The sequence below is a fragment of the Prolixibacter sp. DSM 2831 genome (genome assembly GCF_056493735.1).
The window spans coordinates 461,373-519,043 of the sequence record NZ_CM151379.1; the positions used below are offsets into that span (position 1 = coordinate 461,373).

Genomic DNA, 57,671 nt, shown 5'->3' on the forward strand with positions numbered 1-57,671 from the left:
GAAGCTTATCTTCCGTCGAAGATGAGCGATGAGGAATTGACGGCTGCTGTGAAGGAAATTATCGCTGAACTTGGTGCTGAATCGATGAAAGACATGGGAAAAGTTATGGGAGCTGCGAATGCGAAGCTGGCTGGACGTGCTGAAGGAAAAGATATTGCGACTAAAGTGAAAAGTCTGCTTTCCTGATGATTGTCAGCCATCGTCTGTTTTATTAACCATACCTTTCTTTCCTCTGGGAATCGTAGTTTCGCAGCTTTTTTATCCCGGAGTTGATAAAAAGAAAACCCCGCAAGTGATTGCGGGGTTTTCTTTTATATCTCTTTTTTCCGGTTGTCCGGAAGAAATCTCATTAATAGAATTTCGACCGTTTGTCAACGATGTCAGATTCTTTCTTCAGTGTTTCGAAAGCCTGTGTATTTGCCTGGTAGCTCTGAGTCATCATCATCTGAGCTTTGTCTCCGGCAACGTCAGTATCCGTACCCTGCTTAATATTGGTCACTTCCAGCATATACACGCCGTTGTTACCTTTAATTGGATTCGAAACTTTGTGCAGACCAAGTGTGGTAGCTGCTCCGATGACTGCAGGTTCAACACCGGCACCCGGAACTGAATATGAATTGAAGGTCAGGTTCTGAGCCTGTTTCTCGTTCACATTTAATGCAGCTGCTAACGCTACCAGGTTGGATTTGCCTTCCATTTGCTTAGCGATGTAGTCACCTTTCATCTGCTTCCTTACGGCGAGTTCAACACGGTCTTTTACAGCTGAGAAAGGAGCGATACCTTTTTCCTGGATTCCGGTAACTACAGCGATAACAAAATTGTCGCCCAGTTCGAAGATTGGTGTTCCTTCGTAGCTGACAACAAGTTTACCAACGTCCGAATTGTTAAACGCAGAGCGAATCAGGATACGGGCATCTTTGAGGCCATTGATGTTTTGCTGGTCCTCTTTGATAGTTGCATATCGTTTATCCAGTCCTTCTTTGGCAACAGCCTTGTTAAACGCATCTTCTGTTTGGTTCTCTCCAGCGAATTTCGAAGCCGTGGAGTAAACATTCTGGTAAGTCTGGCTACTTGGCTCAATCTTACGACTGATGGTGGCCAACTGAACGTTTGGAGCTGTTTTTCCGCGTTTGGTAACCTGAAGCAGGTGAATACCATACTGCGTTTTTACCTCTTTTACTTCATTCACTTTGGCTGAGAAAGCTGCATCATTAAATGCTTTCACCATTGTTCCACGACGGAACCAACCAAGGTCACCGCCATTGTTAGCAGACCCCGGGTCCTGTGAGTATTTCTCTGCCAGTGTAGCGAAGTTGGCACCTTTCTGAATCAATGTTTTCAAACTGTCGGCCAAAGCCTGTGCTTTAGGCGCGTCAGCCTGACTGGTAACGCGAATCAGAATATGACGTGCTCTGACTGAATCGGGAAGATTTTCAAATTTCTCGATTTTGGTCAGTTTCCAGGTTTCGCCCTCTTTATACGGACCGTAGATATCACCTACTTTTCCGCTGAAAGCGAAATCACCCAGTTCAGGCGACAATTCATCTTTCTTGTAAAAGGAATCATCGAACGGAACATCGGAATTGACATTGACAAATGCCACATCATCGTTGGCACTGGCAAACTCACTTTTGATTTTCTCAATCCACTGGTGAGTACTTGTCTTATCAGCTTCCGAAGGTTCTACCGGGAAAACTACATATTCGATCCGGCGCGCAGCATCCTGCTTGTACAGTTCCTGATGATTGTTGTAGTAGGTCTGCATTGCAGCATCGGATACAGTGATAGCACTATCGGGTACGGATGCGTATGTTTTTGCAATAAAATTGATGTCAACCTGATGATTTTTGTTGGCTACATCTTGCTTCGCTTCTCCGGTGGTAACATAAAGTCCCTTCGATACCAAATCGTTGTACTTGGTGAATTCGCGTTGCGAAACAATTTGTTTTTCCATAAACAGCCAATACGCTTTCTGTTGTGCCGTTCCATTCGTTTCCAGATGTTTCAGGAATTGAAGGACAGCCGAACGGTTTACCTGACCGGTCTGCGGATCGCGGAAAAGCTGTTGAACAATGGGACTAATGTTGTTTCCCTGAACCATATCGAAAAGTTCATCAGAACTTACACCAATTCCCAGGTCTTTATAAATACCGGTCATCACGTAATGACGGACCATGTTTTGCCAGGTTTGCTCACGAAGCTGCTCCAACGTTTTTTGATCAACAGAATTCGTTCCCGAATTCATCTTGTAAATCTCGGTCAGTTCGTCAAGTTTCTGCTGGAACTCTTTGTAGTCGATACTTTTTCCGGCAATCTCAGCAATTTCCATCTGTTTTCCCCGCAAAAGCGAACGTCCGGAACGAAGCATATCGCCCAGAATGAACGCCAACAGAGCCAAACCAATAATTACTGCAACCAGAACACCAGCCTGGTTCCTAATTTTCTGTAATGTTGCCATTAATGTTCAGGTTATTTATTTAAATCTTTTGTTTAATTCTTTGGGCTACGAAGATAATAATTTTAGAGTACCCATCGCTTTTGATGGAATCAAAATTACGTGTTATCCAATATTTTCAGTTCAATGAGTTCAATTCTCGTCTTGGATCCTCTTAATACTTTAAACTGAAATTTGTCGATGTCTATAATGGTATTCATAGTGGGAATACTTCCGTACTGATGAAGAATGTATCCGGCAATGGTTTCGTAGTTGTCGTCAACCGGTAGACCCAGGAAATATTTTTCGTTGATCTGATCGATTTTCATTCGTCCCGAAAAAATATAATGCTTGTCGTCAATCTTGCGCTCGACCAACTCTACCGTATCGTGCTCATCTTCAATTTCTCCAAAAATTTCTTCCAAAATATCTTCGGTGGTGACGATGCCGGCGGTTCCTCCAAACTCGTCAACCACGACGGCCAGACTTTTGTGCTCATGCAGAAATTTTGTTAACAGCTTGCTGGCTTCCATGGTTTCGGGTACAAAAATGACCTTTCGGAGAGAAGTTTTAATGTTTTCCTGATTATGAAAGAGGTCCGATGAATGGAAGTAGCCGATGATGTTATCGATGCTTTCGTTGAAAACAATGATTTTGGAAAAACCTGTTTCGATGAAACGCTGGCGCAGATCATCCATGGGGGTATCAACTTCTACTGCTTCAATTTCAGGTCGTGGCACAAGGCATTCTCTTAATTTTACTTTCGAAAAATCGAGTGCATTTTTGAATAGCTTGATTTCATTTTCAACCGTTTCGGAAACTTCCCCTGCCGAAGCTTCGCTTTCGCCGATGAATTTATTCAGATCGACCCGGCCAAATACCAATTGCTCCTGCTCTTGTACAATTTCTGTTTTGAATACTTTCCTGAGCAGCAACCTGGATATTTCCATGGTGAACCAGGTGATCGGATAGAAGAGGAGGTAAAAAATACCTACCGGGATGGCGAAAATATTCAGGGCAAGGTTCGGTTTTAAACGAAAAAGCGTTTTAGGCAGAAATTCCGCCACAAAGAGAATAACGAGGGTCGAGAGGAGTGTCTGAGTGATTAGCGAAAGCGTGTCGTTGGTAACAATGGGAGTGACGATGGGGTCCAGCATTTTGGCAAATGCGATACCATAAACAACCAGCGCCACGTTGTTGCCAAGAAGCATTGTTGCGATGTAATGCCCTGGTTTCCGGGTGTACAGAGTGAGTAACCTGCTGTTTAAAAAGTTCCTGTTTTTTTCTAACTCAAGGCGTAGTTTATCGGAAGATACAAATGCCATTTCCATCCCGGAAAAAAAGGCGGAAGCGGCAAGTGTTCCAAATATGATTAGAAAAACGTTCATGTTTGGCAGGTTCAGCAATTATTGATCTTCGTTTACGTAAAGGGTTCCTTTCGGTTGAAGAATTTTCCAGTTTTTTAAATTTTCATCCGACTCGAGACCGATGCCGGTAATTACCTGATCGCTCCGGATGATGCGCACATATTTATCCGAGAAGATACGTTTTTCCTTTTGCAACCAAGTCAGTTTTTCGGTCTTCAACGTATCCCCATCAGCATTCACTGCCACCACATTACCAATAGCCACCCATTTTTGCTCTTTCTCGAAGTGTTTGCCGTAGTTGGCGGAAATGCCGGAAGTAATCTTCTCGTTCTTATCGAACTCAACAATATGAAAGCCGTCAGGAAATTCGGTGTAAGGTTCTTTTTTATTGTCGTACTGAAGCAAACGCGGGGTTGTCAGTCGGTAACGCACCACGCCCGAGTCAGTGTAAGTCATCTCGAAATTGTTGGCATCAACTGTCGGTAATTCCTCCTGCTCGATCAGTTTTGACGGGAGGTCAGCTTCAACCTTAGACTGACAAGACAAAAGAAGCATTGCTGCTCCTAATGAAAGGGCAGCAATGCTTGACTTAATCAGTATTTTAAATTTATATGCCGTAGTATTAACGGAGTCGTACTTTTGTTGTTTCATTAATCCAGCCTCCTACTTTGTAAGTATCTCCGGCATTGTATCCCTGGAAGAAAGCATTCTCCTTATTTGGGAAATATTGTTTGTAAATGTTGATATTCTTATTGGCTTCAACTGCAACTGACGGGTCTACCGCTTTTGCTTTTTCGAAGTAATCAACAGCCAATACAAATACCATTGCTTTTTCGAAATCCTTATCGCTGAAAGTTTTTGCTGAAGCTGCATAAATGCTTCCCATCAACAGGTAAGGTTTACCATTGTTCGGCTCCAGTTTGATTGCTTCGCGAGCATCATTCCGTGCAGCCTGGTATTGTTTCTGGCTCAGCTCAACAGTACCCAGTTCGTACAGGTCAAGTGCTTTTTGTTTCGCATCTTTTTCCAGCGAGATAGCCTCTTTGTAATACTTTATGGCTTTGGCAAAGTCCTCTGTTTTGATGTACAAACGTGCCATTGAGAATGCAGACTGTGCAGACGGCTCCAGTTGGTAAAGCTTATCGGCTGCATTTTCGTAAAGCTTGCTGTCGGTACAGTTTTCACTGTTCAACAAATACAGCATCTTGCGCAGCATGTCAACATCATTCGGATTTTTCTCGAATTTCGGCGTATACAGCTTGATCAGGGTTTCGCAATCGGCAGCACCTGAGTTTTCGAAGATGGTATTAATATTATCCGCAGCTATCTGGTATGCCTTGTCGTTGGGGTCTTTAGCGAGATTTGCATTGGCTACAGCCAACGTTTTATCATATACCTCCATCACTTTATCCGATTGGAATTCACCGGTTTTGAAAAGAACGGAAGTACCTTGCATCAACTGAACCAGCACCGCTGCTTCTGTTTTATTACCCTGCAGCTCCAATGACTGTTGCAACCAATCGTAACCTGTTTTGTAGATTTCATTCAATTGATCGTCTGTTAGTTGATCTGCGTGCTCGAGTTTGTATTTCAGGTATGTAGTGGCTTTACGTCCCAACAGGAATCCTTTGTCATCGAAGTATTTCATTCGCTTGTCGTAGATAGACAGCAACTTGTCAAGCAAAGCCGGTTTTTCTGAATCGGAGGCCTTGGAAAGCATATCCTCGTACATCTTAATACCTACAATGTAGACATTGACAGATGATTTCGGATACTTCTTGTAAATATGTTCCCATGGCTTCAGAGCCGATTTATAGTCTTTCATCTGATAGAACTGGTCATACAATGAGTAGCTACTCATGTAATCTTTGTCCTTGGCTTTAATCAGCTGTGACTGGGTACGAAGGTCAACTCCGGCTTCATTTTCTTCTGTTTTGTCCGGCTTCTTACCGATGTACATGTTGATGACATCTTTATTGTTTCCTTCGATGTCCAGTTTTTCTTCGCCGGCAGGATAACTGAATTTCAGATATTTGGTCTTGTCACTTATCTGCAGTTTGTATTTGCCGTCAAAACTTGTAAAAAATGAATCGTTTGTACGGTTGGCAGTAACAGTAACACCTGCAGCGGGTTTACCATCAATATATACCGTACCAGTAACCGTTCGCTGTGCCATTGCGCCAGCGATTCCCAACGTGTAGGTCAGGATGAGTACTAAAGCTGTTCTGATAATCGTCTTCATATCCATACCAATATGTGTGTAATTGTTAATCGAATTTACGTTTAATAAACCACCGTTCGTTAAGCAAGAAATGCAAAGTCAGTTTCGCATAGTCTTCTTTCAACAAGTTATTGCTCGTCGTTCCTAATCTTCCGAATTCAGCTGAAAGGTTCAGGGTAGACCGGGAACGGCTCAGTGGTAAACCTACACCAAAGGTCATGCCATAACTGTTAATCTGTGTCCCGTTGAGGTAAAGATAGGAATTCTCGTAAAACATTCCCATGCGATAGTAGGCTCGATTCCAGTAACTTCTGATAGAATACTGGTTCGGGTTCCATTCAACACCGGCTGAATATCGATTCCTGTCGGTTAAGTAGGCAGGTGTTTGCCCGAATACAGTGGCTTGTGACCACGACTGGTGATAATAATCGGCACCCAGCGTGATTTTATTCTTGATAACATAAGAAACTCCGGCTCCATATGTTACGGGTAATTTCGTAAGTTGTGAACGATCCTCGATATGGGTAAGTGTATCGGTGATTTGATTGGATGTTCCGCGGAAAAGGGCTTTTTCCTGGTGAAGCGTATATTTTGACTGGTATTTCTGAGAAGGCTCAAAAGTACCTCCCACTACCCATTGGTTATTGCTCTTGGTTTTGAAATGATATTGTACTCCGAGATTGAAACCATAGTCGTGAATCATCAGGCTTTTAACTTCAGAGTAATCGTACATATTCGGGTCCGTAAGGTAATTTCGGTAAATATTGTCGCTTAAGGTTCCAAACAGGTACCATGCGTTAAAGCCTAACGAAAAATTTGGAGCGAGATTAAAACCATTTCCCCAGAATACTTTAGTAAGGGTTCCTTTGCCGTTGAAATCCGTCGCAATCTGATTGCCTTCAACCTCGGAAGTGAGATTTACCTGGTAACCTTTGTCGGAAAATGGCATAATGCCCAATACGGTCGCCCACCAGTGCGTAATCGGAAATGAGATGGCAATGTTGCTTAAGTTGGTATTGTTATCACCGTTTTTACTGGTTGCCGATTTGAATTCAGTATGGCGCGAACTAAGTCCAAAGTCCATTAGGAAGGTCATACTATCAATGGCGGTGTACGAAGCCGGGTTGGCCGTATTAATCTGATCGGAAAAACGTGTTCCAATTCCAATCCCGCCCATGGCAGAGGAGCGTCCCTGCCCGTAATCACGCAGTTTTCCCAATCCGTACCTTGAATACGGAGAGCTGGTGTCATTATTTTGTTGTGCCATTGCGGCAACAGAGGTTACAAATACAACAACAACCGTAGCTACTATTCTAATCGTTTTTGACATTATATTCGAGGATTCGGTTCAACCCCAGCAGGGTAATTTCAAATTTTACAAAGATGGAACTTTTTAACTTTTTATCAAAGAATTCAGCATCGCCCCCGGTCATAATTATTCTTAAATCCGGCCAGCTGGATTTCACCTTGTTAATCACGCTTTCCACTTCCGAAATAATGCCGGTTTGAACCCCACTGTGAATGGCTTCTTCGGTTGTTGTGCCGATATCGGGCCATTGGTCTGTCGGCGAGAGTAACGGAAGGCGCCCGGTGAAATGGTGTAACGAACGGAACCGGGTTCGCAGGCCCGGTGAGATATTTCCGCCCAGGAAGCCTTTTTCCTTGTCGACTACATCGTAGGTAATGGCCGTTCCCGCGTCGATGATGAGCAGGTTCTTGCCGGGGAAAAGGCCGGCCGCACCAACGGCTGCAGCCAAACGGTCGAGACCGAGTGTTGCTTTTGACCGGTAATTGTTCTTGATAGGGACAGGCGTTGCCGCTGAAAGTTCCAAAAAATAAGAGAACTCCGTTTGCAGGAGTTGAAGTAGCGCTGAATCATATTGGGTTACCGACGAAAGGATAGCTTTGTCCAACTGTGAGTACCTGGTCTTCAGTTGAGAAATCACTTCCCGGTCGAACTCTTCCAGTTGAACAGTTTCAACCAACCTGTCCTGATCAAACACGGCCAGTTTGGTGAGACTATTTCCTATGTCGATTACCAGATTCAACAGGAGCTTTATTTTTGATTTACATCGATATTCATACTAATATCCAGTGCGGTTACACTGTGGGTCAGGGCTCCGATGGAAATAAAATCGACTCCGGTAGCGGCAACTCCTTTCAGCCGTTCCAGTGTCATGTTACCAGAAGCTTCCACTTTGCCCCGGCCATCAATCCGTTCAACGGCGCGCTTCATGGTTTCATTGTCCATGTTGTCCAGCATGATGATATCGGCACCGGCGGCAATGGCTTCTTCCACTTCTTCGAGATTGGTGGTTTCGACCTCTATTTTAATATGGTTTGAAATGGTTGGCCTGATGGCTTCAACTGCTTCGGTAATACCTCCGGCTACCTTGATATGATTGTCTTTAATCATCACCATGTCGTATAAGCCGATTCGGTGATTGGTTCCGCCACCCATTTTTACAGCGTACTTGTCCAGTAACCTGAGTCCGGGAACTGTTTTTCGGGTATCGAGAATTTCGGTCTTGTATCCTTTCACGGCTTTCACATACCTGGATGTTTCGGTAGCAATTCCGCTCATCCGTTGCAGGAAGTTAAGAGCCAGCCTTTCTCCGGTCAACAGGGCACGAAAAGAACCTTTAATCTGAACGAGTACATCGCCTTTCTTCACAAAACTGCCATCCTCAATATAAGTAGTCCATTCAATATCCGGATTCAGTTTACGGAATACTCTTTCAGCGACAGGAAGCCCGGCAACCACACCACTAGCTTTGGCAGTCATGGTAGCGGTCGTCTGCATTTCTCCCGGAATCACTGCGTTTGTGGTAATATCGCCGTTACCGATATCCTCTTTCAGCGCATAGTCGATGATGGGATCGATGACGTCAAAATTCAGTATACTCATTTCACTTTTTTATTCTTACAGGTTCGTATTGAATATCTTTTCCTAATTGCTGAATGATGTGTTTTGCCTGCTCTGCTACTTCTTCCGGATGATCTTCACGGATGTGACCACCTCTGCTCTCTTTTCTCAGGATTGCCGATTGAATGATTAACCGGCAGATGTCTGTCAGATTCTTAATCTTATGGTGATTGTAGTCATTCGACGGTCTATCGTACCTCGATGATAATTTGTTGACCTCTTCAAGAGCTGACTTCAGGCCTTCGTAGCTACGCAAAATGCCTACGTGCGAATTCATTAAATCAGCCAGCTCATTTTTTACCGAAAGGAATTCCTGGTCTGTATCCTTGTTCAGTAAAATGGGGGCCGACTCTTCTGTTGTTTTGATTTCCTGCAAATTTCTTCGTGCTTTTTCGATGGCTCTCTTTCCATAGACGAGACATTCGAGAAGAGAGTTGCTTGCCAACCGATTTGCCCCCATCACACCCGTTGAAGCAACCTCGCCACATGCATATAACCCAGGCAGACTGGTTTGTCCCCATAAATCGGTGCGAATGCCGCCAACCATATAATGAGCAGCCGGTGCTACCGGAATTAAATCCCGGGTCATATCGATTCCCAATTTGGTGAGATGGGCATCGATGGAGTGGAACCGGTTGCGGATGTATTCAGCATTGAGGTGTTTGAGGCTCAAATAAACATAGGAGGAACCTGTTTTTTTCATCTGCCGGAAGATGGCCGCTGCCACGACATCGCGCGGTGCCAGCTCTGCCAACGGATGAATTCCTTCCATAAACCGTTCACCAGTCACATCGAGTAATCGGGCACCTTCGCCACGAACCGCTTCACTTACCAGGAAGGCGTCTTCTCCCGGAAGGGAAAGTGCAGACGGATGAAACTGGATGAATTCCATATCGGCCACTTTTACTCCGGCACGCCATGCCAAAGCGATTCCGTCTCCGGTGGCTGTATGTGGGTTGGTTGAGCGGGTGTAGAGGCGGGACAATCCGCCTGTAGCCAATACTGTAGCTTTCCCTTTAAAGAGAATATTCTCGCCACTGATAAACTGTAGTGTCTGTACTCCGTGGCAACGATTTTCGTCGACCAAAATGCGAACAGCTGCCGTATATTCGAAAGTGGAAATGTTTTTCTTCTCGAGGACTTTTTTCAGCATGAAGCTGGTCATCATTTTTCCGGTAGCATCGCCACCGGCGTGCAAAATCCTCCGGTGCGTGTGACCTCCTTCCAGACCCAAAAATAATTCGCCGCTGTTATCGTGGTCGAACTCCATTCCACAGGAAATGATCTCTTGAATGCACTGCTGGCCTTCTCTCACCAATATGTCCACAGCGTCGTGATCGCAAAGGCCTCTGCCGGCAGTCAGCGTATCCTGAAAATGGTTCTCGGGGCGGTCGTCTTCGTCAATGGCTACAGCAATTCCTCCCTGAGCGTGATATGAATTGCTCACATCCAGCTCTGATTTGGAAATTAAAGCAACAGTTCCATGGTTAGCAGCATGATAAGCGGAAATTAATCCGGCCAGTCCGCTGCCAATAATAACAAAATCAAATTCAAGGGTCTTCATGCAATTGCTTTAAGGTCATCCAAATCAATGCCCGACAAAAATAACATTTCTGCAACAGTTTTAAACCAATGCGTCTTTTTTGTGTCCAAGCAGGGAATAAAAAAGCAAGCCTCCTCTCTCTATCAACACATGAAGTGGGTAGGGTGTTTGTTTTTTTGGCAATGAACAACAGTTATTAGGGGTATAAAACACTACATTTGCAATTGAAATAACCAGACTAAATTGTAGTAATTTGTCTCCCTTTTACTTTCGCATCCTGCAGACTCCCTGGTAGGGAGTGTTATTCGGTTGCGGTTGTTGATGAAGAAGTTGGAGTCGTCGGCTTGCTTTTCCGTTTTATACCAGTCGCTAAAAGCTCCTTCTCTGACTAGTTGTTTTTCTGTGAATCCGAATACCGGTCCGGAGTTCGGTGTATTTTTTTGTTATAGCCTGTAACTGAAACAGCTCAGGTTATACTGATACGTAGCCTCCGGAAGGATTGCTTGTTTTTCTGTAAGAATAGAAACTAACGATTATAACTGATTTAAATTCCTCATAATCAAATTAACCATGTCGAAGAGAAGAATAATAATTGTCAGCGTTGGCCTGATTGTACTTCTGGGATTTTCGTTTGTGATGATGCAGGTTCTGGTGGGAATGAAACCTGAACCCCCGAGAAAAGCCGAAGAAGTTGTGAAAAGATTTGTGAAGGCCAAACCGGTTGCCTACCATACGGTTGCTGCTTCAGTGAAAGCACCGGGACGTGTACTGGCAACGAAGGAAGTGATGCTGGTTGCCGAAGCTTCGGGACGGATTGAACCGGGCGAAGTAGCCTTGAAGAAAGGAGCCCGTTTTAGCAAAGGGCAGAAATTATTGAATATCTATAAAGATGAGGCCGAGATGGCACTGCGTTCGAGAAAATCTCAATTCCTGAACAGCCTGGCCAATATGCTTCCGGATATTAAAATTGACTATCCTGATTTTTATGATCAATTCCAGCAGTTTTTCTCATCCGTTCGCCTGGACCGCGACTTGCCCGATCTGCCTACCGTGGCTATTGGGAATAATGAGCAGTTAAAAGTTTTCCTGGCCAGCCGTAATATTCTGAGTGACTACTATTCCATTAAAAAAGATGAGATGGCGCTGAAGCGTTACACGCTGTATGCTCCGTTTGACGGAACATTTACCCAAGTGAATTTTGAAGTGGGCGCCTTTGTGAATATGGGTACGCAACTGGCAAAAATGATTAGTACCAACAATCTGGAGGTTGAAGTGCCGGTGGAAAACCGACAGAGCGAGTGGATTAAGGTAGGCTCTCCGGCCATTATTCACTCAGCAAGCCGCAACAAAAACTGGCAGGGACACGTGGTTCGCAAAGCGGATTTTGTAGCCTCGAGCACACAGTCGAGGAGCATCTTCGTGAAGGTCGATCCGGATAATGCACGCGACGTTCTTTCGGGCGAATACCTGGATGTGGAATTCAAAGGACAGGAAATTCCCGATGCCATGGAGATTCAGCGAAGTGCCGTTTTCAATTCCAATATCGTTTTCACGGTAGTGGACGGGCGGTTAAAAAAGGAACCTATCAACCTGATTAAGTACAACGAGGAGACAATTGTGTTCAACGGTTTGGAACCGGGAACTGAACTCGTGGTGGAACCATTAATTAATGCGAAGGAAAAAACCGAGGTAGAGATTATCAGGTAAACACCAAAGCTGAACCTGTTATTCATTGAAACGAGCCAAAGCAATTATTTCAATAGAGCTAACCGCTTGCGACGGCGCGTTTCATGTGAGCCTAATTAATTTGTAAGCACATGAAAAAACTTGTATCACAATTTGTCAAGTTTCCGTTTTATGCCAACCTAATCATAGCATCACTTCTTCTGGCCGGTGGTATCAGCATCATGACCATGAAGAAGTCTTTCTTTCCCGAAGTAAAGTCCCGTTACATCTATGTCACGGTGTTTTATCCCGGAGCGTCACCGCTGGAGATGGAAGAGGGGGTGACTACCCGGATTGAGGAAGCTATTCGTGGAATTGTTGGTATTAAAGAAACCACTTCCACCTCGTCGGAGAACATGACCAGTGTACGTATTGAAACGACAGGCGAATACGATATCGATGAAACATTGATGGAAGTGAAAAACGCCGTCGATGGTATCTCATCTTTTCCAACGGCGGCCGAACGTCCGATTGTGTATAAACAACGGACGACCAGTATGGCCCTTTTTATGTCCCTTTCAGGAGATGTCGATTTGATGACCCTGAAAGAATACGGACAAAGGGTCGAGGAAGATTTTCTGAATTCCGGAATTATCAGTCAGGTGTCCCTGTCGGGGTATCCATCTCCTGAAATTTCGGTAGAGGTTGACGAGGATAACCTGGTTCGCTACGGTATCACTTTCGACCAGATTATGCAGGCGATTTCGGCGAACAACCGGGATATATCAGGAGGACAAATTCGGTCAGAAGATGAAGATATTTTGATCCGGTTGCGGTCGCGAAGTGCCGATCCCGATAAAATTGGAAACATCATTTTGCGGGGAACGCCGGATGGAGGTTACATCCGCATCCGCGATGTGGCAACAGTGAAAAAACAGTTTGCCGATGTTCCGCAGAAGTCTCTGAAAAAAGGAAAGCCGGTTGTTTCACTTCGGGTCAGTAAGCTGAACTCGGAAGACCTGGAAGAGATTACCCAGTATTGCGAGGACTACGCAAAAAGTTTCAATGCCCGGAACAACGGGGTGGAAATGTCGGTGGAGTTTTCGTTCCTCGATTTGTTGAGAAGCCGTCTGGACCTGTTGCTTTACAACGGAATGACTGGATTGATCATGGTCATTATCTCACTGGCCCTTTTCCTTAACTTCCGCTTGTCACTTTGGGTTGCCTGGGGAATTCCTTCATCGTTCCTGGCCATGTTTATCGTAGCCAACCAGATTGGCGTCACCATGAACATGATTTCCCTTTTCGGGATGATCCTGGTGATTGGTATTTTGGTGGATGATGGAATTGTGATTGGGGAAAATATCTATCAGCACTTCGAGCGGGGGAAGTCTCCCATGCGATCAGCGGTCGACGGTACAATGGAGGTAATGCCGGCTGTTGTTACATCGGTGACAACAACCATCGTTGCCTTTATGCCGCTTCTCTTCCTGAGAAACCAGATGGAGCGAATGCGCGAAATGGCTATCGTTGTTATTCTGAGTCTTTTATTCTCTCTTTTGGAAGCTTTTTTCGTACTTCCTGCGCACCTTTCCAATCCAAGGGTCCTTAATCCGCGAGCGATAACCAACGAGAGTCGGGGATTGAAAAAGTACCTGGAGAATGCCATTCGCTGGCTTCGTGATCGGGTTTATCAACGAGCTCTGAAATGGATTCTGCATTATCGGTACCTGATGTTAGGAGTGCCTGTTGCGCTGTTCCTGATTACCATCGGATTATTGGGCTCAGGAAAAATCCGGACCACTATATTCCCGGCAATGGAGTTCGATAGTTTCGAGATAAACATAGCGTTTACACCGGGTTCAGGTGAAAAACAGACGATGGCTTATCTGAAGAAATTTGAGAAAGCCGTCTGGGAAGTCAACGATGACATGCTGAAAGAGTATCCCCACGCTTTTGATGATGTCAAACCGACCTTGTGGAGCAAACTCACCGGAAATAAAATTGATACGGCTCACACTTTCATCGATCATACCTTCGTCAATCTTGGCTCGGCCTTCGATGGACTGGAAAGTGGGGCTCACGCCGGACAGGTATCGGTATTCCCAAGAAACCTGGAGGGTACCGGAATCAGTTCATACGAAATTATCAACCGTGTCCGGGAAAAAATAGGACAAGTTCCGGAGGCGGAGAAAATGACGGTCGCAGGAAGGGTAATGTTCGGGAAACCGGTTTCATTATCCTTATTGGGAAGGAATATTGACGAATTGGAACAGGCCCGCGATTTCATGTTCGAAAAGTTGGGCGATATGCCGCAGCTTAAGGATATTGTCGATAACAATGCTATGGGTAAGCAGGAGATTCGGTTAAAGTTGAAACCAAAAGCCTATTTGTTAGGACTCAACGAAATGACCATCGCCAACCAGGTTCGGCAGGGATTTTACGGCGGTCAGGCACAGCGCCTGCAGGAAGGTCGCGACGAATTGCGCATTTGGGTGCGTTTCCCCAGGAAAGACCGCGAGAAAATTGGTCAGTTGGAGAACATGAAGATCATGACGCCACAGGGCGAATATCCGTTGAATGAGCTGGCAACTTATAAAATGGAGCGTGGACCGGTTGCCATCAAGCGGTATAATGGCATGCGCGAAATTCGCGTGGAAGCAGATGTCGTAGACCGGAACGCATCGGTAACAGACATCCTCAATCAGGTGGAGAACGAGATTTTGCCGGAATTGAAAGCGAAATTCCCGGGTGTTAGAATGGTGGCGCAAGGACAGCAACGAGAAGGGCGCGAAGCCATGCAGGTTATCTTCCTTTACTACGGAATCGCTTTTTTCATCATTGTCATGATTCTGATGATTCACTTCAAGTCTTTCGAACAGCCACTTCTGGTATTAGCGATGATCCCGATGTCGCTGCTCGGTGCAGTTTGGGGACACGGAATCGTCGGCAAACCGGTATCCATGTTATCGATGTGGGGAATGGTGGCCCTGTCGGGGGTAATCATCAATGATGCGGTCGTCTTCCTGTCTCGGTATAACGATTTGTTGTTGCAAAAACTTCCCGTGAAGGAAGCCATCATTGAGGCCGGTAAATCGAGGTTACGCCCAATTTTGCTGACGACCATTACGACTACCGTAGGACTGTATCCGTTGATTTTGGAAAAGAGCTTCCAGGCACAGTTCCTGATTCCCATGGCGATCTCGCTGGCGTATGGTGTAGCTATCGGAACATTCTTTATTCTGATTTTCTTCCCGGCTTTGATTCTTATCCTGAATGACCTGCGCGTAGCACGATATCATTTGTGGAATGGAGTGAAACCAGAGCGCGAAGAAGTGGAAATTGCCGTTGTTCACAGTCAGAGACGTATTGACGGAGAAGATGAAGAACCGGATGTGAATAAAGTGGTCGGTGACCTCGAATTGGAGTAATCATTAATTAGTTTGACGTTTCATCATGAAAATGAACATACATAAATACACAGTTGGTTTACTTTTCCTGCTTTTGTTTTCGCAGATATTACCGGCACAGGCACAAGATTCTTTGAGTCTGACCGGTGCCATTCAGATTGCCCTGGAAAAGAACTACGATATCCGCCTGATTAAAGGTGACCAGCAAATTGCCGCGTTGCGTAATCGCTGGGGAACTGCGGGACGCTATCCAACGATTAGCTTCAGCGCCAATTCCCTCAATCAGCGGAATAATAATGAGCAGGACGATTATACGCAGAATACGCTTAGTGGCGGCGTTGCGCTCAATTGGGTCTTGTTTAACGGATTTACGGTTAATATTTCGAAAGCCCGGTTGGGTGATTTGGAACAACTGTCAGCCGGGAATACCGCAGTGGTGGTTGAAGGGACCATTCAGTCGATTATTTTGGGTTACTACAGAGTACTGTTGGCCCGGAAACAGTTGGATGTACTGAAAAGCGTTATGAAGCTTTCGGAAGACCGGTATAATTACGAGAAAACAAAACAGGAAATCGGCAGTTCGGTGACCTTCGACGTGTTGCAGGCGCAAAACGCTTACCTGGTCGACAAAGCCAATTACATGAGCCAGGAGGTGGCCTATCGCAGTGCTTTGCGCGATTTGAATTACCTGATGGGAGTGGAAGCGCAGAAAACCTGGAACCTGACGGACAAGTTCGAACCGGAAACGAAAGCTTATCAACTGGGCGATCTGGAAGAAAAGATGTTGAGCGATAACAATACCCTGAAAAACCAATTCCTGAACCAGTCATTGCTGGAACGCGAAGTGGCTCTTTCCAAAGCCGGGTATTTTCCGAGATTGTCGCTTAGCAGCGGAATCGATGGTAATCACAACCGGAGGAATTACGATGCGCAGGGAGAAAGCACGTCTAACTCGTGGAGTTACTATGGAAACTTGACCCTAAGCTATAACCTGTACAATGGCGGAGTGCGTCACCGGGCATTGCAGATTGCCAAAATCAACCAGGATTTGGGCCAAATTGATGTCGAATCGCTGAAGCATAGTTTGGTTAATCAGCTGCTCAATTTGTACGAATATTACAATGTTCGCAACGAGCTGATGACTGTGGCCAATGAAGCGCTTGATGCCGCACAACTGAATATGCAGATTGCCGGCGAAAAGTTTCGGAATGGTGCTATCAATTCATTTAACTATCGTGATGTGCAGCTTATATATGCCAATGCAGCACTGAGTCAGTTACAGGCCGTTTACAATCTGATTGAGTCGGATGTTTCACTGATGAGAATTACCGGTGGAATTATTTCGGAATACGGCGAAACAGAGGGGGCGCAGTCTAACTAAAAGGCTGTTGGCTTAAAAGAACAAACCCGGCTGACAACAGCCGGGTTTGTTCTTTTAAGTCTGATTTATCAGCCGGGCGTAAACCACAGGAGGTTGCCGGCTTTCATCAATACGGGTCTCAACTAATTCGGGGAACCGGGAGATGAATTTGGATAATTTGCCGTATTTAACTCCATTCTCTCTCAGTACGCCTCCGATTTCTGCCAAGTTTGCCCAACCATCTTCGTTGGTGCAGGCAGTTATGGCTTCCGTTAAAGCTTTTTCATTTTCAACGTTTTCCATGTTTTATGATATTAAATCCGACTAATTACACGTGACTTGACGAATGATTAATAATGATAGAATAGCATAAAACGCTGTGATAAAGTTAATGTATTTTCAGTAAAAGAAATACCTATTCGTCCGTAATAATGAACCCACTTCCGTGAATATTTTTGATTTCGATGGACGGATCGTCTTTCAGGTATTTCCTTAATTTCGTGACAAATACATCCATGCTGCGGGTGGTAAAGTAACCATCTTCTCCCCAAATCCTTTTCAATGCCACTTCTCTTGGAAGAAGTTGGTTTTTATGTTCGCAAAGTAGATGGAGCAGCGCCGATTCTTTGGGCGATAACTGGCGAATATCTCCGTTGAGGTCGATGGTTCGCAGATGTGGATCGAAAACGTACTGGCCAATCGATAGTGCCTGATCGGGGTCGGTGGTTCGTTCATTTCCCCTTTTCAGGATGGCTTCTATTTTACAGAGCAGCACTTCCGTATCGAATGGTTTGGTGATGTAATCGTCGGCCCCGATTTTGTATCCGTTGAGGATGTCCTCTTTGAGTGCCTTGGCGGTTAGATAAATCATCGGCACTGTCGGAGCAAGGGTGCGAATTTCCCGGCCAATGGAAAAACCATCCACGTTGGGTAGCATTACATCGAGGATGCACAATTGATAATCGCCGCTGTGAAATTTTGCGACGGCGTACTTGCCATCATCCACCCAGGTCACATCGTAGTTGTTGATTTCCAGGTAGGATTTCAGAACGGCTCCGAAACTCAGATCGTCTTCAACGAAAAATATGTGTTTCTTCTCATCCATTTTCCAGCGTATAAGGAATGAAAATGACGAAGCGGCTGCCTTTGCCGGCTTCACTGTGAACTGTGATGTTTCCCTTGTTGGCATCGACAACGGCTTTTACGTAGCTAAGTCCCAGCCCGAAGCCTTTGGTATTGTGAATATTCCCGGTAGGTTGCCGGTAAAAGCGTTCGAAGATTTTTGCCTGAACAGCGCGGTTCATTCCAATGCCGTGATCTTCGACCGTAATGGAAATCCCTTTGCTGACCGAAGAGGTTCGTAAAATGATCTCCGGTTTTTCCGATGAGTACTTAACCGCGTTATCCAGCAGGTTGTATATCACATTGGTGAAATGCGTTGCGTCTGTCATTACCACCGGATTGGAAGCTTCCAGGTAGGTGTCAATCTGCCCTTTGCGTTTTTCAATTTGCAGGGAAATACTCTGGATGGCTTTCTCAATCAGCTCGTGTGCATTGACTGCTTCGAAGTGATAATTACCGTTATTGCGGTCCATCCGGGCAATCTGGAGGATTTTCTCGACTTGCGAGTTCATCCGGCGGTTTTCTTTCTTAATCATTCCGGCGAAATAACGTAGCTTCTCTTCGTCAGAAATCACTTTCTCGTTCATGATAGAATCGGCTGCAACCCCAATGGTAGCAATGGGTGTTTTAAACTCGTGCGTCATGTTGTTGATGAAATCCGATTTCATCTCTGAAACTTTCTTTTGCCGCAGAATGAACAGGATGCTCAGGGTAAAAGTCAGCAAGATGATGATTGTGAAAAGAAGCGAAAGTCCCAGTAACCAAAACATGTTGCGGCCCACAAAGGAATCCTTATCGGGAAAGAAAACATTTAGTTTCAGGTTTTGCCTGAATACATCGTAGGGGAATAATCCCGTCTGATAGGTTTGCGCATTTTCCGGGATGACATTTTCAGGCAAATCGCCGCCAATCACGCTGTCATTAGCCAAGACTGCGAAATGGAAATCGATGGGAATATCCTTTCGTTCAAATTCTTCTTTCAGCACATGATGAATTTGTTTCATGTCCAGATCGCGGCCTGCATGCCAATCCTTGATTTCAACAACCATTTGTTTAGCCAGATCTTTAAGTTGCTTAGCCTTGTCTTCAATTCGTTTTTCAAACTCAGGACGAAGTATCATTGAGTCCTTTACAATAATTCTGGCCAGGTTGCTGTCCCGTATGCTTTTCTCTATTTTTTTTTGCGTGAAAAATTGGATCAGGCTGTCGTTTATATGCGTTTTGTGCAAGGTTATTATCGAATCCCGTTTCGACGTAAACACCTGAATTTCATTCTCAATTTTGTTCATCTTCGGATTAACCTTTATCCGGTAACTGGTTGTTCCCTGAACATGAAATTTAGCCGGCGGCGGAGGAGGTGGTGGCGGATCGGGAGTCCATTGCAGCGAATCGTTGAAAAAGTATTGGTTGACTATTGGATAATCCTGCATGGTTTGCAACCGCTTCGAGGCACTGGTTAACGCTTCATTCACCGAACGGTCGAAAAGCTCATTCCGAACCTTCGCCGCACTGTGAAACCAATAATACTGTACGGCAACAATTCCCAGCAGGGAGATTCCCATTAATACAACCAAACCGATAAATCGCTTCTTGTTCATAACGTAAAGATAGTCAATATCTGCAGCCGAAATTTGGCTTTAACTTTTCCTTAACTGTTTTTCACAAGGCATTAACCGGCTATTCGTCAGTCTGTTCGTAATTTTGATTGTGAAAGATGTATCAACAAGTGCCATTCACTAATAACCATAGATATGAAAAGGAAATTGATGTTTTTGCCAACCGGAGCAGCCGTGATTTTGATTCTTTCTGCTTTTACTTTTAGTGCGTCTGCCCCAATGCCGGAGGAGGCGTTTCAACCGCAGAAGAAAGAAGTTACCCGTCATGTAACAATCAAGGTGGACGAAAACGGAAAAGCAGCCAAGCTGGATACGGTTTTCACCGGAATGACGGATGAAGAAATCCAACAGGAGATCGACAAATTCATGCAGGAGCATGATGTGGCGCAAAAGGAATTTAAGGTGCAGATGAAATTTTTTGCAGATTCGATGAAATCGATGATGAAACCCCGAATCGATTCGCTGAGAAAGGAAATAATCATCATGCAGAAAAGTATGCCGAAGTCTCACATTCGGGTATTCCATGACAAGGCATTGAGAGATTCCTTGCTTCAATACCGGGTCGAAGTTGTTGAAGGAGATTCGATGAAGGTGTTTGTGCATAAAGGAAAAAATGACAGCGATGTCATCGTTTGGAATGGGGAAATTAACATTCCACCGGTTCCACCGATGCCCAAACTTCCGCCTATGCCACCGAAAGTGATGATGCACGGAATTCACTTTGACCGGTATTCTTTCGATTCAGGCGATAAGAATGTTATTTCTTACCAGCGGAAGAAGCTGAGTAACGGACGGGAGAAGATTACTATTATCCGCAAAGTTCCAAAGGATGAGAAGGTGCAGGAGTTTGAATTTCAATCGAAAGAAACGAAGTAACAGTAATAGCTAAATTGCCTAAAATGAAAAAAGGGGTAACCAATCGGTTGCCCCTCTCTTTTCATAACCTATAAATCAATCAATGCAGATTAAGCAGGCATGTCAGGTAAAGTAAAACCTTCACGATAAGTATGCTTAATCAATTCATTGGCAAAAGCTTTTGCGTTCATTGGATCCGTCCATACCCTGTTGAAGGTCGGGTCGCCATCTTTAATGGTGAAATTATCTTCAACGCAGATGCGTAATGAGTCGGTATCACTTATGTTCGTGAATTGCATATTGGCGCCATCCCAATCCAGTTCTTTATTCAGGCCCTGCAAACGAACGGCGAGTACACCCATCACAACCATTTCGTTGAATGGTCCGGCTTCGCTGAACGGTGAGGAAGGTTGAACCCGGTTTTCCGGACTTTCTTTGCAGGCGCGAATCCAATCCTGTTCGTGACCGCCTTGCATAGCGTTCTCTACGCGACGAAGCGTTTTAGGAACGTTGGGTGTTCTTCCCGAAAGCAGCCACGGGTCTTTTCCGTAACAACCACAAATCAGTTTATCTTTGGTTCCGTGGAAGATCACACCACCGCCGGCATCATTCATGTTTTTACCAGCTGGCCAGCCTTCCGGCTTCTTCGGTTGAAGACCGCCATCGTACCAGGTAACTTCCACTTCCGGAAGATTCATTTTTACATTTTTGGGTTTTTCCCTTTCGGGGAAGGTCAGGTTGACCATTTGCGCATTAGGCGCACAATCCGTCAGCAAGAGTGTAGAACTTCCCTGTGCTTTGGTCGGATATCCGAGTTTCAGTCCCATAAATACCGGGTGCAAAACGTGGCAAGCCATGTCTCCCAGCGCGCCGGTTCCGAAATCCCACCATCCGCGCCAGTTCCATGGTGTGTAAATGGAATTGTATTCGCGGAAAGCAGCCGGGCCGATGAAGAGATCCCAATCCAGTGTATCCGGAACGGGCATTACTTCTTTCGGACGGTTCAGCCCTTGCGGCCAAATAGGCCGGTCGGTGAAAGCTTCCACTTTCGTGATATCACCAATTTCTCCGTTCCACATCCATTCGCAAGCCTGACGGACGCCTTCGCCTGACGAACCCTGGTTACCCATCTGGGTCGCAACTTTGTATTTATCGGCCAGTTTGGTTAACAGACGAGACTCGTAAACCGAGTGAGTCAGCGGTTTTTGCACGTAAACATGTTTGCCCAACGTGATGGCGTGAGCGGCTGCAGCGGCATGTGAATGGTCGGCGGTAGCCACCAGAACAGCATCGAACTGGTCGCTCATTTCGTCGTACATCTTGCGCCAGTCCTTGTACTTCTTGGCGTTGGGATAGTGCTCGAAAACACGTTTACTGTAGCCCCAGTCGACATCACAAAGAGCTACGATATTCTCGGTTTCCATGTTCTTCAGGTTGGCAAAACCCATTCCGCCGATTCCTACAGCAGCAATGTTCAGTTTATCGCTTGGTGCTTTGTGACCAAGTCCAGCGATGGTGTTCGAGGGAAGGATGGTAATCCCTGCAGCAGCGGCAGCGGATGTTCCCAGAAATCTCCGACGGGAGACATTATTCTTTCGATCCATAAATCTGGTTAATTAATTGGTTATAACTAGGATTTCTAAATTTATTTTTATTTACCGGTTTCTACAAAAATTTTAAATTGTATTTCATACAAAAAAAGAGGTTGCCTCTTTGCAGAAACAACCTCATCCTCAAAATAAATTTATATAAATCAAATCTGGTGCCAGCCTTCACGGTAGTGGTGACGAATCCACTCTTCCGCTGCTTTCTTGGCATTCATGGTATCGTATTTTGTATCAAATTTCGGGTCGCCGTCAACCACCTCGAATTTGTCGGAGGTAACCACACGAATCTCATCATTGTCGGCAATGTTGGTAAACTTCATGTTTTCACCATCCCATAACAAACGACGTTTCAGATCCTGCAAACGAACGGCCAGAACTCCCATGACCACCATTTCGTTCAATGGACCGGAATAATTGAAGTTGGACGAAGCTTCCATACGATTGCTCTTGTCTTCCTTACAAGCGCGAATCCAATCTTGCTCGTGGCCACCTTCCATTGCTTTCGGGATACGACGCAATGTTTTTTCAGGTTGTTTGAAGGTTTCCATCTTCTTGGTAGGAAGCAATTGCGGATTACGTGCATACGTACCGCACATAATTTTTCCTTTCGAACCAACGAAGATGACACCGCCACCCCAGTCGCCCATCATTTCTCCGTCTTCCAGCTCTTCAGGACGTTCGGGTAACAGACCGCCGTCGTACCAGGTAACTTTCACAGCCGGCATGGCTACTTTGGGTAAGTTATCCCTTTCAGGGAACCAGTAAGTTACCTTTTGTGCTTCAGGTGCCGATTCGGTATTGATTTGGGTTGAGCTACCTTCAACAGCAGTTGGATATTTTAGTTTCAATGCTTTGAAAACCGGGTCGAGAATGTGGCAGGCCATGTCGCCTAACGCTCCGGTTCCAAAGTCCCACCAGCCACGCCAGTTCCACGGTGTGTAGATGGGGTTGTACGGACGGTAAGCTGCTGGGCCGAGGAAAAGATCCCAATCGAGGGTTCTGGGTACGCGAACTTTTTCAGTAGGACGCTCGAGACCTTGAGGCCAGATTGGACGGTTGGTCCAGGCATGTACTTCCTTGATGTCGCCGATAGTTCCGGCCCAAATCCATTCACAAATTTCACGGATTCCTTCGCCTGAGTTACCCTGGTTTCCCATTTGGGTGGCTACGCCCATTTCGTTAGCCGTATTGGTCAGCAGGCGCGATTCGTAAACCGAGTGGGTTAACGGCTTCTGAACGTACACGTGTTTGCCCAGTTTCATGGCTTCGTATGCTGCCAGGGCATGCACGTGGTCAGGAGTAGCGACCATCACGGCGTCAATATCCTTCTGCTTGTCGAGCAATTCGCGGAAATCTTTATAACGTACCGCGTTCGGATAATCGTTGAATGTTTTACCGGCGTATTTCCAGTCAACATCGGCCAATGCAACGATATTCTCTGTATTCATGTTTTTCAGGTTGGTACGGCCCATTCCGCCCACACCAATTCCGGCAATATTCAGCTTATCGCTGGGCGCTTTGTGCCCCAAACCGGCTATGGTGTTACTGGGAAGAATCGTAAATCCTGCAGCGGCTGCTGCGGACGTGCCGAGGAAAGCACGTCGGGAAACGTTGCTTTGGTTCTTTTTAGCTTTTGTCATTTTAATTAGTTTTAGTATGAAGTCGGATATTGGTCTCTAAATATAATTTTTAATTCATGGATTTTCAAAATTGAAGTATTCTTTAGCTCACAAGGTCAGTTGACTCGGCAACAATTCACTGGTGTTGTCGGTATGCCAGGCTGATTTTTGAAAGGCTTCGCAGATTGGCTTATTGTTGTTTAGACAGTTTCTAAATTTTATCTGGTTGCCGGAAAAGAAAAAGGCATCCATGACGGATGCCCCTATTAGTTAGTTTGATTTACAATTAGTATTCTGAGCCCATGTCGTCGCCGCCGCCTTCCTGTCCACCGCCGTTTCTCGACTTCGACCGGTAATTATTGATAATGTAGCTTAGAGTTAACTGAAATACCCTTGGTTCTCTCTTGAATTCAAAATCGGTTTTGAAACCATCGCCATACGATGTCCCGCTTCGTTTCATCGTGCCGAAAATGTCACGAACCTGCAAGGTTGCAGATAGTTTCTTGTTGAACAGTTCCTGCTTCAATGATGCATTGGCGAATGCCATTCCGTTGTACTCTCCCTGCGCCGAAACGGAAGGACCGCGATAGATAGACATCAACTGAAAGCGGGTAGTTGGAGTGAATTTGACATCAGCTGTTAAGCGGGAGTTAAAGTTGGTGCTGTTCCGGTCGACACTCTCTCCGTTTACGCTTCCTTCCAGGCGGTAATAGAAAACGGTTCCGCTGGCGATAATCCGTAGCCAGGGATAGAGATCGAGGTTCGCCATCAATTCACTTCCCAACGATTGGTCACTGTTCATATTCGCCCGTGTGTGGTAAATGATTCCATCGCTGTGTAGCTCCTGAATACGGGTAATCAGGTTATTGGTACGGCGATAATAGCCTTCCAGCGAGATGAATGATTTTTTGATGCGCTTTAATATCGATAATTCATATGAATCGGTGTATTCAGGCTCCAGTGCCGGATTTCCTACCCGGATGTTGTATGGGTCCATGTACGATGGGAATGGTTCCAAATCCCAGCCTCTTGGGCGACTGATGCGTCGGCTGTAACTGGATTGCAATTCGATATCCCTTCCGAATTTTTGAGACAGATGGACAGACGGAAACCAATCAACCCGGTCGATGATATACGGATCTGACGAGGCCGTGTGATCCATTTCGCGCTTGGTATATTCCGCTCTTAATCCGGTTTGCCAGGAGAACGATTTGGTCGAGTGTGACCAGATTGCATAAAGCGCATGGATATCGCGGCTAAAATCGAAAGCACTACTGAAATTCGGATTATTGACCCAGCTATCACTAGTGTAGTCAAAATTTTCGAAAAGGTAATCTTCTGATTCCCGGTTGACACGTCCCTGGTATCCGGCTTCGAATTTATTTTCGTCGTTTACCGGAAGGGTATAATCGGCTTTAAGCCGGTATTCATTGTCATTAGATGCTTCGACGGTCCGGATTTTATCAGGATTCTGGTCAATGGGATTACCATTGGCGTCGCTGGGATACCGAATTTGGTACTCATTATCCGGACCTTGACGACCACTGGCATAGAAAGTAGCGATTAACTTATGTCCGTCTTTGTTAAAATTATGGCTGTAAGTGAAATCGGAATTCCAGTAGTTCCCCTTTCGGGCAGAAGTATTATCCTCGAAAATGTAATTGTCGGTGCCAAAATTGTCGTAGGTGTGCTGCGTAGACAGACTGTTCCGCTGGAAAGTATAGTCGCCAACGCGTCCGCTCATACTAAGTGTCGTTTTATCAGAAATGTGATAATCGATACCGCCGCGCACTCCTTTTCCTTTCCAGGTTCGGTCCATGTTACCAACCGAGTTGATAACCGTCGTTGTGTCGGCGTTATACAATTCCTGATGTACATTTCTTTCGCCACTAAAAACCATGTTTTGGAAATCCCCTCCCAGCATAAATGTCCACTTGTCATTTCGGTAGTTCAGGGTCAAATCTCCACGGGTTTTATTCGTGTTACTCGCGCTGAGGTTGGCAACGCCGCTGAACGACCCTTTGATGTGTTTTTTCATCACCACGTTGATGATACCGGCAACGCCTTCGGGGTCATATTTGGCCGAAGGATTGGTGATAACTTCTATCCTTTCGATATCGCTGGCCGGAATCTGCTTCAATGCATCGCTACCATCCAGCACACTGGGCTTACCATCGATGAGTACGGTGAAATCGGAACTGCCGCGAACCGATACGTTCCCTTCGATGTCAACATCCACCGATGGGGTATTGGCCAGCGCATCGACAGCCGAACCTCCGGCAGCACTGATTTCCTGACTAACGTTCACCACGCGCCGGTCGAGTTTAAATTCCACGCGGGCTTTATCGGCCACAACGTCCACACCTTTCAACTCTTTTGAAGCCGGTTTCAGTTCCAGTGTACCAATATCGGCGACTGAACCGGAACGATTGATACTAATTCCCGGAAGGGTATGTTTTTCATAACCTATGAAGTTGGCCTGAAGATAGTAGTTCCCCGGGGGAACGTTTTTTATCTGGAACGACCCATCGGCTTGTGTCATAATTCCTCCAACAATCGAGGAATCCTGTTGTGAATATATAGCCACATTGGCATATTCCATAGGGGTTTTGGTGCCGGCTTCCACGATTTTTCCCTTTACGACTCCCGGAAATGTTGCAGGCGAATTCCCTGCAGCACCGGGGGCAGGAGCCGGTTGGGCATATAACTGAAATGTGAGTCCTGTAATGACTAAGCTAATGAGTAATATCTTTTTCATAGTGAGAATTTCCTGTCGTTTTGTTTCACGGTTCTTTGGATGGTAAAAAGAGGAATTGGTTTAATCAGGAAATTAAAAAATGTAACAAAAAGGGATAATGGTGTCCGAAATGTCTGAGTGTGTTATTGTTCAGGAAACAGAAATATCGAAAGTGGGTGGGATGAACAAAGATCAGGGAGTGAATTTATTCGCGGGAACGATGCTCACGATGGATCAAATAACGTCCATGATCGGAGAAAAAGAGAGCTACAAAGAGGAGAGTGGCAATCATGGCTTTACTGAGGTGTATTCTTTCGAGGCAAACAGATAAAAATAAAAGTGCGGCAATCAAAGCGAGCACCAGCAGAAAATATCCGGCTATGTAGAGAAAGAGGCGCATCGGGGTTATTTTTATTTGTTCTACACAATTTACGAAAATTGCATCATAGAAGATTCATTTCATTCCCAGCTTTTTACCTTTTGTTAATAAATTGATGGCTTCTGTTGATCGTTTCTGCCTTGTTGCGCTTTGTTTGCCCGAAGCAATCCAACGGACAAAAAGGTCTTTCTGCTTTTCAGTCAGGTTCTCAAAATGCTCGCGGGCTTTGGGACTTTGCGATAGCGCTTCCCGGAATTCCAGGCACATTTCCGTTTTGGATTCTTGTTCTGGTATTTCACCTTTCATCACTTTTTCAGGAATAAGATCCAAACCGGCCGGTTGTAGCCTTTTTGTGGTTTTGAGTAACTGAATCCGCTTGATATTGGACGCCGACCATTGGCTGTCCGGTTTTCGGGGTGTGAATTTCCGGGCATACCGGTCTTCATCCAATCGCTTAATCAGACTGTCAATCCAGCCCCAGCAAAGGGCTTCCTGAACAGAGTCTTCGTATGCAACAGAGGACTGGCCTGTATGTTTTTTGTGGTAAACCAGCCATACTTCGGTCTCTTTCGCATGGTTTTCCTTTAGCCATTGCCTCCATTCTTCCAGTGTTGCCGGAGTTGTTGTTTTCATTATTTCCCGTTTGAGAAATAAAGTTAGGACAAAAAAATCCCCGCCGGAAAGCGGGGAAGTGTTTTTTATGCTTTTGCTTTGGTTCCGAATTTCGGGTCGATTTTCAGCAATGATATGAGAATGAATCCCGGAATGGTACATAGCATGACCCAAACGAAGAAATGCTGATACCCGACGGTTTCCTGAATCCAACCGCTGACCATGCCCGGAAGCATCATGCCCAGGGCCATGAAGCCGGTACACAATGCGTAGTGAGCCGTTTTGTGTTCGCCGTCCGAAATGTAGATCATGTACAACATGTAGGCGGTAAATCCAAAACCGTAGCCGAATTGCTCGATGCCGACCGAAGTTACAATGGGCAGCATTGTATCGGGTTGCACATAGGCGAGGTACACATAAACCAGGTTTGGGAGGTTCATCGCTACGGCCATCCACCAGATGGTTTTCTTCAGGCCCCATTTGGCGGCTACAAAACCTCCTAAAATTCCGCCGACGGTCAGGGCAATCATCCCAATGGTTCCGTAAATCAAACCGATGTCCCCGGTGGTTAACGCCAAACCTCCTTCGGCGCGCCCGTCGAGCATGAATGGTGAGGCGAGTTTAACCAACTGCGATTCTCCTAACCGGAAGAGCAGCAAAAAGGCAAGTCCGGCCCAAATGTTTTTCTTGCGGAAGAAAGAGGCAAATGTTTCCAGTACTTCACTCATTACGCGGGACAATGAAGTTTTTTCGTGCTTGTCGGTATCTTCGGCCGGACGGGGAAGAATGAACCGGTGCCACAGGAAGAATAGGATAAACAACCCGCCCAGCACCATAAAGGTCAGGCTCCAGGCCAGCGGGATATTACCGGCTCGTCCCGAGAAGGTCGCTTCCGCTTTCTTCGTCAGTTTCGGGTCAACCTGCACGATGGCAAACGCCGGTTCGTTCCAGTTCTTGTCGGTGAAAACAAAACGGGTTCCTTCCTTCAGGTGAAAGCTTTTGTTGCCTGAGTTCATGCCGAAATTCAACACCACTTCCTTGCCGTCTTTCGGTGGCTGGCTCAGTTTGTAAGCAACCAGAGCAAACCCGGATGTTGTGCCGTTTGAACCATCGGGGGTTCCTTTGAGCGAAGTTTCTTCAGAATAGAATCCATGACTGATGTTCCATTCTTTCACTGCCGTGAAGATGCTGTCGGCTTTTTCCCGGGAAACCGGAACAGTGCCGATTTGAATGTCTTTTTTAGAAGGAACTAAAACGTAATCACTGCTTTTCGTTTCCGGAAAACTGATATTACTGGGTTGGAATTGTATCGTTGTCTCTTTTCCGGGTACGGAATGAAAGGCGATATCCGTTTCCGGAAGACCGGTGGCTGTTTCGAGGTAACCGGCCAGGATGACCAGCAATCCCTGTCCGGTGAGCATGGCAAAACGATAGAAGGTATTGCGAATGCCGACGAAATAGGTTTGCTCGTACTGGTTGAGGCCCATCATGTAAAAGCCGTCGGCGGCAATGTCATGCGTGGCCGAACTGAACGCCACGAGCCATAAAAATGCCAGCGAGTAACGGAAAAAGTTGGGCATGGGAATCGTCAATGCCACTCCGGCAAGACCCGCACCGACCAACAACTGCATGATAACAATCCACCAGCGCTTGGTGCGCAACACGTCGACCACGGGGCTCCACAACGGCTTGATAACCCACGGCAAATAGAGCCAGCTGGTGTACAAAGCGATGTCGGTATTGGAAATTCCCAGTCGTTTGTACATGATGACCGAAACCGTCATTACGATAACGTAGGGAAGCCCTTCTGCGAAATAAAGTGTGGGAATCCACGCCCACGGATTTCTTTTGGTTGGTGTTGCGTTTTGTCGCATGCGTTAGAATCTATTGGGTTGATAATTGTTTTCCTTCAGAAAATGGATGACTTTGCCGAGCTGTTCATAAAACTTGTCCTTCCTGTCCGGCGATGTTCCGAGATGAATGAGGATTATGCAGCCATTCAGTCCTCCCGGATTGCTTTGGTCGAACTTCACTAAATCGTTGTACAACTGGTCCGAACTGCGGTAATTTTTCATGTCGGGCGTGGTGTAATCGGCGTTGGTGCGAATGCCCGGAGTGAAATCGACGAGCGTTAGTCCCAAATCGCGGCTCCAGTCGGCGATGGCCCGGTTGTACCACTCGTAAGGCGGCATGAACGTGGTTACTTCTTTGGCAGGAATGCCGGCGGCTTCCATCGCTTTGATGTTGTTGCGTAAATCTTCTGTAAACTCATCGCGGGTCACCAGCAACGAATCGCGTTTGGTCCAGTCGGCATACAGCAGATGTTTGTCGGAGTGGGGACCGAGATACTGGCCATCTTCGCGGAGGCGCTCAATCAGTTTCCGGTTTTCCGGATTCCGGTAAAAGTCGCCGGTGAAAAAGAACGAAGCTTTTACATGGTTCCGGCGTAATATTTTCTCGATGGTTTTTCCGCCATCGTTGGTATCGTGTGCTGAAAAAACGAGATAAACTGTCGATTTCAGTGAATCCATCCGGACAATGCCGCCCTGAGTCTTCTTGACATTTTCGTAGGTTTTACTCTTCATGCCCTCTTTCTGAAGCGAAGAGAGAAGATAGCTAAGACTGGCCGTTCCGTCCATTGTGGGTTCGTTGGTCGAGTAGTCGCCTTCGTCGTCGTGATACACCGCGCGTCCGTTCTGGAAGGCGGCGTAGTCATCGTCGTGCAGCAGGCGGATGCCGCGCAGGTTGTTGTAAATCGACGTGTAAACGGGGCCGTCCACCAATCCGCCATAAGTCAGCTTCCCTAAAATCACTTTATAGGATGAGTGCGGGTTGACCGGATAATCGCCTCCGGCAGGCAAGCCAACCACCATCGATGTTCCCCACGGATTGCATCCAAAAAGCCAGTCGCGCAAGGCTGCTTCCATTTCCCGGTAGGTTTGGTCGCCGGTGATTTGGCGGTACAACCGGGCTTGTGTGGCCGCTGCCGTGACCAGATTGTTCGAGCACCAGATAAACGGTATACCCATGAGGAAAGGGTCTTTTTTTGCCCGGGCGTAAATGTCGGCCAAACCTTGCTTCAGGTCGGCAGCAAAGGCTTTCGCTTGCGCGGAATCGCCATGAGCGGCAAGGTACACATGCCCCAAGTTCATGAACGGGTAGAACTGGTAATGCCGGGCGCGGTTCAGTTCCATCCACGGAGTCACCGGTTCCAGTTTTCCCCAGTAAGCGGCATCCTGCAAATATTTTTTCTTTCCGGTTGCTTCGTTGAGGGCCGCAGCGGCCAATTCCAGGTCGTCGACGTAATTGTCTTCTTCGTAGAAATAGGGTGAAACATAACAAGCCGTTTGGCAAGCGCCGGGCTCCGATACTCCGAATTGAAAGGCGGCTTTGGCTTTTCGAATCAGCGTGTCCGCGAAAGCGGGATCGGACTTTTTGTAAATGTCGGCGGCAAGTGCAAAAGCTGATGCAAACTTCCCGGCTGTTGAAGCCACTCCGGTCGTTCGGTTCTTGAACTCGCCCAATCCCTGCGGTTTTCCGGTAACGAAATACACCGGGCGGCATTTCCCAAGACCGTAGTTGGCGGTGTCTTTATTAGGAAGACGAAAACCGATGTGATCGCGGTCGTCGGCAATCTGGTTGAACATCACGCTGTCCGACGGATTCATTTTCAGCAACCAGTCGATGCCCCAGCGGGCTTCGTCCAGGATGTCGGGAACGCCATTTGAACCAGGCAAACCATTGGCCTTGTAATGGTCGCCGTACGCTTCGGGGTTTTCCCGGTAGGCAAACAGCATTTGGGCTACGGCATTTGCCGAAGTGGTGACATACTGCAGGTAATCGGTGGCATCGTGCCAGCCGCCGGTGACGTTGATGAACTCGCCCGAACGGGTAGGATGATCGACAATGATGCCGTCGTGCGTGTGACACGAATCATCGAGGAACGGATTGAAGCCGCACCGCTGCTGCCGCATGTATTTCAGGATGTAGTCGGCGGTGCCGTCGTACACATGTTCTGAAATACTGAATTGCGGTGATTCCAGTTTTCCAATGCGAAGGAAATAGCCTCCGGGCCTGGTATAACTGCTGAAGTTGAGCCGGGCAGCACTGGGCATTCCCCAGGGTTTGCCATCTGCCAATTCCGGTTGTCCCATGTAGACTGTCTTTCCGGTAAGGGAATTAACCAACTCGAATTCGTGGGGCAAATCTCCTTCCGGTGAAAGGAAAACAGCCACCTTTATGTCATCGGGCAGGTAGCCCAGTTGATTGACGCGGATAACTCCGCGCGCCTGTGTTGTTCCGGCAAAAGCCTGCAACAGGAAACTCAGAATGAACAGATATCGGTTCATGGTTTGGTATGGTTTGGTTTACGAATAGACTTTTTCGAGCAAAGCGTCTTTGAAATAGTGCGCCAGGATTTCCTGGTAAGAGTAACCCTTTTCTCCCATAACGGCCGCACCAATTTGGCAAAGACCAACGCCGTGCCCCCAGCCGGCTCCGGTCAGGATGAATTTCGCCGGAAGGCCGTTCTCTTCTCCTTCGGTATCGACCACAAATGCCGAGCTGTATAGGTGCGAAGTAGACAGCGCTTTCCGGATTTCCAGCTCCTTACCAATGGTCAGTGTTTTCTTCGTTCCCTCAATGCGTAGCTTGATGAGACGGGCTGAATCACCCCGTTCTACCGGCACTAATGCCTTGATATTTCCGAAATCTATGCCGGTCCGTTTTTTGATGAGCGCACTGATTTCTTCCTGGCTGTATGCTACTTTCCAGCGATAGAAATCAGTGGTTTCCTGATCGTAATTGTTCAGAACCTGGCTCAGAACTTTAGCATCGGTTGTGTTGCAAAAGGCCGGCGGATTGGAACGAATCCAGCGGTCGGCATTTTCTTCTGCCGTCAGGTCAAGATTAAAACCTTCGGGCGCTTCCGGGTTGTCGATAATTTTCACCAGGTACGGGTGATGCACTGGTTCCCAGCAATTCTCGAACGATTCGGAAATACCTCCGCACGACTTCGAGAAACGCGCGTCGGCAATGCGTTCATTGGAGGTAAGCGCCTCGCCAAAGGTCTCGCGAATGGCAGTGGCAGCGTTTTCCGATACCACCCGGGTGATTCCCTGGTAACGCTGACAGTGATCGTCTGCACACACATCGAAGTCGGTGTGATCTTCGCGGTCGTACCATTTAACCAGTTCGTCGTCGGTTTGCACGGTCGTCACATATTTTTCTTCTTCGTTTTCCAGCGATTCATGCTTATCGACCTGTGCCAACAGCCAGCTACGCGAAATCACGGCATGGGCTTTCAACAGTTCCATGCTGCTGTTGGCGCTCATTTCCGAAGAGATGACACTCACCAGGTATTGCTCTACCGGCACCAGGTTGATGGCCCGGATGTTTTCGTCTTCGCGGATGAGCTCCAGACCTCCCCGGAATTTCTGGTCTTCCTTGCGCTCCCAGTGGAAGTTGATGCCGATGGTGACATCACGGAGCAGTAAACTGCAAGCCTCCCGGTCGGTCGGTTGGAATATCAGCTTTTCGCCTTCGAAGGAGATCCCTGAGTCGAATTTCACATGGATTTCGTTACCGGAAAAGAAAGCCGAGCCGTTGCCGGTGACTTCTTTGTTTCTGCATTGGTAAACTCCTTCGAGTTCGAGTTCGATGGTCTTTTCTGCCATGATACCCACGTGGATATCGGGCTCGTTGCCGTTGTTGTATTTCATGATGCCTGGTTTATGCTGTTATATGTTCAATCAATTATTAATCATTTCTCCATTACTGGTCATGTGCATTCCGACCCTCGCCGTGACCATTCCGCTCCTGCTGAAGTTGTTTCCTCCGCATACGATCATCTTCCCGCTGACTCGGAAGTAGTTTCTGCTCTAAGCGATCATGTTTCCGTTGCCGACGAATATGTTTCCGCTGTATACTATGTTCATTCCTTTACAACAGACTGAAATTCCGGCAGTCGCGACTGACTTTCCGTCACCCGGCAAGTTCATCCCGCTGTGCCCGGAGTAGTTTCCGTTAACCCGGTTGTTCTTCCCGCTATTGCGGAAGTAGTTCCAACACTCCGGCGAGTTGTTCCAACCAATGGATATCATGTTCCAATCACTTGCGGAGTTCTTCCAACTGCCCTGGAAGTAGTTCCAACGCCAGTAGAACTGTTTCCAACTCCCGCCGAAGTTCTTCCAACTGATCATCGTGATGTTCGAACACCCCGTCGAGTAGTTCCAACTGATGCCGGATTATCTCAACCGGCTCCCTATCACATTTTCTCCACTTCTCCCCCTCTCATCTTCTCCCATTCTTGTTTCTTCACTCTGCCATGCGTTTCGCGTAAGCAGTGCAGAGCTCGTCGAAGTAGCTATCGTTCACCGAAACCTGGGCAAAGATATCGGCTAGATCAGCCGCTTTAATCTTTTTAAAATCCTTCTCTTGCGGCGTGATACAAACGCCCCCGAAATCAACGGAAGCCGGACTTAGCAGGATATTTTCATCTCCTTCGGCAAAATACTGGTCCGGGCGGTGCTTGTCACGCGGAAAGACCAGCACGCGCCACGTTCCGTTCTCGTATCCCGAAAGGATATTGAGCATGGGCTCCGGTTCTTGGTGGCGCTGTTCGAGCAGTTCGTGAAGCCATCCAAATGCAGTATGCAGCAACGTAATATCGCCCGATTCGATGGCGATGAATTTCCGCAGGTAATCGCTTACCGCGAAGATTTCGAGATGATCATTGCTGAATAGTTTCCGGTCGGTGGTGACTTTTAGTTTGTCGTATTCGGTTTCCACCGGAAGAAATCCCTTGTTACCCGCCTGAAAGTGCATGTGGTCGGGAGCCGATGCACCACATTTCGGTCCGTTGTAAAATACCGTGTAAGTTTCGAGCGCGCGGCTCAGCTCCAGCATATCCCGGAAGTAGGGCTCGATGAGCTGCGGGACATGTTCCAACCTGGGAATCGTGAGGTGACGCGGAAAAATGGGATATGGATTAACCAGAATCAGGTATTCGTCGTTGAACGGGATTCCTTTCTGCTGTGGCGGCAACGCATCGGTGCAGAGAAAACACTTGCGCTCGCTGATGCTTTTGCTGTCGACTTTGGCTGCTGATGATTTGATACGTGCCGGATTAAACTGCACCTTTACGTCGCATTGGGCGTAGTGAAAAGTCTTCACCTGCACTTGCTCCAGCCCTTTGGCATTGTCGGCGTAAAGCGGCCAAACGCCCTGCTGTTGCTTTTGCAGGGCGTCGGCCATTTGATCCAGTGAACTGTCTTCCGACAGGTTGAGCGCACGCTTCGAAATCGTTATGTCATCCAGATTGACGGAATTGCTCATTGTTCGTTTTGGTTTTTCAGAATTCGTGCTTTCAGTTCCAATGTCCTCAAACGGTCCTTATAACTGTTGTGTATATTCATTTTGTTCACATCAAGTGAGGCATCGGAGTTGTCGTCCCAACGGCGGCACAGGTAAACCGGCGTAAAGATTCGGCCGATTTTGTATTCACGCGAAATGGCAATTCCCAATGCGTAGTCTTCGCCATAACTGGAGTTCGGAACCCGCAGGTCGCGCAGTACCGGTGTGTAGAAGGCGCGCGGTGCACCCAGCCCGTTGATGCGTAACGCGTTGTTCGGGCCGTTGTCGTCGGTCCATTCCTTGTGATCGATGATGCCCGGGGGAATTTCTTCCAGTTGGAAGTTGGTCATCTGGTAAGAGCCAATCACCATGGCACACTTGTCGGCATGGAATTTATCGACGATGGTTTGCAGCGTATTTTCGTCGCTGTACATGTCGTCGCTGTCGAGCTGTATGGCGAAACGGCCACACTGCTCGTGGAAAATCCCTACATTCCAGCAACCGCCGATTCCTAATCCTTTTTTATCCGGAATCACGTGGATGAGTTTATCGCTTCCCGCGAAATCGTTCAGTATTTCGGTTGTACCATCGGTAGAGTAGTTGTCCACTACGATCAGGTTGAACGGGAAATTCGTTTTCTGTTTCAGCACCGATTCAACAGCATCGCGAATGGTTTTTGCCCGGTTAAATACCGGAATAATAACCGATGCTTCTACCGGGAATCCTTCTTCAAAATCAACTGCTTTGAATTCGGGTTTCAGGAAAGCACCTATCTCTTTCAGGTGAACGGTGCAGGCTTTTTCCATCTCAATCTGGGTTGCACGGGCAGCGCCGCTCACATAGTCGAACTGCTTCTCTCCTGATTTGCGGGTATCCGATTCCACCATGGTGAAAAGCGGTTCCGGTACGCGGATAAATTCTCCCTTCCGGGAAACAAACAGACGCAGTGAATAGAAGCCGGCGGCATCGTAACCGGTTGTTTCCCATGCAGCCCACTCTTTCAGGTCAGTGGTGCGGATAAGTTGTACCGGCCCGAAGTTGAAATCGTCGCGCAAAGAGCCTACCTGGTAGTCAATGGTTGGATGCACAGAACGCGTTTCGTTTTTGATTTCGTGGTAGTCGGCGTAAACCATTGCAGCGTTGGTGAACGTGGCTGCCTGTGTCAGGCGCTCCAATCCAAACTGGCCCATCTCGAGCTCGGTATCTTTCAGCGAAAGCAGGGTAAATTCAGCTTTGGCTTTGCCGGCTATGGCTTTCATGGCCTCGGTTCCCTGGATGCTATTGACGGTAATGACTTCGGTTCCTTCCGGAATGACTGCGCCTTCGGGAGCGAGCACGTAAATGGTATTCACATTTGTGGCTTCTTTCAGTTCGTCCACTGATTTTTTTGTTGCCTCTTCTCCGCTATACGCGAGAAAAATATCGGTTTTCATTTTTATGCTTTGATTTAAAAATTTCTGAATTATTGTTTGAACATCATTCGTTCACTCGGGACGCTTTCGTTGTTGAGGCGATCGAGCGTGGTTACTTTGTAGTAATACTTTTTACGGAAAATGTGCAGAAAGCGACGTTTCACAAAGTATCCGTCTTCACCGGTCACATCGATTAAATATTCCGGGTTGCTGACATCGATGCTGTCATTTTTCCCGCAACGGTACACCGCGAAAAAGCGGGCTTTATTCATCTCATCGTCTGTTTGAGGAGCTTTCCAGGTAATCTCCCGGCCATGTTTTACTTTTTCTACCTGCAAATTCGACGGTGCATCGGGCGCTTTATCGTCAATCCATGGCATAGCGGGAACAATCGCCGGAGTTCTATAGTAGTCGTCCCTAAGTTCTTTTTGAAAGCCCTCGAGGTGCCGGGCAAAATGTTTCGAACTAAACCAGGCGCTCCCCTCCAGTCCGGGAATGGAGCGAATCATTTTAATTTGGTCGGTTAATTCTGCAGGACTTCTCCAGTCCGGAATTTTTGAGTGTTTATCGAGCCGGTAAACTGCCTGACCAATGTACATGCTGCGACCATAGGTATGACGTGCCCACCAGTGCGCCAGTTCGTCGAAATCGACTAACGGGTGACCGATACGCCAGTAAAGCTGCGGTAATGTGTAATCAATCCAGCCTTCGCGCTGCCATTTGATGATGTCAGCATACAAACCGTCGTAGTTGGTCGTACCGGCATTGGTGTTCGAGCCATCCGGATCGTCTTTTTTGTTTCTCCACACTCCGAATGGGCTGATGCCAAATTTCACCCATGGCTTCACCTCTTTAATGGCTTTGCTTAGCTGTTGAATAATCAAATCTACGTTGTCACGCCGCCAGTCATCAATCTGGTCTGGCGCAAATCCACGGGGATATTTTTTGAAGGTAGTCGAATCGGGGAATTCCTGATTTGCGACCCGGTACGGATAGAAATAATCATCAAAGTGAATCGCATCTACATCGTATCGTTTCACAATGTCGCGAACAACGGAGGTTACAAAATCGCGGACGTGTGGATTTCCCGGGTCGAAATACATCTTCTTGCTGTAGTTCCAGGCCCAGTCGGGATGTTGGTTAACGATGTTGGATGCGGCCAGCGTATCGAGTGTATCGTTCTTCACCCGGTAGGGATTCAGCCATGCATGAAACTCCATTCCACGTTTGTGTGCCTCTTTGATGAAAAACGCCAGCGGATCATAAAACGGCTTTGGTGCTACACCCTGTTTTCCTTCCAGGTACTTTGACCATGGCTCTAATTCCGAAGGATAAAAGGCATCAGCTGATGGCCGGATTTGCACAATGACGGCATTCATTCCGTTCTTTTTATTCATGTTTAGCAGATCGATGATTTCCTGTTTTTGTTTAGCAACAGGAAGGCCCGGTTTAGAGGGCCAGTCGATGTTAGCGACGGTGGCAACCCAAACGCCCCGGAATTCTCTTTTGGGTGGTACCGGTGTTTCCGGATTTCTGTTTCCGGCGAAAGCCGGGATAGCCAGAAGAATAGTGATAAACAGAATAAATGCGTGTCGACAAGGTTTCATTTGACAGGTCAGATTTTGATGAATATTTTTTTGTGATACAGTACGTCGGCCAGTATCCAGTATAAGAAAATCAGCGCTAGCGCGAAAAACAGCGAGCCGTTCAGGTTGCCGGCCCACGAAGCAAACAAGTGCTCGTAAATCCATCCTTTGAGCGTAACCGTTTCGCCTCCGGCGGAAAATTTGATCATGTACAACAGCCGTCCGACAATTCCCGAAAGAACAAAAATAAACAGCGGGTTCATTCCAAAAACGAGTGCCGGCTTCGACCATTTCTTATATCCGCGAATATCGATGATCCAAATGAAGAAGGCAAGCAGGATGGTTGCCAAACCGGCCGAGTAGAGTACATACGAACTGCTCCAGATGGGTTTATTGAGCGGAAAAACGAAACTCCAACTCACACCGGCAAGCGTCATCGCTGCACCAGCCAGAATTAAATCTTTGACAGCGCGCGATTTGTCAGTTCTCACATCAACCTGCCGGCCCACCAGGTAACCTATCAGCACCGTGCCGATGGCCGGAATCGTACTGAGTAAGCCTTCCGGATCGAACGGGATGCCGTAACCATTGTAAACGTGGTTCGTACCGAGAATGGCCAAATCCATGGTTCGAACAATGTTGCCCTGCAACGATAGCGCTCCGTCACCACCCAGCATCAACAAGCCCCAATAACCGAGCAACAATACCGGAAGTGCTATCCAGACTCCGGTTCGTTTCCCGGCAAGGGCAATGAATGAGGCGATGCCATATGCTAATGCAATGCGTTGCAGCACGCCCATAATTCGCAGGTGACTGTAGTCGATGCCAAAGAACGGGAAGGCATTTAGGCCCAATCCAATCAGGAATATCAGCGCGGTTCGTTTCAGCACTTTTTTTGTCGCTTCTCCGCTCAGTCTGTGATTGAACTTTTTGAAAGCAAACCACATGGCCGTTCCTACCGCAAATAGGAAGAACGGAAAGACCAGGTCGGTCGGGGTACAGCCATTCCACTGGGAATGTTCAAGCGGGGCATAGATATGACTCCAGCTTCCCGGATTATTAACGGTAATCATCAGAGCGACGGTAAACCCGCGCAAAACATCCAGAGCAACTAATCGTTTGGTTTTTCCCATGGTTGGTTATTGTTTCGTTATGCAAATTAATCAACTTACCCCGTAACTACCCGGTCGAACCGCTTAAATCACGGATAGTAGCGAACGAAAGCCTCGATGGCTTCGTATTCGGCCATTCCCAACTGATTGTAAAGTTCAGCAGTGGCGTGGTTCCGATCTTCGGCGCGTTGCCAGAATTCACGGTCGTCATTTCCCATGAACATAGCGCCTTCTTTTTGCGACTGGTGACGGAAAATAGCTTCCCGCTTTTTGAGCAATTCCTGTGGACTAATAGGTACAGCCATTTCAATCTGGTCGATATCCCACTCAGCCCATGCGCCACGGTAAAGCCAGATCCAGCATTCTTGCATCCAATCTTCGTCTTTCAACTGCTCCAGTGCAATCAGGATAGCGTCGAGGCAAACCCGGTGCGTTCCGTGTGGGTCCGACAGGTCGCCGGCTGCAAATATCTGATGAGGTTTGATTTCGTTGAGGTAATCCATCACAATGCGTACATCCTTTTCCTCGATAGGTGCTTTCTGGGCTTTTCCGGTTTCGTAAAACGGAAGATCGAGAAAACGAACGTTTTTACTTCTGACACCAGAATAACGACAGGCGGCTTTCGCTTCCATTCGACGGATAAGACTTTTCAGTTTTCGAAGTTCGGGCAGGTCGATGTCACCTTCCTCTTTTTCGTTCAGGTGAGTAACGAGTTTATCGTACATCGCTTTTTGCTTCTCATTGCCTTCGTCGATGTAGTTGGAAAAAGAGTTGTGGAATGAGATAAAACGGGTGGCATATTCGTCAGAAACAGCCACATTACCGGAAACCTGGTAAGCGACATGAACATCGTGTCCCTGGTCGGCCAGACGAATCAGCGTTCCGCCCATGGAAATTACGTCGTCGTCGGGGTGCGGACTGAAAACCACTACGCGTTTTTGGGCAGGTTCGGCTCTTTCCGGTCGGCGCGAATCGTCAGCGTTGGGTTTTCCTCCGGGCCAACCGGTGATGGTCGACTGCAGGTCGTTGAAAACTTTAATATTTAGTCCATAGGCTGAGCCGAAAATGACAATCAAATCGCTCAGTCCGTTGTCGTTGTAGTCTTTGTCTGTCAGCTTCAGAATGGGCTTTTCCGTTTTCTGGCATAACCATACCACAGCTTTGCGTACCAGGCGTTCATCGTCCCAATCGCACGAACCTACTAACCACGGAGTTTTTACCCGGATAAGTTCGCTTGCCGCGCTGGAATCGAGAATGAATTTCGCTTCGGGATGATTTTGCAGAAAAGAAGCCGGTAATAATGGTGTCACGTTTCCTTCCACCGCCTTTTTAATAATAGAAGCCTTATTTTCTCCCAGCGCAACCAGGATTACTTTCTTCGCATTCATAATTGTGCTAACTCCCATCGTAATGGCCCGTTGCGGCACATTTCGGATGCCGTTGAAGGAGTTAGCTGCATCGCGGCGTGTCAGTGTATCCAAAACAATGATGCGGGTGCGTGAATTGGAGCGGGCTCCCGGCTCATTGAATCCGATGTGACCAGTGCGTCCAATTCCTAATAACTGTATATCGATGCCGCCGGCATTCTTAATCTTTTCTTCGTATTTCAAGCAGAAATCGTGTACCTGGTCGAGCGGAATGTTTCCTGCCGGGATGTGAATGTTTTCCGGTAGGATATTGATATGGTCGAACAGGTTTTTGTGCATGAAGTGGTGGTAACTATGGCTTGAAGATGGATCCATCGGAAAATATTCGTCCAGGTTGAAGGAAACGACATTTTGAAAACTGAGTCCCTCTTCTTTGTGCATCCTGACCAGCTCTTTATATACGCCAAGCGGTGTCGAGCCTGTGGCCAGTCCTAAAATACATTGTTTATTTTCAGCTTGTTTTTCCTTAATGAGGGTTGCAATTTCTTTCGCCACAGCGGCTGAAGCGTCTGTTGCTTCTTTGTAAATATATGCTGGGGCATTCTCATATTTGGTCAGAAGTTCTCTCTCTGTTGGATTTTCAGCGGGAAATAGATTTTCGTCTGCAAAAAGACTGTCGGGTGATTGAAGTTTCTTGCTTAAGTCCATGGTTTCTTTCTTAAATTTAAATGAGTTTCAAAAATATAATCAATTGATGATTGATGCAAGATTGGTAATACATGTTATATAATATGTCTTAATGTATTATTTTTTTATTATATATTTGGTGCATGAAAATGATTGCAGACAGTGGATCGACAAAAACAGCCTGGCGCCTGATTGACGCAGAAGGAGGAGTTCAATCGGTTGAAACCGAGGGATTGAATCCTTTTTATCAGGAGTCGGCAGAAATGGTCGCCACATTAAAGGAAAGTTTGCTCCCATATATAAAAGGACGGGTGAATGAAGTGTTTTTTTATGGCGCAGGATGTGCAAATGAGGAAAAATGTGCCATTGTAAGCAACGCATTACGCGAAGTTTTTCCCGGTTCAACTATCGAAGTTGCCAGCGATTTGGTTGGCGCGGCTCACGCTGTCTGCGGACATGAATCGGGGATTGCCTGCATCTTGGGAACAGGCTCGAACTCGTGTTACTATGATGGAGAAGAAGTGAAGCTGAATGTTTCTCCCCTGGGATTGATTCTGGGAGACGAAGGAAGCGGCGGAGTGATTGGACGGAAAGTAGTTGCCGACTATTTGAAGGAGATGATGCCGGGCTATCTTAGGGAGAAGTTCGAAACAATGTATCATCTTTCAGCTCCGGAGATTATGGATCGGGTCTATCGAAAACCCTATCCAAACCGTTTTCTCGCTCAGTTTACCCGTTTTTTGAGTGAAAATATTACAGAACCTTATTGCAGTCATCTTGTAGAGGAGAGTTTTCGTGAATTTGTTCAGCGAAACGTGGTGCATTATCCTAACTACAAGAATTTGCCGGTGAATTTTGCCGGTTCGGTTGCCTGGTATTTCTCCGAGCAGCTGGAAAAAGTTTTAAAAGAAGAGGGCCTTAATCCAGGGCGCATTGTGCGCGATCCGATTGAGGCATTGGTTGATTATCATAGTTAAAAATTTGCTTTACCTGGCTTAATTCCGGGATTGAAAAAAACGAAAATGAGTATAACGGAATCTGAATCGCTTTATAACGATCTTGAAAAGAAGAGTGTGCGTGAGTTGCTGGAGTCAATTCATGAAGAGGATCGCAAGGTTCTCCCGGCTGTACAGAAAACCATTCCACAAATCGAAGCGTTAGTAACGGCGGTTGCTCCGCGAATGAAGAAAGGCGGCCGATTGTTTTATGTCGGAGCCGGAACCAGTGGACGGTTGGGTATTCTCGATGCGTCGGAAATCCCCCCAACTTACGGAGTTGGATATGATTTGGTTATCGGTTTGATTGCCGGAGGTGACACAGCCATTCGCAAAGCTGTGGAATCAGCCGAAGACAACGAGGCAATGGGATGGGAGGATTTGCAAAAATATCATCTCACCGAAATGGATACCATTGTAGGTATCGCCGCCTCCGGAAGAACACCTTATGTAGTAGGTGCTTTGAAAAAAGCGCGCGAAAACAATATTCTTACTGCTTGCGTAACCAGTAATCCCGACAGCGAAATGGCTAAGCATGCCGATATAGCGATTGAAGCAGTTGTTGGTCCTGAGTTCGTAACCGGAAGCACCCGCATGAAATCCGGTACAGCACAAAAATTAATTCTGAATATGATCACAACCACGCTGATGATTCAGCTGGGAAAAGTGAAAGGTAACAAGATGGTTAATATGCAATTAACCAATAAAAAACTGATAGAGCGTGGAACCCGAATGATTATGGAAGAGTTAGGACTGGAACAGGATAAAGCCAGGAATCTCTTGCTCATACACGGTTCTGTGAAGAAAGCGCTCGACGAATACCGTAAATAGCTAGGTTATATTTTGACTTATAGTTTGAAAGTTTTTTGAGTTCTCATTTTTAATCAGTCCGAAGGGTATAATCCTCCGGAAAGGGTAAACTATATGCCTTTTCATGAAAGGACGGAGGGAGAAATATACCCCTAGGCTAAATTTTAAAATCTAAACTACTAGTACCATGAGACGTTTTCTATTGCTTGTGGCAGCCATGATGGTTGCCTTCTCATCGGTTGCCCAAAAGAGGACTGTAACCGGGATGGTCACTGACCAAAGCGGTGCGCCGCTTCCCGGTGTAAACATTGTCGTCAAGGGCACCACTAATGGTACCATCACCGACTTTGATGGTAAGTATCAGTTGGACGCGAAAGCATCGGATGTACTGAAATTCTCGTTCCTGGGATATATTCCCCAGGAAATTCCTGCCTCCAACAGTGTGATTAACGTACAACTGAAAGAGGATACCAAATCACTCGACGAAGTTGTGGTCGTCGGTTATGGTACCCAGAAAAAAAGTGACATTACCGGGGCTGTGGCTTCGGTGAGCGCTGATGACCTTAAAGGCCAGCCGGTCTCTTCAGTTGACCAGGCTCTCCAGGGACGCGTAGCTGGCGTTCAGATTACCTCCAATTCCGGAGCTCCCGGTGGTTCTATTTCTGTCCGCGTTCGCGGAATCGGAACGATTAACGATGCCGATCCGTTGTACGTTGTCGATGGCCTTCCTGTTGGTAACATCAACTTTTTGAACCCGAATGACATTGCTTCGGTAGAAATTTTGAAAGATGCTTCTGCTTCGGCTATTTATGGTTCACGGGGTGCTAACGGTGTGGTTCTGATTACCACGAAAAAAGGTAAGTTGAATTCTAAAGCCAGTGTAAATCTCGATGTTTACTATGGTGTTCAGAAAGTAATCAACAACTGGAAAACCACCACCGGTCCGGAGTGGTACAGCATTCAGGAAGAGCTGAACAAGACACGTACCAGCCCTATCGATCTTTCACTGGTCGACAAAAACCAGAACACGGATTGGTTCAATGCCATTACACGTGTAGCGCCCATGCAGAACTACAATTTCGGTGTAACCGGAGGTAGCAAGGCAATGACTTACGCGCTGAGCATCGGTCACCTGAACCAGGAAGGTACGGTTGAAGGAAGTAGCTTCGAACGTACGACCGGTAAACTGAATGTGGGTTACCAGGTTTCTAAACGATTTAAAATCGGTACGAACCTGAATATCGAGCACAGCAAAAAATACTCTATCAACGAGGAAAACTACCACGTGGGAGTAATTAACACAGCGATTAAGATTGAGCCGGTAATTCCGGTATGGAAGGACAAAGCCAATCATGTTTATGATTATTCCAAGTTTACCGACTATCCGAACCCGGTAGCAGCGATTGAGTATGACAACAGTCATTCCGAAAAACTGCAGCTGGTAGGAAACGTGTATGGTGAGCTGGAATTGGCGAAAGGTCTAAAGGCAAAAACCAGTTTCGGTCAGAGTAGTTACCGGACCGATTCCTACAACTTCACTCCGGTCTACTCGGTCAACATTAACCAGCAGAATCTGGTAAACAAAGTGTATCGGGGTTACAACCGTGGCGATTACTGGTCATGGGAAAATACCCTGAACTACGATGGTACGTTTGGAAAACACAGCCTGTCAGCACTGGCTGGTTACACCATGGAAGAAGGAAACTACGAATGGTTCTCTGCTTCGAAAACCAATATCCCGAACGAAGATCCTTCGATGTGGTATCTCGATGCTGCAGCCGACGGCGATTTGGCATCCGGTAGTGCATCTTCCGTTTCTATGATGTCTTTCCTCGGACGTATCAACTATTCGTATGACAACAAGTACCTGGCAACAGTTAACTTCCGTGCTGATGCTTCTTCCAAATTCCCGAAAGACAATCGTTGGGGATATTTCCCGTCTGTAGCACTTGGATGGAAAATCTCGAAAGAGTCGTTTCTGGAGAATGCAACCTGGTTGACCAACCTGAAACTGCGTGCCGGTTGGGGACAAATTGGTAACCAGAATATCGGAAGCTATCCTTACCAGGAAACAATGAACGGTAACTCGCAGTACCGCTACCTCTTCGGAATGACTCCGACCATCGACCAGGGTTATGTAGTGACCGGAATGGTTGACCAGTCTATCAAATGGGAAACGGTTGAATCATTGAACTTTGGTGTTGATGCATCATTCTTCGACGACCGTTTGCAGACAACCATCGACTGGTATAACAAGAAAACCAAGGACATGCTCGTTAGCGTGCCGATTCCTTACTACTATGGTTACGAAAGCGGACCAACTTCTAACGTAGGTTCGGTGAAAAACAATGGTCTTGAGGTTTCTGTGAGCTATCGCGATCGGATTTCAAACAAGCTTTCTTATAATGTAGGCTTCAACATCGCTACCGTGAAGAATGAAGTACTCAGTCTGGGTAATGGTGAGCCAATTGCCGGAGGTTACTACTATGGTGGTAACGCAACCCGCACCGAAGAAGGCGAACCAATCGGATACTTCTACGGATATAAAACCGATGGCGTTTTCCAGTCACAACAGGAAATTGATAGCGCACCGGTTCAGGAAGGAAGTAGCAATGAGGATTTGAAACCCGGTGATCTGAAGTTTGTAGATGTGAACGGAGACGGTGTTGTAAACGATGAAGATAAAACTTATCTGGGAAGCCCGATTCCGAAATTTACTTATGGTTTCAACCTGGGTGTTACTTACGGAGCTTTTGATCTTAGCGCATTTGTTCAGGGTTCACAGGGTAATAAAATCTTCAATGCAATGAAGACACACCTGTATAACTTCGACGAAACAAACAAGTCGACAGATATGCTGAACTCATGGACTCCGAGCAATACCAATACGGATATGCCTCGTTTGAACGGTAATGACAAGAACAACACCAACCGTACTTCTGACCGGTTTGTGGAAGATGGTTCTTATGCGCGTCTGAAGAATATCACGCTGGGATACACGCTTCCTAAGTCGTTGATTCAGAAAGCGGGTATCGCTTCGTTGCGGTTCTATGTATCAGGTCAGAACCTGGTTACCATTACCAACTATTCAGGTGCGGATCCGGAAATCGGACAGAATTCAACTACCAACTATCTGAGTCGCGGTGTTGATATTGGTACCTACCCGCAGGCGCAGACCTATGTATTCGGTGTAAAACTGGGATTCTAATTGAATAAGGATTTATTGTTATGAAAATTTCATTAAAGACATATACAAAGGCATTGCTTATTGGATGCCTTAGCTTGTCGGTTATGAGTTGTTCGGACTTTCTCGACAAGAAAAAGCTGGGGCAGGAAACCTCTGAGGTTTACTTCAACAGCCAGGATAAAGCTATCCACTCCGTTACGGCTGCCTATTCCGACTTGAAAGACTATCGTTTCGGTTGGTTTCAGTGGGCTTTCGGCGAAACATTGAGTGATAACGCCATCTACAGTGGTTCTGACGGCGATAGTGGCGGGTTCCAGCCATTGAAAGATTTTAATGGTACGGCCGACATGTACCAGGTTCGCTATAAATGGCAGTTGTGCTACCGCGGAATTAACAAATCGAATCAGGCTATCGAAGGAATCGAGGCGATGAACGACGACTTGTTCACTACGCCGGGCCTGAAGAAACGACTGATTGCAGAGGCACGTTTCCTTCGCGCTTACTATCACTGGAATCTGGTCATTACCTTCGGAAAAGTTCCGATTGTGGATCACCTGATTAAAACAGCAGATGAGAAGATTGCTCCTTCTTCTATTTCGGATGTATACGATTTTATTGCATCGGATCTGGAAGCAGCTGAAGCCGATCTTCCGCTGAAGAGCGAATATGCTTCCTCCGATATTGGCCGTGCAACCAAAGGTGCTGCCGACGCTTTCCTGGCAAAGGTGAATCTATACCGGAAAAACTGGGCTGATGCAGCCAAATGGTCGAAGAAGATCATCGATTCCGGCGAATACCAGTTGGATCCCAACTATGCGCATCAGTTCTCTTTCGATGGAGAAAACGGAATGGAGTCGATTTTCGAAATCCAGTTCTACGATTCACCAACCGAAACTTCGGCGTATCGTAACAATGGTAACTTCCAGACACTGTTCCAGCTGCCTCGTAATATAACTTACGGTTATGGTATCAACCAGCCGACTAAGAACTTGTACAACGCCTTCATGGCTGAAAACGATACCGTACGGATGCAGGCTACCCTGTTGGATACCACAGAGGTATTCCACAATGAGCTGGCCGACTTGTACACGGCTCTTGATCAGGCTAAACAAAGCGGTGATCAGGCAGCTATCGACCAGGCACAAGCTGATTTGGCTGCCGGAAAAACGAAGCTTACTTTCGACCGTACCGGTTTCTACAACCAGAAGATTTATGTAGATCCGGCTCATCGTGCAACCAATATCCGTAACAACGGAAACAATATCCGGGTGATGCGTTATGCTGAGGTTCTGTTGATGTATGCTGAAGCTGAACAGCATTTGGGTAATGACGCCGAAGCGCTCGCTAAAATGAATATGGTTCGCGAACGGGTGAATCTTCCTGACAAGAATGTATCAGGTGATGCACTGCTCCAGGCCATTTACACGGAGCGTCGTCTCGAACTGGCAATGGAAAACGACCGGTATCCTGATTTGGTTCGTACCGGACGTGCCAACATTTTGCCCAACTGGACAAAAGCACACGAATACTGGCCGGTACCACAGGCTGAGGTGGATATTACATCAGGTGATGTTCCTCAGAACTCGGGATATACGACCGGTGGTAACTAAAATAGTTTAACGTTTTTCATAGATGAAATAAAAGCCGGGGGATGGCAGGCAGGATTACACTATCTGCCGCTTCCGGCTTTTTTTAAGCAATTAAGTGGTTGTGGAAAAGGAGGTTTGCCTTTTATGATTGCTCTTTTTCTGCGATATTTGAATAAACCATATCAATTCCCTTTATCTCACGGTGGTTGAGTTTTTCTGCCAACTCACTGAAATCGCCGAAAGCTTGTAACAAATAAAGTTACCAACGCATGAAAATTCTTCTGCTTAGCACGCTGATTTTCTTTCTGATTGTTCCTGCCAGGGCACAGTCATATTATAACAAGGAAAAAGTGAACACCTTGCCTGGTAAGGTGAAGAGAGCTTATCGCCGGACCAGTCGTTACCTCGATGACGCGGTCAAAGGTGAATTCAAATACATCCCGCCTGAACGTTCGAAAATTGATACCCTCTTCTTCAGCGGTGATACCCTCGTCATTCAATTCAAAGATGAATTTGGTTACAAACCCCTGCGCACATTGCAGGTGAAAGATATTTATGCTCAGCTGGACGATAAGCTGAGAGGATTGGCCCGGCGTCATCCCGTGAAAGTGGTGGTGAAAGGTTACCAACTTTCGCGCCTGGTGCCCAATTACTACCGTGAAGACAAAGACCCTTCGCGATTGATGCCTGACAGTCTGAATCAACCCATCCATGTTCAGGATATTTCGAAACCCTACCGCATTACTGAAGGATTGAACCACCGCCACATTGCTTTGTGGAACAGTCATGGTTGGTATTACAATAACAAAAAGGATCGTTGGGAATGGCAGCGGGCTCCTGTTTTTACTACCGTAGAAGACGTGCTGCCGACATCATTTGTGCTCCCGTTCCTCGTGCCGATGCTCGAAAATGCAGGCGCCAATGTGTACCTTCCGCGAGAGCGCGATACGCAACCTCATGAGGTTATTGTCGATAACCAGGACTCTTCCTACCGGGAAGAGGCTTACCAAAATATATTCACAACCGGCGAAGGGACTGGATTTGGTGTAGGAAAACCGCCTTATGTAGCGGGACAAAATCCATTTCAGCAGGGAGACTACAGAGTTTTAAATCTGGAACCCGGTTCGAAAGCCCAGGTCAGTTGGACACCCAATATTCCTGCTGACGGAAAGTATGCCGTATATGTATCCTACAAAACATTGCCGAATAGTTCGGATAAGGCGCACTACGAAGTGCGTCATGCTGGCGGAACCACTCACTTTGTTGTCGACCAGCAAATGGGCGGCAGTACCTGGGTGTACCTGGGAACCTTTCAGTTTAAGGAAGGAACCAGCCCGGCGGAGGGTAGTGTAACCTTGCTGGCCAATGGTGTAAAAGGCGAAGTTCTCACAGCAGACGCTGTCCGGTTTGGCGGCGGAATGGGAAATGTTGCGCGTGGTGGAAAAGTGAGCGGTCGTCCCCGCTGGACGGAAGGTGCCCGCTATTATCTGCAGTATTGTGGTTTCCCGGATTCGCTGACCTATAGTTTCAACGAGGGCAAAAACGACTATGTGGACGATTACCGCAGTCGCGCCCGTTGGGTAAATTACCTGCACGGCGGAAAATACATGGAGCCCTGGATAACGAAAGGAAAAAATGTACAGGGCGAACACATCCCCATCGATTTGAGCCTGGCTTTCCACACCGATGCCGGACATCATTTGGGAACGGATACCATTGTGGGAACGCTCGCTATTTACAGCACACGCGATGCAGAGTTTAATAAAAAGTATCCCGATGGTCGCAGTCGCTTGACAAATCGCGATTTTGCCGATATGCTATCCACTCAGATTGTGGATGATATCCGGGCAAAGGAGCAACCCAACTGGACGCAACGCGAGTTGTGGGACAAACGGTACAGCGAAGCTACTTACGCAACCATTCCGTCAGCATTGTTGGAACTACTGTCGCACCAGAACCTGGGCGACATGATTTCCGGGAACGATCCGGAATTTCGGTTTGTGGTAGCACGCGCGATCTACAAATCGATGCTGAAATTTCTGGCGACTTATCACGAAGTGCCCTATATCGTGCAGCCGTTGCCGGTTGATGCTTTCAGTGCCAAACTGGATAGCGGTAAAGCACAGCTTTCGTGGCATCCGGTAGACGACCCGTTGGAGCCGACGGCCAAGCCGAAACAGTATGTGGTGTATACCCGGATTGGCGACAGTGGATGGGACAATGGCGTGCTGGTCGATCAACCGGAATACAAAACGTCTGCGTTGGAGCAGGGCAAAATTTATAGTTACAAAATCACCGCAGTGAACGAAGGAGGCGAGAGCTTCCCCTCCAACATCCTGTCGGTTTGCAACAATGGAAGCGATACAACCGTGATGGTGGTCGATGCGTTCGATCGCGTTTCGGCCCCGGAAGTGATCAATCAAGGGAACTTTACTGGTTTTGCCGGATGGCTTGACGAAGGTGTGGCCTGGGGCAATGACCTTTCAACCATCGGTTCGCAGTACAATTTTAATCAACTCATGCCGTGGATTGATAATGACGAACCCGGACATGGTGCCAGTTATCAGAATCGTACGGCGATGTTACCGCTGGGAAATAATTTCGACCATGTGTATAGTCATGGAGTTGCTATTCAGCAAGCAGGCTACAATGTCGTTTCCTGTAGCCGGAAGGCATTGGAAAACGGAACTGTTTCCCTCACAGAATATCCATTGGTGGACGTGATTTTTGGCGAAGAGAAAACCACCGAAAAACCGGGTGGCGTTGAAAAATATACGTTGTTTACGCCCGAAATGCAGAAAGCACTGACCGATTATTGCAGTTCGCCATCGGCCCGCTTGTTCATCAGTGGTGCTTACGTAGGTAGCGACACCTTTATGCCGGGACCACGAAAGGTCAGTGATGAGGAAAAGAGTTTCGTCCGAAATGTACTCGGCTACTTTGGACGTACCGATCATGCTACAGATTCACCGCTGGTGAAAGCCACTACAGGCAGCCCGCTTCCGGCATTCGACGGCAAGTTTGGATTCAATATGGGATATCGTCCGGATATGTACCGGGTGGAGTCGCCTGATGCCATCGAGCCGGCCGACAGCACCGGAACGACCATTCTGCGGTATGTTGCCAACAATAAGAGTGCGGCGGTAGCCTGCGATAAAGGTTATCGGGTAGTGACGCTCGGCTTCCCGTTTGAAACGATTACGACTCCGGAGCAACGTGCTGTGGTGATGAAAGAGATACTTGGTTATTTACGGAAGAAATAATTAGATACAATGAACAAATTTTGGTTTATCCTTTTGCTGGCCTTTTTGGCCGCTTGTTCTTCTCCTGCTGAACAGGAGAATGTGCAAAAAATAATTTCCTCTGTGCAGGAAAAATATGCGCCCGATCACCGGGAGGCACTTTTTCAGGTGACTTCCGAGAAGCGTGGAGACGAGGTCATTTTAAAAGGGGAAACGAATTTACCCGATGCGAAGTTCGAATTGATGAACACGCTCGGTGATAACAGAGTGAAAACGGTCGATTCCATCGAGGTGCTTCCGCAGAAGCAGTTGGGCGATCGCAATTGGGCGCTGGTCAATCTGTCGGTGGCGAATATTCGCAGTAACCCGAGACACTCGGCGGAATTAGCCACGCAGGCGTTGTTGGGAACGCCGGTCAGGGTACTGAAAAAACACGGTGGATGGTATTATATCCAAACGCCGGACAACTACCTGGGATGGGTAGACAGCTGGGGCATTCATCGGGAGAATGAAGCGGGAATGAACCAGTGGCGAAATGCCAAACGAGTAATCTTTACTGCCGATTATGGATTGATTCGCACCCAACCTGATGCAACCAGTCAGCCGGTTTCGGATGTGGTAATGGGCTGTATTTTGGAACAAACCGCTACAAAAGGCAAGTATGCCGAGGTGAGTTTTCCGGACGGAAGAAAAGGGTACCTGCCACAGTCTGAATTAAGAAATTTCACCGAATGGGAAAATACAGTCAAACCCGATCGGGCTGCGATTTGTAAACTGGCGCATCTGTTTGTCGGGCGTCCTTACCTGTGGGGAGGAACTTCACCGAAAGCGATGGATTGCAGTGGATTTGTGAAAACCGTCTATTTTAATTTCGGTATCATTCTGGCCCGCGACGCTTCGCTAATGGTTAGGCATGGCAAACCAGTTACACTGAAAAACGCTAAGCCGGGAGACCTGCTTTTCTTCGGATACCACGGGAAAAAAGGACCGCGCGTTACTCATACCGGATTATATCTGGGTGATATGAATATCGAGCATTCTGCCGGCCGAGTGCGGCTTAGCAGTCTCGATAGCACCAAAAGCAATTACTTTACGTACGCTCCCGGATACATGGTGGGTATGCGCGATGTGATTGATTCCATTGATACCAAAGGGATTGTTTCTGTAAAAAATCATCCCTGGTATTAATCGTTCAAACCAACTAACAAAAAAACGTCTAATGCAAACGAACCGTCGTAACTTTCTAAAGGCGGGATTGCTGACCGGAGCCGGCGTAGCAGCTGCTCCCGTTTTGCAGTCGTGCCAGTCAACTGAAAAGAGAAATAACATGAAGCCTGGTGACCGACTTGAATTTAGTTTTCAACCATACGAATTGCAGCTGAAACACGTATTTACGCTGGCTTCTTCGTCGCGGACCACTACCCCGGTGATGCTGACGAAAATCCGGTTTGGTGATTACGTGGGCTATGGCGAAGCATCGATGCCGCCGTACCTGGGCGAATCGCACGAAACGGCTGCTGCCTTCTATCGCAAGTTAAATCTGACGCAGTTCAACGACCCGATGCGGATGGAGGAGATTATCGATTATGTCGATAACATCGCTCCCGGAAACCATGCGGCCAAGTGTTCCATCGATATTGCATTGCACGATTTGGTGGGTAAAATGCTGGATGAGCCATGGTACCGCCTGTGGGGATTTTCGAAGGAGAAAGCGCCGTCTACCTCTTTTACCATCGGTATTGATACACCGGAAGTGGTGAAAGAAAAAACCCGGGAGGCCGCCGGCTTCAATATCCTGAAGATAAAATTGGGGCGCGGAACCGATCGCGAAATCATCAAAGCGGTGCGCTCGGTAACCGATGTGCCGGTTTGTGTTGATGTGAATCAAGGGTGGAAAGACAAGCATGAGGCGCTTGATATGGTCCACTTTCTGAATGAGAACGGTTGTGTGTTTGTCGAGCAGCCCATGCCAAAGGATCAGCCGGACGATGTAGCCTGGCTAACAGAAAACAGCCCGCTGCCGATTATGGCTGACGAGGCGGTTCAGGACCTGGCTGACATGAAAAAAATATACGGTGTCTATTCCGGAGTGAACATCAAGCTCGAGAAATGCGGCGGTTTGCGTCATGCCCACATGATGATGAACACAGCCCGCACCCTCGATATGAAGGTGATGATTGGCTGTATGACGGCTACTTCGTGTGCCGTGACTGCTGGTGCACAGCTTTCGCCGTTTGTCGATTGGGCCGATCTGGACGGTAACCTGCTCATCAAAAACGATGTGTTCGAAGGCCTGAAAGTGGAAAAAGGAAAAATCGTTCTGCCTGACGCGCCGGGTATTGGAATTCGAAAAGTCTCTGACATCGAGATATAAGATCTTTTTTTGGGGTTAATTGAGAGGGCGCGGGGTAGTATTGAGCATTACCTTGCGCCCGTTTTTTTATCTTTAAAAGGAATAAACAATAGCATTATGCAAAAACTTCTTTTCCTGTTGGTATTGAGTGTGCTGGCTTCAGCCTGCCAGACACCTGTCCAAAAAAAAGTTGAAGTGAAGGATTTGAAACAAATGGTACACGAAGGGCATTTCAAAAAAGCATCGTCGTTGATTGATTCGTTGGTGAAGTCGGGTGCCCTGGCAGGAAAGGATTCCGCGAAAGCGGTTTACCTGAAAGATTTGATGCATCGAATTAAATTGGATTTCCCGAAGAACGAAGAACAGGTGCGCAGTGAGCTACAGCGTTACTATCCATCACTGACCGACAGCCAGATGAATGCCTGGGAGCAGACCGGTGCGCTGGAGATGCGCCGCATTGACGGTCAGAAGCGATTCTTCCGGAATGCTGTGCCCAACCTGTTTCGCATCGATTCTGCGGAAGCGAAAGTGAAGCTAAAAGTGGATGGCCCCGCTATCGATGCAACCCGCGAATTCTGCAAGGTGTATGACAAGAAAATAGTGGAGGCAGGAAAACCGCTGACCAAACATTTCGAGTTCACCTACACCATTACGGTCAAGCCGAATGAAGTTCCGTGCGGCCAGGTCGTTCGTTGCTGGCTGCCCTTCCCACGTATTTCGGAGCCGCGGCAGGATGATGTGAAGCTGATATCCACTTCACAGAAGGATTTTCAACTGGCCGTGAATAAAGACAACCTGCAACGCTCACTCTACATGGAGCAATTTGCCCGGCAGGATTCGCCGGTGGTCTTTAGCTACAAAGCATCGTTTGCCACGCATACGCAACTGGTTTCGCTCAATCCGGCGGAAGCCGAACCGTACGACACCACCAGTGCCCTTTACCGGAATTATACAGCCCAGCGGCCACCTCAAATTGTTTTCAGTGATGATATCCGGAAACTGACGAACCAAATTGTGGGCGACGAAAACAATCCCATTGTAAAAGCGAGAGATATTTTTAACTGGATTGACAGCAATATTCCGTGGGCGAGTGCGCTCGAATATTCAACGTTCGATAACATTCCAGAATACGTACTGAAGTACCGTCATGGCGATTGCGGGATGCAGACGTTGCTGTTCATGACCATGGCCCGGTTTGCCGGGGTTCCGGCCAAATGGCAGAGTGGCTGGATGATCTACCCGGTGGAGCTGAACCTGCACGATTGGTGCGAAGTCTACTTCGAAGGAATCGGCTGGGTGCCGGTTGACCCGTCTTTCGGACGGTTGAACGTGCCGCAGGAAGCCGTTCAGAATTTCTACTTCGGCGGTTACGATGGCTACCGGATGATTGTCAACGACGGTTTCAGTCAGCCTTTCACTCCGGCCAAGGAATTCCCGCGCAGCGAGCCTATCGATTTTCAGCGCGGTGAAGTGGAATGGAGCGGTGGCAATTTATACTTCGATCAGTGGAACTATCACATGGATATCAAGGAGGTGAAGTAGCGAGAAGGTGAGAAACGGAGAATGGGAGAAGTGGAAACCGAAGAGTGTAGCACTACCCACCTGACAGCGTCGTGAAACCTGCCAGCGTGCGGAACCGTATCTCTCGGTGTTTGGGCAGAGGCGCTGCGTCCCGGAGGGACAACTTATTTCAGCCCAAGGGCAACGCCTTGGGAAATAAAATCCAACAACACCGCACCGTCGCCCTGAAAGGGCAGGTTATCACCATATCAACACATCACCACCATTGCGGTCGAAACAACGTACCATTTTTATTCATCAATATCGTGCGACAGCGAAAAAAAGGTTCCACTCCATAACCCTCCGTCCCTAACATCGCCATCAGGCGATATGTGTGTAGGCCAGATCCCGACCCATCGGGATAGGCCGGGCCGGAGTCGAAGGGAGCGGTTTTCGAAATATCTCTCCTTCCGGAATAACTGAATTGCCCCCGACTTCAGTCGGGGGACTTGATGAGTTAAGAATTTTCTGGCTTTAGCCGAATAATATGGAGGTTGACCAACATTCAATAATTCAACCCACTTCGGGGTTGTTAGGACGAGGAGGCTTCCCTGCCCCCAATTTCATTGGGGGTGATTAATATTTATCCGGCATTGCCGGAAGAGAGAAGACTAAAATCATCGGTGCAGCTGTTGCGGGTGAGATGTCCCGGAGGGGCAAATGTTCTTCACCTCCGGTGAAACCGGGGGATCACTCGCCCCAATAAAAATCAACTCCGCAAGGAGTTGAATAATACTAAAGCTGACGGAAACGACTCAGTGGAGTCACATATGGTTAGAGGCAATCATCCACACCTATTTTCTGTTCCTTCTTCTAACAATAATCCTTTTACCGGCATCACGGACACCACCTTTCCATACCCTCAAAATGTCATAGTCTGTATGTTATACAACTACCGGAATACGCGGGGTTCAGCGAAACTAAACCCATATCAGTCTTGTTTAAAAGGGCACCAATAAAACGAAAGCAATAAACGAACAGGACGAACCGAATACATTCCCGTATTTGGTTCCATTAAATTCAAACTGAATGGGAAATAAGAAATTTGATCCGGCTACCCGGATTCAGCGGCTGGAGAATTTTGGTGAATATGGCGGCGTCAATCCGTCCATTACTGACAGCAGCACGTTCACCTTTATGGATGCGCAAACCATGATTGACACCTTTCATGGCGAAACGGAAGGCTGCTTTTTGTATTCGCGCCACTGGAATCCCAGCAACAAAGCCCTATCGGATGCCATGGCGGCCATGGAAGGTACCGAAGGCGCGTGGGTAACCGGCTCGGGGATGAGCGCCATTACCACCGTTCTGCTGCAGTTGTGCAATGCCGGCGATCACATCGTGACCAGTGTGACCACGTACGGAGGAACCTATGCTTTCCTGAAAAACTACCTGCCCAAATTCAATATTGACGTTACGTTCGTGAATATCTCTGATTTGGAATCGGTGGAAGCGGCCATTCGCCCCAACACGAAATTGATTTACACCGAAAGTGTCACCAATCCGATGCTGCAGGTGTCCGACATTCCCAAACTGAGCGAAATCACCCAAAAGCACGACATCCAACTGGTCGTCGATAACACGTTTGCACCGATGATTCTTTCGCCTTATTCGCTGGGAGCGGATATTGTCGTCTATTCCATGACCAAGTTCATCAACGGGAAAAACGACTGTGTGGCCGGGGCTATCTGTGCCAGCAACGACTTTATCGCGGCCATCAGCGATGTGAATGATGGAACCGCCATGCTGCTAGGGCCGGTTTTGGACCCCATGCGCTCTTCCAGTATCCTGAAAAATCTGCACACCCTCCATGTGCGGATGATGCAGCACAGCAAAAACGCCATGTACCTGGCCAATCGATTCAGGGAAATTGGTTTGAAATTCAGCTACCCGGGCCTGCCGGAGCATCCTGACCATGAGCTGATGAACAGCATCCGGAATGAAGAATTCGGCTACGGCGGTATGATTGCCATCGACATGGAAACAACCGAAAGGGCAGCCCAATTGATGGAGTTGATGCAGGAAAGAGGTGTGGGCTACCATGCCGTGAGCCTGGGCTATTTCAAAACCCTGTTCAGCAATTCCGGCAGTTCTACCAGCAGCGAGGTGCCCGAAGAGGTACAGCACGCCATGGGTATGTCGCCCGGCCTGGTGCGTTTCTCAGTTGGCCTGGATCACGATATCGAAAGCACGTTCGATTTGATCCATTCGTGCCTGAAGGATTTGAATTTCATATAGTGCTGGCTAAACACCCCGTCAGTGGTTAAAAACCCTGACGGTGGTGGTTGATTGGAGTCGCTTCACGCTGACAGGTCTTCCGACGCTGTCAGGTAGGGCGTAGCCAAACGCCGAAACGTTGTTCAGAGCGCCGGCTTCTCGTAGGGCCACGATATATCGTGGCCCTACCGTACCGTCCGAATCATCATTTACCAATGAACCGTCCCGGAGGGACAACTTAATTCAGCCCAATGGCAACGCCGCAAGCTATGGAATCAGAACCTTTCAGGCTCGACAGATTAGGCTAAAGCCCATCATTATAAAGTCCTTCTTTACCCCATGGCTTAAGCCATGGGCAATTAGTTTAGTCCATCAGAATACTTCTCCTTTAATAATAATTGAATTGCCCCTGACTTCAGTCAGGGGTATCTGGAGCATTAAATTTTTCTTTGGCTTTAGCCGAATAATACAGAAACCGGAAAGACTCCTCCGGAGTCGCATATTGTTAGCAACCATTCCTTTCCATCAACCATTCGACCCCGGCCGGGGTCGCACATCGATTTCTTGGTCCTTTTTCTAACAACATATCATCCCATCCGGGATGAAAAAAACCTTTTAACCACCGACAGAGTGTGAGCATCGAAGGAAACCAATGAAAAGCCAGCCTCCGCGACCGAATTCCTCCCCGGATGGGGAGGTTAGGTGGGGCGAATTTTATTCACCGACAA

General features: G+C 47.3%; 39 protein-coding genes (1 of these 39 only partly in view). 15 read left to right on the forward strand and 24 right to left on the reverse strand.

The features are described from left to right. Positions 1–186: the 3' end of a GatB/YqeY domain-containing protein gene (locus tag AC060N_RS01890; RefSeq protein WP_479525642.1), read on the forward strand. The gene continues 264 nt to the left of window position 1, outside the view; the window shows 186 of its 450 coding nt (coding positions 265–450); the start codon falls outside the window, past its left edge; it ends in the stop codon at positions 184–186. A gap of 163 nt (positions 187–349) precedes the next feature. Here AC060N_RS01890 and AC060N_RS01895 read toward each other — a convergent pair whose 3' ends face one another. The 8 genes from AC060N_RS01895 to nadB all read right to left on the reverse strand — a co-directional run bounded on the left by AC060N_RS01895 (position 350) and on the right by nadB (position 10,512). After that, the gene (locus tag AC060N_RS01895; protein ID WP_479525643.1) at positions 350–2,458 is read right to left on the reverse strand and encodes a peptidylprolyl isomerase; all 2,109 of its coding nucleotides are present in this window, start codon (positions 2,456–2,458) and stop codon (positions 350–352) included. Between the two features lie 95 nt (positions 2,459–2,553). After that, positions 2,554–3,822, reverse strand: coding sequence for a hemolysin family protein (locus tag AC060N_RS01900; RefSeq protein ID WP_479525644.1), 1,269 nt, complete (start codon positions 3,820–3,822; stop codon positions 2,554–2,556). A gap of 18 nt (positions 3,823–3,840) precedes the next feature. After that, on the reverse strand, positions 3,841–4,452 hold the full coding sequence (lptC, locus tag AC060N_RS01905; protein ID WP_106541346.1) for an LPS export ABC transporter periplasmic protein LptC: 612 nt from the start codon (positions 4,450–4,452) through the stop codon (positions 3,841–3,843). Beyond that, complete coding sequence (locus AC060N_RS01910; protein WP_479525645.1) at positions 4,424–6,043, reverse strand: hypothetical protein; 1,620 nt, start codon at positions 6,041–6,043, stop codon at positions 4,424–4,426. The genes lptC and AC060N_RS01910 overlap by 29 nt, the downstream gene beginning before the upstream one ends. Positions 6,044–6,068: 25 nt before the next feature. After that, positions 6,069–7,352, reverse strand: coding sequence for a BamG family beta-barrel-assembly machinery protein (bamG, locus tag AC060N_RS01915; RefSeq protein WP_479525646.1), 1,284 nt, complete (start codon positions 7,350–7,352; stop codon positions 6,069–6,071). After that, entirely contained in the window at positions 7,336–8,070 is a 735-nt protein-coding gene (locus AC060N_RS01920; protein ID WP_479525647.1) for a type III pantothenate kinase, read from the reverse strand. The genes bamG and AC060N_RS01920 overlap by 17 nt, the downstream gene beginning before the upstream one ends. Positions 8,071–8,078: 8 nt before the next feature. Further along, a complete protein-coding gene (gene nadC, locus AC060N_RS01925; RefSeq protein WP_479525648.1) occupies positions 8,079–8,930 on the reverse strand; it encodes a carboxylating nicotinate-nucleotide diphosphorylase in 852 nt (283 codons plus the stop codon). 1 nt (position 8,931) lies between these two features. Further along, positions 8,932–10,512, reverse strand: a complete 1,581-nt coding sequence (gene nadB, locus AC060N_RS01930) for an L-aspartate oxidase (protein ID WP_479525649.1) — start codon at positions 10,510–10,512, stop codon at positions 8,932–8,934. Between the two features lie 549 nt (positions 10,513–11,061). Between nadB and AC060N_RS01935 the strand changes: the two genes are divergently transcribed. The 3 genes from AC060N_RS01935 to AC060N_RS01945 all read left to right on the forward strand — a co-directional run bounded on the left by AC060N_RS01935 (position 11,062) and on the right by AC060N_RS01945 (position 16,947). Beyond that, positions 11,062–12,198: an efflux RND transporter periplasmic adaptor subunit gene (locus AC060N_RS01935; protein ID WP_479525650.1), complete on the forward strand. Its 1,137-nt coding sequence runs from the start codon at positions 11,062–11,064 to the stop codon at positions 12,196–12,198. 110 nt (positions 12,199–12,308) lie between these two features. Next, on the forward strand, positions 12,309–15,587 hold the full coding sequence (locus AC060N_RS01940) for an efflux RND transporter permease subunit (protein ID WP_479525651.1): 3,279 nt from the start codon (positions 12,309–12,311) through the stop codon (positions 15,585–15,587). 25 nt (positions 15,588–15,612) lie between these two features. Continuing rightward, positions 15,613–16,947, forward strand: coding sequence for a TolC family protein (locus AC060N_RS01945; protein ID WP_479525652.1), 1,335 nt, complete (start codon positions 15,613–15,615; stop codon positions 16,945–16,947). 54 nt (positions 16,948–17,001) lie between these two features. Here AC060N_RS01945 and AC060N_RS01950 read toward each other — a convergent pair whose 3' ends face one another. The 3 genes from AC060N_RS01950 to AC060N_RS01960 form a co-directional block, all read right to left on the reverse strand. Next, positions 17,002–17,229 carry an OST-HTH/LOTUS domain-containing protein gene (locus AC060N_RS01950; RefSeq protein ID WP_106541355.1) on the reverse strand — a complete coding sequence of 76 codons (228 nt, stop codon included), beginning with the start codon at positions 17,227–17,229 and terminating at the stop codon, positions 17,002–17,004. A 112-nt stretch (positions 17,230–17,341) separates the two neighbouring features. Beyond that, on the reverse strand, positions 17,342–18,031 hold the full coding sequence (locus AC060N_RS01955; RefSeq protein WP_479525653.1) for a response regulator transcription factor: 690 nt from the start codon (positions 18,029–18,031) through the stop codon (positions 17,342–17,344). Then, positions 18,024–19,646: a sensor histidine kinase gene (locus AC060N_RS01960; protein WP_479525654.1), complete on the reverse strand. Its 1,623-nt coding sequence runs from the start codon at positions 19,644–19,646 to the stop codon at positions 18,024–18,026. Before AC060N_RS01960 ends, AC060N_RS01955 begins: the two co-directional genes overlap by 8 nt. Positions 19,647–19,799: 153 nt before the next feature. On the opposite strand from AC060N_RS01960, the gene AC060N_RS01965 reads away from it, so the two are divergent. Continuing rightward, entirely contained in the window at positions 19,800–20,540 is a 741-nt protein-coding gene (locus AC060N_RS01965; protein ID WP_463235591.1) for a hypothetical protein, read from the forward strand. A gap of 89 nt (positions 20,541–20,629) precedes the next feature. Here the strand turns inward: AC060N_RS01965 and AC060N_RS01970 are convergent, their stop codons facing one another. From AC060N_RS01970 to AC060N_RS01980, 3 genes are all read right to left on the reverse strand, one after another. Further along, positions 20,630–22,123 (reverse strand): Gfo/Idh/MocA family protein, encoded by a 1,494-nt coding sequence (locus AC060N_RS01970; protein ID WP_479525655.1) that lies wholly within the window; start codon positions 22,121–22,123, stop codon positions 20,630–20,632. Positions 22,124–22,272: 149 nt separating this feature from the next. Further along, entirely contained in the window at positions 22,273–23,766 is a 1,494-nt protein-coding gene (locus tag AC060N_RS01975; protein ID WP_479525656.1) for a Gfo/Idh/MocA family protein, read from the reverse strand. 265 nt (positions 23,767–24,031) lie between these two features. After that, positions 24,032–26,503, reverse strand: coding sequence for a TonB-dependent receptor (locus tag AC060N_RS01980; protein WP_479525657.1), 2,472 nt, complete (start codon positions 26,501–26,503; stop codon positions 24,032–24,034). Between the two features lie 109 nt (positions 26,504–26,612). On the opposite strand from AC060N_RS01980, the gene AC060N_RS01985 reads away from it, so the two are divergent. Beyond that, positions 26,613–26,813: a hypothetical protein gene (locus AC060N_RS01985; RefSeq protein ID WP_479525658.1), complete on the forward strand. Its 201-nt coding sequence runs from the start codon at positions 26,613–26,615 to the stop codon at positions 26,811–26,813. A gap of 123 nt (positions 26,814–26,936) precedes the next feature. Here AC060N_RS01985 and AC060N_RS01990 read toward each other — a convergent pair whose 3' ends face one another. From AC060N_RS01990 to nagB, 10 genes are all read right to left on the reverse strand, one after another. Beyond that, complete coding sequence (locus tag AC060N_RS01990) at positions 26,937–27,494, reverse strand: YdeI/OmpD-associated family protein (protein ID WP_479525659.1); 558 nt, start codon at positions 27,492–27,494, stop codon at positions 26,937–26,939. A gap of 65 nt (positions 27,495–27,559) precedes the next feature. Beyond that, on the reverse strand, positions 27,560–29,347 hold the full coding sequence (locus tag AC060N_RS01995) for an MFS transporter (protein ID WP_479525660.1): 1,788 nt from the start codon (positions 29,345–29,347) through the stop codon (positions 27,560–27,562). 3 nt (positions 29,348–29,350) lie between these two features. Then, positions 29,351–31,822, reverse strand: coding sequence for a bifunctional glycoside hydrolase family 9 protein/polysaccharide deacetylase (locus AC060N_RS02000; protein WP_479525661.1), 2,472 nt, complete (start codon positions 31,820–31,822; stop codon positions 29,351–29,353). Between the two features lie 18 nt (positions 31,823–31,840). Continuing rightward, positions 31,841–33,193: a SpoIID/LytB domain-containing protein gene (locus tag AC060N_RS02005; protein ID WP_479525662.1), complete on the reverse strand. Its 1,353-nt coding sequence runs from the start codon at positions 33,191–33,193 to the stop codon at positions 31,841–31,843. 159 nt (positions 33,194–33,352) lie between these two features. Next, on the reverse strand, positions 33,353–33,673 hold the full coding sequence (locus AC060N_RS02010; RefSeq protein WP_479525663.1) for a hypothetical protein: 321 nt from the start codon (positions 33,671–33,673) through the stop codon (positions 33,353–33,355). Between the two features lie 115 nt (positions 33,674–33,788). Beyond that, the gene (locus tag AC060N_RS02015; RefSeq protein ID WP_479525664.1) at positions 33,789–34,808 is read right to left on the reverse strand and encodes a DUF4922 domain-containing protein; all 1,020 of its coding nucleotides are present in this window, start codon (positions 34,806–34,808) and stop codon (positions 33,789–33,791) included. Next, on the reverse strand, positions 34,805–36,259 hold the full coding sequence (locus AC060N_RS02020) for a glycosyltransferase family 2 protein (protein ID WP_479525665.1): 1,455 nt from the start codon (positions 36,257–36,259) through the stop codon (positions 34,805–34,807). The genes AC060N_RS02015 and AC060N_RS02020 overlap by 4 nt, the downstream gene beginning before the upstream one ends. A gap of 29 nt (positions 36,260–36,288) precedes the next feature. Then, a complete protein-coding gene (locus tag AC060N_RS02025) occupies positions 36,289–37,845 on the reverse strand; it encodes a glycoside hydrolase family 10-like protein (RefSeq protein ID WP_479525666.1) in 1,557 nt (518 codons plus the stop codon). A gap of 8 nt (positions 37,846–37,853) precedes the next feature. Then, on the reverse strand, positions 37,854–38,957 hold the full coding sequence (locus AC060N_RS02030) for an acyltransferase family protein (protein WP_479525667.1): 1,104 nt from the start codon (positions 38,955–38,957) through the stop codon (positions 37,854–37,856). 68 nt (positions 38,958–39,025) lie between these two features. Next, positions 39,026–41,011 (reverse strand): glucosamine-6-phosphate deaminase, encoded by a 1,986-nt coding sequence (gene nagB / locus AC060N_RS02035; protein ID WP_479525668.1) that lies wholly within the window; start codon positions 41,009–41,011, stop codon positions 39,026–39,028. Positions 41,012–41,133: 122 nt separating this feature from the next. On the opposite strand from nagB, the gene AC060N_RS02040 reads away from it, so the two are divergent. From AC060N_RS02040 to AC060N_RS02080, 9 genes are all read left to right on the forward strand, one after another. Further along, positions 41,134–41,967: a hypothetical protein gene (locus tag AC060N_RS02040; RefSeq protein WP_153641151.1), complete on the forward strand. Its 834-nt coding sequence runs from the start codon at positions 41,134–41,136 to the stop codon at positions 41,965–41,967. Positions 41,968–42,012: 45 nt separating this feature from the next. Next, positions 42,013–42,816: an N-acetylmuramic acid 6-phosphate etherase gene (murQ, locus tag AC060N_RS02045; protein ID WP_153641152.1), complete on the forward strand. Its 804-nt coding sequence runs from the start codon at positions 42,013–42,015 to the stop codon at positions 42,814–42,816. Positions 42,817–42,982: 166 nt separating this feature from the next. Further along, positions 42,983–46,003, forward strand: a complete 3,021-nt coding sequence (locus tag AC060N_RS02050; RefSeq protein ID WP_479525669.1) for a SusC/RagA family TonB-linked outer membrane protein — start codon at positions 42,983–42,985, stop codon at positions 46,001–46,003. Positions 46,004–46,023: 20 nt separating this feature from the next. Beyond that, positions 46,024–47,592, forward strand: a complete 1,569-nt coding sequence (locus AC060N_RS02055; protein WP_479525670.1) for a RagB/SusD family nutrient uptake outer membrane protein — start codon at positions 46,024–46,026, stop codon at positions 47,590–47,592. 248 nt (positions 47,593–47,840) lie between these two features. Then, entirely contained in the window at positions 47,841–50,834 is a 2,994-nt protein-coding gene (locus AC060N_RS02060; RefSeq protein WP_479525671.1) for a golvesin C-terminal-like domain-containing protein, read from the forward strand. A 9-nt stretch (positions 50,835–50,843) separates the two neighbouring features. Then, positions 50,844–52,001, forward strand: a complete 1,158-nt coding sequence (locus AC060N_RS02065; protein ID WP_479525672.1) for a C40 family peptidase — start codon at positions 50,844–50,846, stop codon at positions 51,999–52,001. 31 nt (positions 52,002–52,032) lie between these two features. Next, positions 52,033–53,187: an enolase C-terminal domain-like protein gene (locus AC060N_RS02070; RefSeq protein WP_479525673.1), complete on the forward strand. Its 1,155-nt coding sequence runs from the start codon at positions 52,033–52,035 to the stop codon at positions 53,185–53,187. 96 nt (positions 53,188–53,283) lie between these two features. Continuing rightward, a complete protein-coding gene (locus AC060N_RS02075; RefSeq protein ID WP_479525674.1) occupies positions 53,284–54,708 on the forward strand; it encodes a transglutaminase-like domain-containing protein in 1,425 nt (474 codons plus the stop codon). A gap of 1,047 nt (positions 54,709–55,755) precedes the next feature. Next, entirely contained in the window at positions 55,756–56,964 is a 1,209-nt protein-coding gene (locus AC060N_RS02080) for an aminotransferase class I/II-fold pyridoxal phosphate-dependent enzyme (RefSeq protein ID WP_479525675.1), read from the forward strand. Positions 56,965–57,671 lie beyond the last annotated feature (707 nt).

What these genes read in the sequence shown, in the direction of transcription:
- AC060N_RS01975 (WP_479525656.1), bottom strand. Translation starts at nt 23,766, where the DNA reads ATGACAAAAGCTAAAAAGAACCAAAGCAACGTTTCCCGACGTGCTTTC.
- AC060N_RS02055 (WP_479525670.1), top strand. Translation starts at nt 46,024, where the DNA reads ATGAAAATTTCATTAAAGACATATACAAAGGCATTGCTTATTGGATGC.
- AC060N_RS02030 (WP_479525667.1), bottom strand. Translation starts at nt 38,957, where the DNA reads ATGGGAAAAACCAAACGATTAGTTGCTCTGGATGTTTTGCGCGGGTTT.
- AC060N_RS02020 (WP_479525665.1), bottom strand. Translation starts at nt 36,259, where the DNA reads ATGAAAACCGATATTTTTCTCGCGTATAGCGGAGAAGAGGCAACAAAA.
- AC060N_RS01935 (WP_479525650.1), top strand. Translation starts at nt 11,062, where the DNA reads ATGTCGAAGAGAAGAATAATAATTGTCAGCGTTGGCCTGATTGTACTT.
- nadB (WP_479525649.1), bottom strand. Translation starts at nt 10,512, where the DNA reads ATGAAGACCCTTGAATTTGATTTTGTTATTATTGGCAGCGGACTGGCC.
- AC060N_RS01970 (WP_479525655.1), bottom strand. Translation starts at nt 22,123, where the DNA reads ATGGATCGAAAGAATAATGTCTCCCGTCGGAGATTTCTGGGAACATCC.
- AC060N_RS02040 (WP_153641151.1), top strand. Translation starts at nt 41,134, where the DNA reads ATGAAAATGATTGCAGACAGTGGATCGACAAAAACAGCCTGGCGCCTG.
- AC060N_RS01955 (WP_479525653.1), bottom strand. Translation starts at nt 18,031, where the DNA reads ATGGATGAGAAGAAACACATATTTTTCGTTGAAGACGATCTGAGTTTC.
- AC060N_RS01945 (WP_479525652.1), top strand. Translation starts at nt 15,613, where the DNA reads ATGAAAATGAACATACATAAATACACAGTTGGTTTACTTTTCCTGCTT.
- AC060N_RS01980 (WP_479525657.1), bottom strand. Translation starts at nt 26,503, where the DNA reads ATGAAAAAGATATTACTCATTAGCTTAGTCATTACAGGACTCACATTT.
- AC060N_RS02075 (WP_479525674.1), top strand. Translation starts at nt 53,284, where the DNA reads ATGCAAAAACTTCTTTTCCTGTTGGTATTGAGTGTGCTGGCTTCAGCC.
- AC060N_RS02025 (WP_479525666.1), bottom strand. Translation starts at nt 37,845, where the DNA reads ATGAAACCTTGTCGACACGCATTTATTCTGTTTATCACTATTCTTCTG.
- AC060N_RS01990 (WP_479525659.1), bottom strand. Translation starts at nt 27,494, where the DNA reads ATGAAAACAACAACTCCGGCAACACTGGAAGAATGGAGGCAATGGCTA.
- lptC (WP_106541346.1), bottom strand. Translation starts at nt 4,452, where the DNA reads ATGAAACAACAAAAGTACGACTCCGTTAATACTACGGCATATAAATTT.
- AC060N_RS02060 (WP_479525671.1), top strand. Translation starts at nt 47,841, where the DNA reads ATGAAAATTCTTCTGCTTAGCACGCTGATTTTCTTTCTGATTGTTCCT.
- AC060N_RS02010 (WP_479525663.1), bottom strand. Translation starts at nt 33,673, where the DNA reads ATGATCAGTTGGAAGAACTTCGGCGGGAGTTGGAAACAGTTCTACTGG.
- nadC (WP_479525648.1), bottom strand. Translation starts at nt 8,930, where the DNA reads ATGAGTATACTGAATTTTGACGTCATCGATCCCATCATCGACTATGCG.
- AC060N_RS01965 (WP_463235591.1), top strand. Translation starts at nt 19,800, where the DNA reads ATGAAAAGGAAATTGATGTTTTTGCCAACCGGAGCAGCCGTGATTTTG.
- AC060N_RS02070 (WP_479525673.1), top strand. Translation starts at nt 52,033, where the DNA reads ATGCAAACGAACCGTCGTAACTTTCTAAAGGCGGGATTGCTGACCGGA.
- AC060N_RS02015 (WP_479525664.1), bottom strand. Translation starts at nt 34,808, where the DNA reads ATGAGCAATTCCGTCAATCTGGATGACATAACGATTTCGAAGCGTGCG.
- murQ (WP_153641152.1), top strand. Translation starts at nt 42,013, where the DNA reads ATGAGTATAACGGAATCTGAATCGCTTTATAACGATCTTGAAAAGAAG.
- AC060N_RS01950 (WP_106541355.1), bottom strand. Translation starts at nt 17,229, where the DNA reads ATGGAAAACGTTGAAAATGAAAAAGCTTTAACGGAAGCCATAACTGCC.
- AC060N_RS01900 (WP_479525644.1), bottom strand. Translation starts at nt 3,822, where the DNA reads ATGAACGTTTTTCTAATCATATTTGGAACACTTGCCGCTTCCGCCTTT.
- AC060N_RS02005 (WP_479525662.1), bottom strand. Translation starts at nt 33,193, where the DNA reads ATGAAATACAACAACGGCAACGAGCCCGATATCCACGTGGGTATCATG.
- AC060N_RS01895 (WP_479525643.1), bottom strand. Translation starts at nt 2,458, where the DNA reads ATGGCAACATTACAGAAAATTAGGAACCAGGCTGGTGTTCTGGTTGCA.
- bamG (WP_479525646.1), bottom strand. Translation starts at nt 7,352, where the DNA reads ATGTCAAAAACGATTAGAATAGTAGCTACGGTTGTTGTTGTATTTGTA.
- AC060N_RS02000 (WP_479525661.1), bottom strand. Translation starts at nt 31,822, where the DNA reads ATGAACCGATATCTGTTCATTCTGAGTTTCCTGTTGCAGGCTTTTGCC.
- AC060N_RS01995 (WP_479525660.1), bottom strand. Translation starts at nt 29,347, where the DNA reads ATGCGACAAAACGCAACACCAACCAAAAGAAATCCGTGGGCGTGGATT.
- AC060N_RS01910 (WP_479525645.1), bottom strand. Translation starts at nt 6,043, where the DNA reads ATGAAGACGATTATCAGAACAGCTTTAGTACTCATCCTGACCTACACG.
- AC060N_RS01960 (WP_479525654.1), bottom strand. Translation starts at nt 19,646, where the DNA reads ATGAACAAGAAGCGATTTATCGGTTTGGTTGTATTAATGGGAATCTCC.
- AC060N_RS02080 (WP_479525675.1), top strand. Translation starts at nt 55,756, where the DNA reads ATGGGAAATAAGAAATTTGATCCGGCTACCCGGATTCAGCGGCTGGAG.
- AC060N_RS01940 (WP_479525651.1), top strand. Translation starts at nt 12,309, where the DNA reads ATGAAAAAACTTGTATCACAATTTGTCAAGTTTCCGTTTTATGCCAAC.
- AC060N_RS01985 (WP_479525658.1), top strand. Translation starts at nt 26,613, where the DNA reads ATGTCTGAGTGTGTTATTGTTCAGGAAACAGAAATATCGAAAGTGGGT.
- AC060N_RS02050 (WP_479525669.1), top strand. Translation starts at nt 42,983, where the DNA reads ATGAGACGTTTTCTATTGCTTGTGGCAGCCATGATGGTTGCCTTCTCA.
- AC060N_RS02065 (WP_479525672.1), top strand. Translation starts at nt 50,844, where the DNA reads ATGAACAAATTTTGGTTTATCCTTTTGCTGGCCTTTTTGGCCGCTTGT.
- nagB (WP_479525668.1), bottom strand. Translation starts at nt 41,011, where the DNA reads ATGGACTTAAGCAAGAAACTTCAATCACCCGACAGTCTTTTTGCAGAC.